This is a genomic window from Loktanella sp. 3ANDIMAR09 (genome assembly GCF_001420005.1).
Lineage (GTDB): Bacteria > Pseudomonadota > Alphaproteobacteria > Rhodobacterales > Rhodobacteraceae > Loktanella.
On sequence record NZ_LJAK01000004.1, the window covers coordinates 220667 to 278337 of the forward strand.

The window sequence follows — 57671 nt, forward strand, 5'->3', positions numbered from 1 at the left end:
CGTTTGTCCCTCGCATGACCGGATGCAGACCACAGACAGCCCACACGATTCCCTGCTGGCCGGTGCCTTTGGCCCGACGCTTGTGATTGACCTCGCACAGGACCGTATCCTTGCCGCCACCCCCGAAGCGGTCGCGCTGTTGGGTGACCCCGCGCTGGTGGGGACGCATTTCGCGCGTTTCATCGCGTCAGGTCTGGATACATTTGTCGTCTTTATCGCCGAGGTTCAGCACCGCCAAACGGCATGGACGCGCCGCGTGTCCCTGCAAAACGCAGGCGGTGATCCACTGCTGTGCGAGGTGACCGGGCGGGCCCTGCGCCACGATGGCAGGGATATGCTGTTGTTGCATGCGCTGGATCTGGGCGCGCTAGACCAACATGCAGCAGAGGTCGCCGCCGGAAATTTCTACCAGGGCGGGCTGATGGAATGGCAGCGCGCCCAAAGTTTCTTTGCCGATCTGGAACGTGAAAACCAGTTGATCCTGAATGCCGCAGGCGAAGGCATCTACGGCGTCAATGCCGATGGCAAGACGACATTCGTGAACCGCGCAGCCCAGGAAATGCTGGGGTGGACCACCGAAGACCTGCTGGGTCACGACATCCATGCGAAAATCCACCATCACCACCTGAACGGCGACCGCTATCCGTCCCATGAATGTCCGATCTACCAGTCGTTCCGGTTCGAACAGGTCAACCGTATCGAGGACGAGGTGTTCTGGCGCAAGGACGGCAAGCCGATCCGCGTCGAATATGTCTCGACCCCGATTTATGACGGCCCGCAGCTGGTCGGGGCGGTCGTGATCTTTCGCGACATCACGGAACGCTGGGAAAACGAACGCAAACTGCGCGACGCGATGGAACAGGTCGCGGCCCTGCGCGACCAGCTGGAAGAGGAAAACGCCTACCTGCAAGAGGCGATCAGCATCGAACGCGCGCACCACGACATCATCGGGCGTTCGGATGCCATTCGCCGGATCATCACGCAGATCGAACTCGTGGCGCCGACCGACACGACAGTCTTCATCCGCGGCGAAAGCGGCGTGGGCAAATCGCTGGTGGCCTCGGCCATTCACAAGGCCAGCCCGCGCAAACGGCGGCCCATGATCCATTTCAAGGCCGGGGCAATCACGCCCGAAAAAGTGGAAAGCGAATTGTTCGGCCAGATGCGCGGGGCCTTTGAGGGCGCGCTCAAGGATCGCCCCGGCAAACTGGAACTGGCCCATGGCGGCACATTGTTCATCGAGGAAATCGCGGACATCCCCGTGGAACTGCAAGGGCATCTGCTGGATGCCCTGCAGAACCGGCAGGTTGTGCGTCTGGGCGATGATCGCACCCGCAGTCTGGACCTGCGCGTCATCGCATCCACCAACCGCGATGTGGACCGCGAGGTGCAGGCAGGCCGCCTGCGGCAGGACCTGCTGTTGCACCTTGGGGTCTTTCCCATCCTGTGCCCGCCCCTGCGCGACCGGCCAGAGGACATACCGATCCTGACAGCGCACCTGCTGCGGCTGGTCTGCAAGAGACTGGGCCGCAAGGTGCCGGTCGTGACCGAAGGTGCCATGCGCAAGCTGCAACACTATCACTGGCCCGGAAATGTCCGTGAACTGGCAAATGTGATCGAACGCGGTGCCATCGTGTCGCAGGCGGACAAGCTGCAAATCGAAATCCAGAGTCAGATCGCCCCCGGTGCCCTGCCAAGATCCACCTTGCTGACCGAGGCAGAGGTCGAACACCTGCGCCGGGCCAACATCATCGCCTGCATGAAAGAGGCCGGCGGGCGGGTGTCGGGCGCACAGGGTGCCGCGGCCTTGTTGGGGATCAAGCCCACAACACTGTATTCACGGCTGAAAAAACTAGGCCTCAAGGAAGATGACTGGTAGCGGGTCGGGAAATGTCGGGCCGGTCTGTCCGCAGGTCCTGAAATGACCCTGCATGCCGATGCGACGTCTGACCGACGACTCAGGGTACGAAATCACGGCAGCAGATAGGCCAGCCCGTGAATTCCGGGCAAAGCCCGCTAGTTCAGCACGTGGTGCGGGGCGATCATGCCGGTCCGCACGCCAAAGATCGCCAAGGAGACCGCCATCCGCTTTTCAGTCACTATCGCCCTCATCCTGGTCCTGTCCGCGCTGGGACTGACCTACGAGATCGCGGCAGGCCGCGTTCTGGCCCCCTATTTCGGCACATCCCTGCTGACCTGGACAACCGTGATCGCGACGGTTCTGGGTGGGTTTTCGCTGGGTAGCGCCCTTGGCGGGATCGTGGCGGAACGGCCGCGCGACGTCGCCTTGCGCAATGTGCGCGGCGCGCTGGTGGCGACCGCCGTGCTTATGGCGGCATCGCCGACGCTGCTCTCGATGGTCTATGCCTGGGGTGCGCGCGGCACGGGGGGCATGTTTTTCAGCGTGCTGATCGTGTTCTTTCCAGCCTCGGTTCTGGTCACACTGACTTCTCCGCTGCTTGCCAAGCTTGCGATGGAAGCGCGGCCGGGCCGAGAGGGATCGTCACTGGGTTTCGTGCTGGCCGCGGGGTCCGTCGGGGCCATTTTCGGTGCCATCCTCGCCGGTTTCGTCACCTTGCCCCTTATTGGGTCGACGGCGACCTTTGCCGCTTGCGGTGTGATCGCCCTGCTCTGCCTGCCGTGGGTGCGCGGCGGCGCTGCCGGCGACACGGGTGTCACCCTCGCTGCTGCGGGTTTCGTAGGTTTTGCCGGCCTGGCGGGTTCCCCGGCCTGCCAGTACGAATCCGGCCTGTCCTGCCTGACCGTCGTCCAGCGCGGTGACGCGGTTCAACTGGTGTCCGACGGCACCATGCAAGCCGCCGAACAACGCACGCCGGCCCAAGGGTCGGACGGCACTGTCGGGCTTGCGCTGGATTACACCCAATGGCTTTGGGATCGGATGGACCGCGATCTGGGGTCCGATGCATCCGTGCTGTTTGTCGGTGGCGGTGGCTATACCCTGCCGACCAAACTGCTTGCCACGCGACCGCAATCGCATGCGACAGCCGTCGAAATTGATCCATTGGTCACCGATGTCGTGCGACGGCACATGCCCCGTGCCGCCGACATGATCGCGCAGACCGGATATGACGCGTCACAAGACGGTGCCGACGGTCGGCTGGGCATCATTCACGCCGACGGGCGCATCTACCTGAACGAGACCGATCAGCGCTTTGATGCGGTGGTGATGGATGCGTTTTCGTCCGGTTCGGTTCCCGCGCATCTGGTCACGCGCGAGGCATTCGCCCGTCTGCGCGACATCGTCGATGGCCCGGTTTACGTCAACCTGCTGGACCGGCCCGACGGTCCGCTTGCTCGCGGTGTCAACGCGATCCTCAAGGAGATCTACCCTCAGGTTCAGGCCGTACAGGGCGAGGTCTATGCCTCGGGCCGCGCCAACATCCTGTTCGCAGCGTCGCTGCAACCGTTGACACCGCTGGACAGCCTGCCGGACGGCTACGGCGCGACCCGCATTTCCGACGCGCGCGCCTTTACCGATGACCGCGGATGGGTCGGACACCGGTAAGTCGCGCAACCGGCACGCCCCTGCAGGCGACGGCCGCCAACTCCGCCAAGTTCCGTATCAACCGGGGCAACCCGACCAGCCGGGTCTGCCCCTTTTGAAGGCCGCGTCCCTAGGCTGGAACCACGACCTTTGGGTCCTCTGCCGGCGCGTCCAAGGGCAGGTGATTTTCGGCCAGAACCAGCAGGTTCTCGATCCCGATCACGTCACTTTGCGTCTTGTAGCCAATCAGATCCTCGACGGCCATGTCGCTGTGCCGGGCCATCAGCATCGTCTCTTCGGACGAAAAGTTGGTCAGCCCGCGCGCGACCTCTGCCCCGCTTTCGTCATAGACGTGCAGGACGTCACCCTTGGTGAAATCACCCTGAATGGACAGGATGTCATGACGTGACACCCCGCAATCACCCGCGACCACGGCCGCCGCGACATTGTCAGGCACCACCAGCGTTCCCGACACCTGCAACCGATTGCTGAGCCAGACCATCAACGGCGATGCCGCCTTGCCAGTCACACGGCAGCGGGTGAAACGCCGCTCGTTCGCCAGGACAGAGGAAATCGGCCGTTCGATGATCCCCTCGGCGATGATCGTCTCAACCCCTGCGTTCTGGGCCATGTTCGCCGCCTGCATCTTGGTCAGCATACCACCACTGCCCAGCGCGCTGATCGCGGTCGTTGAATCCAGATGTTCGCTGACATCGTCGATCTCGGCGATGAACTGCGCGCCGGGTTCCGCCGGATTACGGTCATACAGGCCGTCCACGCTGGTCAGGATGACCAGCAGATCGGCGTCGACCATCTGGGCCACCTTGGCTGACAGGCGGTCGTTGTCGCCCACGCGCAGGTCACGGGTGGCCACGGAATCGTTTTCATTGATGATCGGCAGGATGTCGTTTTCGAACAACCGCAGCATCGTGTTCTTGATGTTCAAAAACCGTCGACGTTCTTCCATGTCGCCGACCGAAACCAGCATTTGCGCGACGTCCATGTTATGTTCTGACGCGATCTGCCGGTAGGCGTTCATCAGCAGCGGCTGGCCACATGCAGCGGCCGCCTGCTTGTCCAGAATGCCCGCATCCTCGGGCCGTTTGCCCACCATGTTGAGGCCCAGCGCCACCGATCCTGACGATGTCAGAATGACGTCGTGGCCCTCTTTCTTGAGGCGCGCCAGATCGCTGAGCAGGCCGTTGATGAACGCGTAGCGCAGGGTGAGGTTTTCGTCATTGGCCAGCAGGCTTGATCCGATCTTGACGACGATTTTCTTGTTCTTCGGCATGGGTGCCTCCGGTAATTTCCTGTTTTGACTGGCAAAATACCGATCGGTTTGCGTCGCGTGACGCAGCCCTGTAGCACTGCCAACTCAATGATTCGCCGACGTGTAACACGGACTGGCCCCCCTAGCGCAAACAGGTTGCCGGGCGGGGCGGCGGGTTGGCAGGCCAGCGCCACCAGCGCGGCAAGCGCCGATTTCCCGGCGCTGCAAGGCCCGCGATGCTGCATTGCAGCGCCCGCGGACCGCGGCCCGAAGGCAAGCATGAGGGAGACGAAGATGAACATACTTTTGATCGGCTGCGGCAAGATGGGCGGCGCCATGCTGCGACAGTGGGTGCGCCAGGGTGAACACAGCTTTACGGTCGCAGATCCGGCCGCAGACGACCTGCCCGGTGGCGTGCGCCATGTGTCAAAAGCGACAGATTTGCCGTCACAATCCTTTGACGTCGTGATGATCGCGATCAAGCCGCAGGCCATCGCTGACGTTCTGCCGGATTACGCGCATGCGCTGAGGGAGAACGGCACTTTCGTGTCCATCGCGGCGGGCACCAGCGTCGCCTCACTACAAAACGTTGTGGGCGATGCGGCCATCGTGCGCGTCATGCCGAATATGGCGGCACTGGTCGGGATGGGCGTGTCGGGGCTCTATGCCAACGCCCGGTGCACAGCCGAACAGACCCGCCAGATCGTGGCGCTGATCGACCAGACCGGGACCTGCATTCCCGTCGACAGCGAAGACAGGATCGACCGTCTGACCGCCGTCAGCGGCAGCGGGCCGGGCTATGTGTTCGAGATCTTGCGCAGCTATGTCGCCGCCGCCGAAGAACTTGGCTTTGACCACGACACCGCCCGCACGCTGGTTCTTGACACGCTCTCCGGCACGGTCGAAGCCGCACGCCAGTCGGACCAGACGCTCGCGGCGCTGCGCAATTCTGTCACCAGCAAGAACGGCACCACGCAGGCCGGTCTGTCTGCACTCATGCGTGACGGTCAGCTGGACGCCCTTTTCCAGGACACACTGCAATCCGCTTATGCGCGGGCCGTCGAACTCAAGTAATTTGAAGCGGTCAGATGACCGCAGAAAGGATGCAAGATGAACACCATGCACCCCGATCCGAAAACCACTAACATCACCGCCGTCATCGATGACCTTGGCCGCCGGGCCAAGGCAGCGGCGCGCGACCTGGCAATGGCCAGCACCCAAGACCGCAACCGCGCCTTGACCGAGGCAGCAGCGGCCCTGCGCGCCGCGACGGACGATATTCTGGCCGCGAATGCCAAGGACCTCGACAGCATCGCAGGCAGCGACAAGGACGCGGCATTCGTCGACCGGCTGACCCTGACAGACGACCGCGTCGCGGCAATGGCCGATGCACTGGACGCGATTGCAGCACAGGACGATCCGCTAGGCCGGACGCTGGCCACCTTTGACCGCCCGAACGGGCTGAAAATCGACCGCGTCAGCGTGCCCATCGGCGTGATCGCGATGATCTATGAATCGCGCCCCAACGTCGGGTCCGACGCCGGTGCGCTTTGCATCAAGTCGGGCAATGCCGTGATCCTGCGCGGCGGATCGGAAAGCCTGCATTCCTCGCGTGTGATCGTCGATTGTCTGGCCCGCGGACTGGTGGCGGCAGGCCTGCCGCGGGACGCCGTGCAGCTGGTCGACACGCGCGACCGTGCCGCGGTCAAGGCGCTGCTGCACAGCATCGACACTGTCGATCTTGCCATTCCGCGCGGCGGCCGTGGCCTTGTGTCGCTGGTCCAGCGCGAGGCGCGCGTGCCGACCCTGCTGCATCTGGACGGCAACAACCACACCTATGTCCATGAAAGTGCCGACCTCGAAAAGGCGATCGGCCTTGTCCGGAACGCCAAGATGCGCCGCACCGGCATTTGCGGTGCCACGGAATGCGTGGTCGTCGATGCAGCCATCGCAGACACCTTTTTGCCCAAGCTGGCCGCCGCGATGCCGGACTGCGAACTGCGCGGCGATGATCCTGCACGGCGCATCCTGCCTGACATCACCCCTGCAAGTGATGACGACTGGCACACCGAATACCTCAGCAACATCATGTCCGTCAGGGTTGTCGATGACGCGGCAGAGGGGATCGCCTTTGTTCAGGGGCATTCATCGGGGCATACGGATGCCATCGTGGCCGAGGACAAGGCGACAGCGCGACGCTTCATGGCGGCAGTCGATTCCGCCGTGGTGATGCACAATGCCTCGACGCAGTTTTCCGACGGCGGTGAATTCGGCATGGGTGCCGAAATCGGAATCGCGACGGGCAAAATGCACGCCCGCGGCCCCGTTGGCGCAGAACAGCTGACCAGCTTCAAATACCTTGTCTTTGGTGATGGTCAGCAGAGGGACTAGAAACCTCTGCCGCCCGGTTGCGGTGGCTGTCTATGGTTGCCACCGCTGATGATGCGCACCTGCCCTGCGTCCTGTGTTGGGCCATGCAGGCTTGATCGGGGCGCAGACAGGACTGGACCTGTGTTACAGGCCCAGCATCCGCTTGTTCATCGCGTCATCCGTGCCGCCTGCGGCGAAATCGTCAAAAGCATGCGGCGTGACCCGGATGATATGGTCACGCACGAATTGCGCCCCTTCGCGTGCACCATCCTCGGGATGTTTCAGCGCACATTCCCATTCCACCACGGCCCAGCCGTCGAAATCATTGGCCGCCATCTTGGAAAACACGGCCCCGAAATCGACCTGACCGTCGCCCAGTGACCGGAACCGGCCAGCGCGGTCCACCCAAGACTGGTATCCGCCATAGACGCCCTGCCGACCGGTTGGATTGAATTCTGCGTCCTTGACGTGGAACATGCCGATCACGTCGCGGTAGATGTCGATGTTGTCCAGATAGTCGAGACACTGAAGGACATAGTGCGACGGGTCATACAGCATCTTGGCCCGCGCGTGGTTTTTCACCCGTTCCAGAAACATTTCGAACGTCACGCCGTCGTGCAGGTCCTCGCCCGGATGGATTTCATAGCACAGATCGACGCCGCAACCGTCCGCATGATCCAGAATGGGCCGCCATCGTGCCGCGAGTTCATCGAACGCCGCCTCGACCAGCCCTGCCGGGCGCTGTGGCCAGGGATAGACATAGGGCCAGGCCAGCGCGCCGGAAAAGGTCGCCTGCGCCGTCAGGCCCAGTCTGGCGGATGCATCCAGCGCCTTTTTCACCTGATCCACCGCCCAGACCTGCCGCGCCTTGGGGTCGCCATGAACGGACGGTGTGGCAAAACCGTCAAAGCCCAGATCATAGGCAGGATGGACCGCGACCAGCTGCCCCTGAAGGTGGGTGGACAGTTCCGTGACCGTGATACCGTTGTCGGCGGCCTGACCTTTCCATTCGTCGCAGTAGGTCTGACTTGTCGCAGCCTTGTCCAGATCAATCAGACGGGTGTCCCAACTGGGGACCTGCACACCGTCATAGCCGACCTCCCTGGCCCATTTGGTGATGCTGTCCCAACTGTCGAAGGGGGCTTCGTCACTTGCAAATTGCGCCAGAAACAGCGCCGGTCCCTTGATCGTTTTCAACGGTCATCTCCCTTGGTGCGGTCAAACTCTTGGGGCGTGTAGGCGAACCGCGTGAACCGCGCCTCGGCCCCCATGCCGGTGATGTCATAGGCCATCATGCCGACGAACGCGCCCGTAAATGACGCATGTTCCCCCTGCGCACCTTCGTCCGAGATATGCGAGGCATCGCGCGGTGGGCCCAGCGGTTGCGCACCCTCGCCGGTATCAAAGTAAAACTGCTGATGCGCACCCGCGACCTGCACCGACAGCGTGACGGGGCCATCAGGGATCGGCACCGGCGCGATCGGATGATCCAACGCGCCCGCAGGCCAGTCCCCGTTGCAAGAGATCAGCGTCAGGCACCGCTGACCGTCCTCGAACGTGATGAAAGCGCCGTGGAATTTGTGCCGGTTGTAGTAGGTGATCAGGCCCGCGCCCTGCTGATAGGACTGGGGCGTGAAATCAAGCGTGGTTTCCGCCGTATAGGCCGGGTCCTCTTGCCTGCGCGCGACAAGGGATTGTTCAAACCAGCTTCCGATGCTTTCGCGGCCCGTCAGGACCAGCGCACCATCGGCGATGCGGAACAGACGGTCAGGCCGTGGGGTGCGCAGCCATTGGAATTCGGGCGGCAGGCTGTCGAAGCGGTCGTGGACCATCGCCCCGCGCGGATTTTGCGCGACCTCGACCTCCACGGTTTCCGGCGGCAGCAGGCTCCCGTTTTCCAGATACAGCCAGTCGTCGCGCCAGACGCAGCGGGCAATCCCCGTCTCGCGGCCCGTGGCGCAGAAAGGCTTGCCATCATGCATGACGGGTCGGCCCATCAGATAGGTATGCCATGCCGTGCCGTCCGGTGCCGCGACATACTGGCCGTGGCCTGCCCGCTGGATCGGATGTTCCGGCACGCCCTTGGTCGAGATGACGTGTTTGTCCGGGTGATCCTCATACGGGCCGTCGATCTGGCGGGACCGGGACAGGGTGACAGCGTGGTCATATCCCGTGCCGCCCTCTGCCGTGGTCAGGTAATACCAGCCGTTGCGTTTGAACAGATGCGGTGCCTCTGTCAGGCCACGGTCAGTGCCGTGGTAGATATTCGTCACGGGGCCGAACAGCCCGCGTGCAGGTGACCATTCCTGCAACAGGATACCATCGAAACGGTCGTTTGCAGGGTTCACGCCTGACCCGGCCTGACGGTGGTTCCACTGCATGTTCACGAACCATTTGCGGCCGTCGTCATCGTGGAACAGCGATGGATCGAACCCGCTGGAATTCACATACCAAGGGTCGGACCAGTCGCCGTCGATCGTCCCACAAGTGGTGATGTAATTGTGGGCGTCCTTCCAGTCGCCCTCCAGCCGTTTGACATCGGTGTAGACCAGCCAGAACCGCTTGTCCGCGTAGGACAGACAAGGGGCCCAGATACCGCAACTGTCGGGATTGCCGCGCATGTCCAGCAGGGCCGCGCGGTTCAACGGCCGCGCCATCAGCGTCCAGTTCACCAGATCGCGGCTGTGGTGGATTTGCACGCCGGGATACCATTCGAATGTCGAGGTCGCGATGTAGTAATCATCGCCGACGCGGCAGATCGACGGGTCGGCGTTAAAGCCGGGCAGGATCGGATTGCGGATCATGGCGCGTCCGCCAGCAATGCGCGTGCGTCGTCGGGGGACAGGGCCGCGGGACGGTCGCAGGTGGTGGCCATGTCGATGAATTTGCCGGTTTCGCCCGATTTCAGGATGCTGGTCATCACGTCCGTCACATGCACCGCCAGGTCGAGGGCGCAGCGATGCGGGCGGTCCGCCATGATCGCGGCAGCCATATCAGCCAGACCCGCCGTGCGGTAATTGGCGCGGGGGTCCTTGCCGTCCAACTCCCAGTTCACTTGGCCGAACGGATGATCCCAGACCGGCACTTCGGTGATCGTGCCGGCGGCGTCGGATTGTTCCAGCGCGCCACCAAAGTGGTTGGGGTCCGGCACGAACAGCGAACCATCAGTGCCGTAAAGCTCCATGTTCGCATGGCGGTGCGCCTTGACGTCCCAGCTGACGTTCAAAGTGATCGCGGCCCCGTTTTCAAATTCCAGCAACGCATGAATCGTCGTGGGCGTCTGCACCGGGATGGTTTCACCTGCACGTGGCTGCGACGTGATCGTCCGTTCGGTCTGGGCAGAGGTTGCGAGTGCGCCGACCCTTTTGACCGGGCCGATCAGCTGCACAAGGTTCGTGATGTAATACGGCCCCATGTCCAGCACCGGACCGCCACCGGGCTTGAAGAAAAAATCAGGGTTGGGATGCCACATTTCCATCCCCGGCCCCATGAAGTGGGCTGTGCCGGAAGTGATCCGCCCAATGCCGCCGTCATCGATGATCTGCCGCGCCTGTTGGTGCGCACCGCCAAGAAACGTATCCGGGGCGGACCCGATGCGCAGACCCTTGGCCGCTGCCAGATCCGTCAGCGATTTGCCCTGTTTCAGCGTCAGCACCAGCGGCTTTTCGGTATAGGCATGTTTGCCCGCGTCCAGAATGCGCTTGGTGACGTCATAGTGCGCATCGGGGATTGTCAGGTTGACGATGATGTCGATGTCGTCGGACGCCAGCAGGTCGGTCACGGTCCGCGCCTTGACCCCGAATTCAGCAGCCCGCGCAAGGGCTACCTCCTCGTTCATGTCGGACACCGCGACAAAGCGGATGTCCTTGAAGGTCGGCGCAAGGCCCAGGTAGGCGGCAGAGATATTGCCGCAGCCGATCAGACCGATGTTCATGGTCATGGGAAGTATCCTTACAGCGAATTCATGTAGGTCAGCGCGCGTTCGGCGAACCGTTGGTCAGAGGATGGCTTGTCGTGTTCCATGATGAACAGATCGCAGCCAGCGGCCTTGAGTGCCGCAAAATGCGCGGGCCAATCCAGCGTGCCGTGACCGGCATCCGCCCAACCGTCCTCGTCCGCGTTTTCGCCGGCGGGCGCGCGGTCCTTGACGTGGGCAGAGATCAGCCGGTCGCCGTATTGGTCGATGACGCTGCCCGGATCGGTGCCTGCAACGGCAGCCCAGGCAACGTCGAATTCAAAACCAACAGCAGGATCGGCCAGTATCAGATCGATGGGGCGTTCGCCTGTGGGCAGCGCCATGAATTCGAAATCATGGTTGTGCCAGCCAAATTCGAAACCATCGTCCTGCAAGGGTTTGCCCGCCGCGGCCAGACGCTTGCCGAAATCGTCCCAGCCTGCTGCATCGGTGGGGCGATCGTCGGGCATCAGGAACGGCACGACGATCTTGTTGATCCCCAGACCGCGAGCGATGCGTGTGACCTCTGCGCGGTTATTTTCGACCAGATCAAAGGCGAAATGGCCCGACGGCATCGTCAGCCCGGTGTCGGCCATCGCCTTGCGGGTGGCGTCGAGGTCCTCATACACGGGGCCATAGCCTTCGACGTGGGCGTAGCCCAGATCGGCCAGCATTTTCAGCGTATCGGCCAGCGGGCCAAAGTTTCGCGAGCTGTAGAGTTGGTAGGAAAATCCGGTCATGTCGGGGCCTTTCAGGAATGATACGTCGCGCTGTGCAGGTCGCGCAGCGTGAATGATGGGGTGATGTCGGGGTTGGCCGGGGTGAACCGCAGGGTCGCGGTATGGCCGGGGCCAAGGTGAATTGCGTTGCGGTCAAACCGACCGGGGGTATCGGCCTCTGCCGTGACGAAAAATGCCATGGCCTGCGCCGTGATGGACAGGACCCAAATGTCGCCGTCGCGGCTGGTCTGACAATTCAGGCGGGCGGGCAGCAGGTCATAGGCCTTGTAGGGTTTCGGGGCAAAGACATCGCCGCCCTTGCTGCCGTCGCTGGCCGTCCAGCCGAACGACAGCATCTCTTGCGGTTTCAGATCGCTGGCCTTGATGCGCAGCAATTGTGTTGCATGGTCATCGACCTGAGCAGCCCCCTGCCCCAGTTCGCGCGCTGTCCCGTCCATCGCGCAGGCATGGGCCGTGATCGACAGGTCCAATGGACTGCCGGTGTCGTTGATCCCGCGCAGCACGAGGTCGTCACCGTCCGGCATCACGACAACGGTGACGGGGGCGTAGAAATCGCGGCTCAGATGGTGAAGCACCTTCCATCCGCCGCCATAATCAAGCGAAGCCCATGAACACACGGGCCATGTGTCATTGAGCTGCCATATCAACGTGCCCATGCAATGTGGTTTCAGCCCGCGCCAGTGGGTGACAGCGGTCTTGATCGCCAGCGCCTGCTGCACCTGAGAGACATAGACGAAATTCTCGAAATCCACGGGAAAGCGGAAATAGCGGAACATGGTTTCCGCGATGCGCGCGTTGCCGCCAGCGTTTTTCTGATGCGCCTCCATCACCGGGGCGGCGATGTTGAAATCGGCGGGGTCTGCGAATTGGCGGATCACGTCCATCGACGGATAGCTTTGGAACCCGAATTCGGAACAGAACCGGGGCGACACGTCGCGGTAGTGGTCGAAATCGCGGCCTTCGTGCCAGACCGACCAGAAATGCATGTCACCGCTGCTGTCATCGTGCCACGCATCCCCGAACGACAGCGGCCCGGTCGATGGGCTGGATGGCCACCAGTTGGCAGCGGGATCGGTATCGCGCAGCGCGTCCTCGATACAGCGGTTCAAGCGGTCGTAATTCACCAGATAGCGGTCGCGGTCGTCGATGCTGACGTCATACCAGGTCAGTGCGCCGACCAGTTCATTGTCGCCGCACCACAGCGCCAGACAGGCGTGATGATGCATCCGCGCGACGTTGTCGTGAACCTCGGCTCGCACCTCGGCCAAATAGGCCGCATCGGATGGATAGAGGTTGCAGGCGAACATGAAATCCTGCCAGACCAGCAAGCCCATTTCGTCGCAAGCATCATAAAAGCTGTCAGGCTCGTACCGTCCACCGCCCCAGATGCGGATCATGTTCATGTTGGCGTCGACTGCGGATTGCAGCAGGTCGCGCGTCTTGGCGTCGGTGATCCGGCCCGGCAGCGCATCGGCGGGGATCCAGTTGGCCCCCTTGCAAAAGATGCAGCGCCCGTTGACCCGGATCTTGAACCCAAGCCCTGCGGCGTCGGGTTCAGTCACCAACTCCATCCTGCGCAGGCCGATGCGGCGGTGTGCCGTGGCGGCCCCTGCCGTGACGCACAGATCATAAAGCGGCTGGCCACCCTGCCCGGCAGGCCACCAAAGCTGCGGGTCGTCGATCCGAACCGTTACTTCGGCAAAACCATCGTCAGTCTCGGCGGTCAGAACCTGCCCGTCCAGTTCAACCGTGACCGGGCCCGCGTGATTGCTGGTGTGGACGCCCACCGTGACGGTCACGCCGTCGCCGTGATCCTGCGCGATGGCCAGCCGGTCGATGCGCGGCGCGGCACTGGGTTCCAGCCGCAGCGCGCCATAGACACCAGAGGTCGCCAGCGCGATGTTCCAGTCCCAGCCGAAATCGCAGGCCGGTTTGCGCAGAAAGTTTCCGTAGGGGATCGGGCAGTTCTTTGACCACGGCACAGCAAAGGGATGCGCGTCCGATAGGGCCTTGCCCGCCGCGACTGGCGAATGGAAGGTGATCGCGATCTCGTTGGTCCCGACCCGCGCCACATGGCCCAGCGCAACGCGGTAGCTGCGAAATGCGTTCGCGGCCTCCAGCACCACCGTCCCGTTCACTCGTATCGTTGCCACGGTATCGAGTTCCGAAATCACCAGATCGACATCGGTATCGTCCAGCGTGAACGCTTTATGGGCCGTCCAGTCCTGTTCGCAAATCCAGCGCAGATCGTATTCGTTCTGACCTGCATAGGGATCGGGGATCGCACCCGCGGTGTGCAGCGCCGTCACGATGTCACCCGGCAGGGTCATCGGAACGGCATGCCCGCCATCGACGGATTGCAGGGTCCAGCTGCCAGACAGGTCGCGTGGCATTACAGACGCGCCTCTGTTTCCTTGTCAAAGAGTGATGCAGCACCGGGATCGATCCCGATCATCAACCTGTCACCGGCCCTGACCTGTGCCTGGCCGTCCATGCGCACCCGCATGGTCTGTCCGCCAAAGGCGCAGTGCACCAGCGTATCGGACCCCATCGGTTCCACCAGATCGGCTATGACCTCTGCCTTGTAGGGCGCGGAACGCAGGTTGTCGCCCGTCATGACGTGTTCCGGGCGGATGCCGATGATTGCGGGCCGAACGGACGCGGGCCGCTGGGCAAATTCATAGGTGCCGAGTGGCAAATCGTGATCGGGAATGCGGATCACGTCACCCTCGACCGTGCCGTCAAAGAACGTCATCGATGGCGATCCGATGAAATCCGCCACATACAGGTTCTGCGGTTTGCCATAGATTTCGGCGGGGGTTCCCAGCTGCATGATCTTGCCGCCTTTCATGATCGCGATGCGATCAGCCAGCGTCATCGCCTCGACCTGATCGTGGGTAACATAGATCATCGTGTTTTGCAGGTTGTTGTGCAGCCGTTTCAGTTCCACGCGCAGATCGGCGCGCAGTTTTGCATCCAGATTGGACAGCGGTTCGTCGAACAGGAAAACCTCGACATCGCGCACCAGCGCCCGACCGATGGCGACCCGCTGGCGCTGACCGCCGGACAGCGCACCCGGCTTGCGTTTCAACAAGGGTTCGATTTGCAGAATTTCGGCCGCACGCGCCACGCGTTTGGCGATCTCGGCCTTGGGCACCCGTGCATTGCGCAGGCCAAACGTCAGGTTCCCCTCGACCGTCATCTGCGGATACAGCGCATAACTTTGAAACACCATGCCTATGCCGCGTTCGCTGGGTTCGGCCCAGGTCACGTTGCGGCCCTTGATCCAGATCTGGCCGTCGGTCGGTTCCAAGAGGCCCGCGATGACATTCAGCAGCGTGGATTTCCCACAGCCGGACGACCCCAGCAGCACCAGAAATTCACCATCACCAATATCGAGGTTCAGGTTTTGCAGCACCTTGACCGCGCCAAACGACAGGTCGAGGTTCTTGATCGAAACAGACGGATTGAGAAGGGTCACCAGATTATCCTTTGACAGCACCCGCAGCGATGCCGCGCACGAAAAGTTTGCCGGACGCGAAGTAGATCACGAGCGGGACGAGACCGGTCAGCAAGGTCGCTGCCATGTTGACGTTGTATTCCTTGACCCCCTGAACGGAGTTGACGATGTTGTTCAGCTGCACCGTCATCGGGTAGCGCTCTGGGGACGAGGTGAACGTCACCCCGAACAGGAAATCGTTCCAGATACCTGTCACCTGAATGATGAGAGCGACCACAAAGATCGGCAGCGACATCGGCAACATGATCCGAAAGAAGATCGCCCAGAACCCGGCACCGTCGACACGGGCGGCCTTGAACAACTCCTCCGGGATGGACGCGAAATAATTGCGGAACAGCAGCGTGTTGATCGGCATGCCGAACGCCACGTGCACCAGAACAAGTCCCGTCAACGACCCATACAGCCCCGCCTCGCGCAGCATGATGACGATGGGGTACAGCATCACCTGATACGGGATGAACGCGCCGATCATCAGCAGTGTGAAAAACACCTCGGACCCGCGGAATTTCCACATCGACAGCGCGTAGCCGTTCACCGACGCGATGGCGACCGACAGGATCACGGACGGGATCAGGATCTGAAACGAATTCCAGAACCCACGCGACAGGCCGTCACAGTTGATGCCGGTGCAGGCTTCTTGCCAGGCCTTGACCCAAGGCTGAAACGTCACTTCGAGCGGTGGGGCAAAGATATTGCCGACACGGATTTCGGGCATCCCCTTCAGAGATGTGACGATCATCACATAAAGCGGCAGCGCATAGTAAAGGGCGACCACAAACAGCGTGCCGTAGATGATGATGTTGCTGCGGCTGAACCGCCGGACTGGTTTGGGCCCGCGCGGGCTGTCCAGCAGTGCAGTGACCGGCTGCTCCGCCGCCTTGGTCGCAGCTAAAATACCAACATCAGCCATGCTTTTTGCCCCCGAATTCCAGATAGGCCCACGGGATCAGAATGATCACGACCATCACCAACATCATGGTCGAGGCAGCAAAGCCCTGACCCAGATTCTGACCGCCGAACATGGCGGTCATCACGTATTTCGCCGGAACCTCTGAACTGATGCCCGGCCCGCCAGAGGTCTGCGCCACCACCAGATCATAGAGTTTCACGATCCCCGCACCGATCAGAACCAAAGAGGTGACGAACACCGGCCGCATCATCGGGATGATTACGCGGATGTAGGTTTTCACGGTGCCGATGCCGTCGACGCGGGCGGCCTTCCAGATGTCCTCGTCGATGCCGCGCAGGCCCGCCAGCATGATGCACATGATCAACCCGGTTCCCTGCCACAGACCTGCGATCAGCAGACCGAACATCACGATGTCGGGGTTGTTCAACGGGTCGAAACTGAACCCCGTCCATCCCATCTCCCGCACGACGTTCTGCAGGCCCAGTTCAGGGTTCAGGATCCATTGCCACACCAGCCCCGTGACGATGAACGACAGTGCAAAAGGATAGAGGAAAATGGACCGGAACACCGCCTCGCCCCGGATCTTGCGATCCAGCAGTGCGGCGAGCGTAAAGCCGATGACAAGCGTCCCGATCAGGCTGAAAAACCCGTAGATCGCGAGGTTTTCGATCGACACGATCCATTTGCGGCTGGACCACAGGCGTTCGTATTGATCGAGGCCAGCCCACGACAGGCGCGGCAGCAGCCCGGATTTCGTGAACGAGTAGATCACCGTCCATATCGTTCCGCCCAAAAAGACGACGACGGCCGTAAAAATCAGCGGTAGCATCGCAATCTTTGACGGCAGATTGCGGAAAAGACGCGACGGACGGCGCGCTGCGGCGCGATCCCCGGCATCGGGGCGGCTGTCAGAAATGGTCATGATGTGCCCCCAGGGGTCGTTGGCATCGCGAAATGGCCGCATGGCCGGAAATGCGAACGGACGGCACAAGGGCCGTCCGTTCCACGACGCTTTATTCAGCGGATGCGATGATGTCGGAATATTGCTCCTGAACCTCTGCCGGAGTCATGGCAGGGGTATTCCAGAATTCGGTCATCAGGTCGTTCAGCTGGCTGATCGTGTCGGGCGCAAGAAAGGATTCCCCGTTGGGCACGATGTTGCCATTGGCCAGCAGGTCCAGACCCTTTTGCGTGCACTCGTTCACGGATGTCAGATCGACGTCACCACGGACCGGCAGCGATCCCTTGGCAGAGTTGAAGGACACCTGAACTTCGGGGCTCAGCAGCATGGCGGCCAGTTCCTTTTGTCCGGCCTCGATTTCGGGGTCATCCTGCTTGGGGAAATAAAACGCATCGCCGCCCGTATCCAGGATCGCGACCTCGCCCAGACCCGGCAGGCAGGAATAATCCTCACCTGCTACTTCGCCTGCCATGGCGAATTCACCCTGCGCCCAGTCGCCCATGATCTGCGCACCGGCCGTGTCGTTGATCACGGCGGCCGTGGCCTGGTTCCAGTCCTGCACGTTCAGACCGTCGGAAAATACGCGGGCCGCGCCAAATGCCTCGAACACGCGGGTGTATTCCGGTCCCATGACGGTTTCCGCATTCTTGTCGCGGTTGACCGACAGCCAGGCCTCTTCACCAGCCAGTGCCAGCGCCATGACGCCAAAAGCACCGTTTTGCTGCCAGGACTGTCCACCCATCGCCAGCGGCGTCAGACCCGCCTCTTGCAGCGCGGGCGCGCTCTCGGCGAATTCGGTCCAGGTGGTTGGCACGGCTAAACCGGCGTTTTCATAGGCGGCGTTCGACAGCCACATCCACTGCCAGGAATGGATGTTCACCGGCGCGCAATAAATGCGACCATCGACGGTGCAGGCGTCCAGTAGCGACGACGGGTTCACGATGTCGGCCCAACCTTCGGCCTCGGCCACATCGGTGAGGTCGAGCAACAGACCCGCCTCGATCAGTTCTTCTGCCTGACGCCCGTGATTGAACTGGAACGCGGCGGGTGGATCGCCGCCGATGATCCGGCTGACCATGACGGGACGCGCGGTGTCGCCGCCACCAGCGATAGCACCGTCAACCCATGTGTTGCCGGTCGCCGTCCATGCCTCTGCAAACTTGGCGACAGCATTGGCTTCACCGCCGGATGTCCACCAATGCATCACCTCAAGGTCGACTGCGCCAGCGGTGGTTGCCGCGCAAATCGCAGTGGCCGAAAGTAGTTTTATTCTTAGCTTCACGATCTTCTCCTCCCAGAATCTAAATCGTTATAGAAAGGCTAACCTGAAGTTGTTTGCGCAAACAAGACTATTTTTTTTGGTCAACAAAATTTACAATTTGTCGCACAAACACCTTGCGCCAGATTGCGTTTTTATTGATCGGCACACAGGGGATCGAAGGGGGATCGATATGGACGACGCCACGCGACCACGGCAGCGCGCACCGACGCTCAAGACCATTGCCGGGCTGACCGACCTCGCGGTGCCGACCGTGTCCCGCGCCCTGTCCGGCGCATTGGACATCAGCGAAGAGACCCGCGCGCGCGTCCGCGCAGTTGCCGACGAAATCGGTTATGTGCCCAATCGTGCGGGCGTGCGTTTGCGCACCGGACGGACGCATGTGATCTCGCTCGTGATGTCGACGGAACACGACATCATGAACCATACAGCCAAGCTGATCTCTTCGGTGTCTGCCGGACTGCGCAACACACCGTTCCACCTGATCATCACGCCTTATTTCCCAGACGAGGACCCGATGAAGCCGATCCGCTACATCGTGGAAAGCCGGTCAGCCGATGCCGTCATCTTCAATCAGATCCAGCCGCAGGACCCGCGCGTGCGCTACCTGCTGGATCGCAAGTTTCCCTTTGCCACGCATGGTCGGTCGAACTGGGCCAAGGACCACGCCTGGTTCGATTTCGACAATTTCGCCTATGGTCGGATCGCCGTCGAAACCCTGGCCACCCGCGGCAGGCGTCGTCTGATGCTGGTCCCGCCACCTGATGAACAATCCTACGGCCAGGAAATGATCGCGGGGTGCAGCGACACGGCACGCAGGCTGGGGATCGATTTGCAGATCGTTGTCGGCTTCGACAGCGACTCTGCGATCGAGGATGTCCAGCGCGGCGTGTCAGATTTGCTGAATCGCCAACCTGCACCTGACGGCATCATCACCGGATCCACCAATTCCGCGCTCGGTACGGGGGCCGCGCTGCGCAACAACGGTATCGCCATCGGCCGCGACATCGATGTTTTCACCAAGGAAGCGATGGTATTCCTGCGCCGGGTCTGGCCCGAAATCCTGACAGTGTCGGAAAATGTCGTGGCCGCCGGTGACTTTCTGGCGCATGCGGCCATCGCACAGGTCACCCACCCAAAGGGCGACCTGATGCAAAAACTCGACATACCGACCTGGCCGCACGAGAACGAGACAAGCTGACCTTTGCCCGCGCCAATCGTCTCGAACAATTCGCGCACCGCCCGGATCGGCAGGTTCCGCTGGCCTGCCCCCATCGAGTGGTCCGGTTTGAATGTTGATGCAGGGTCGGTCTCTGGTCTATTCAGGCGATGCTTTCGGTTGCCGGTGGACGGTATCCCAGAGCGCTGTGCGATCTGACCGTGTCGTAGCGGCGGTGCCACTTCTCGATCAGGATCTCGGCCTCGCGCAGCGCGTAGAAGACCTCGGCATTCAGAAAATCGTCTCGGAACCTGGCATCGAGGCATTTACAGCAGCCGTTTTTCCAGGGTGATCGCGTTGCGATGAACGCCGCCTTGCCGACCTTAAGATAGAATGACCACGCCGCGGCGCCGTTCCACCAAAGCGGTCATGCGCACGTCGCGCAGCATGGTCCGACGGTAGACGTCGGCAGGCCTGTTCAACGCTTTTCCGGCATCTGCGGGCTCAAGCCGGACCTTCGCCGCAAGTTTGCAATTTATGCTAAACCTGCGACAGCGCGTGATGGACCGGCGGGGTTCGACCGCCTTCGCGGCAAATCCGCAGGATTTGTCGGTTCGGTTTGTGCAAGCTTGATAGGGCAACCCTATGATCGAAGGTGAACTCATGCCCAAATCTGCCACCCACCAAAGCTATCTTGATCGCTTGAACCGCGTCGATGATTATATCCACGCCCATCTCGAGGATGATCTTTCGGTTGAGAGATTGGCCGAGGTGGCATGCCTGTCGCCATATCATTGGAGCCGAATTTACGCAGCGATGCGTGGGGAAACTGTTGCCGTGAGAATCCGTCGGCTAAGGCTGCAACGCGCAGCGGATCGTCTGGCCAACACCGATATTGCAATGGACAAAATTTCGATGCTGGCGGGATACGGCTCGACGGATACGTTCGGGCGCGCCTTTCGTGACGTGCTCGGAGACACCCCCGCGCAGTTCAGAGCAGCCGGGAAGCACGCCGCCTTCAAGAAAGCTGTCAGCACATGTGATGCGCAAGGCTTCCCGGTGTCAGTCGTCACATTGCCCGAACAACGCTGCGCAAGCATCGACCATGTCGGCTCTTATATGCAGATAGATCATGCGATCGGAAGATTGTTTGCCGAGCTTTCGAAACAAGGCGGCTTGCCCGAGACCCCGTCAATGATCGGCGTTTTCTTCGACGACCCGGACGCGGGCGAGGAATCAGAGCTTCGGTCAAGGGCCTGTATGCCTATCGGCAACGATATCGCAATTGGCGAGCCTCTGGGAGAGACAAAACTGAAAGCTGGGCACTATGCCCAGTTAAACTATACCGGCCCCTATGCCGCCATGCGTGAAGCCTACCGGTGGCTTCTCGGCACATGGCTCCCCGCTTCTGGGTATGAACCCGGCGATGCGCCGATTTTCGAAGCATATCTTAATGACCCGAGTCAGGTTCCCCAGACTGAATTGCGCACCGATATCCATCTTCCACTGCATGTTCTGAGATGAACATGCCCGACATGCCGCACACTGTGGCGCAAGCGTTCGCAAAGGTTCCTGACCCCGCAAGGGCACGCCTCCTTCGCATACGATGCTTGATTTTCGAGAACTCGGAAGGAATGGAAACAATTGGCCCGATTACCGAGACCCTCAAATGGGGAGAGCCCGCCTATCTGACGCAAGTCACCAAGAGCGGCACGACAATTCGACTGGGTCAATCAAGATCAGCACCGAAGGATGCCGCCATCTTCTTGAACTGCCAGACATCACTCGTAGAAGAGTTTCGCATGCAGTTTGCAAATGTATTTCGTTTTGAAAAAAACCGGGCTGTCATCATTCCCCATGACCGGCCCCTACCTGAAAACGCCGTGAGCTTCTGTCTTCGCAGGGCTTTGAACTACCATGAAAGCAAGCGTCGTGAGCAATGGAACGGCGGATAAGAGACAAACGTGAAAAGGCTGCCGGGGTATTTATGACCCGACTGGGAAAGCCATGCCGCCGCACAAAGCGAGAGCCAAGCGGCGGCAACAGGACCGCGCCTGAGGATGCCACGACACTTCACATGTGAGGTGCCCCTGGTTTCCTAGACACCTGCGGCACGCGGTGTCGCCATTCACCACTGCGATGCGGACCTGCGGCTGCGCGACCTGTCATTTCAGGATCAAACCAGATCGTCAGCGATCCGCGCCTCCCTGACTTTCATCGTCGGCCGACCAGTTCGTGGTCTTGTACCTCGCAGGGGCCCAACTGCGCCGGCCATCCTGCCATCACGCTGGATTCATGCCGTGAATCCCTCACCCGATGCGCGCAACACGATCGCCCCAAGCAACTGATTCTATTGCTAGATTAGTCTACTGCACAAGGTTTGTCTGGCGGAGGCTCAGGGATTCGAACCCTGGGAGGACTTTCACCCTCGTCGGTTTTCAAGACCGGTGCATTCGACCACTCTGCCAAGCCTCCGCGCAGGCACCTCATAATCTGGGCGACGCGTCAGGACAAGCCACTTCACACTCTGGGGAATTCCGCCGAGACCGCACCTGCTTTGGCTTTCTTTCACGGCGCAGTGACGTTAGACTCTGGTCAGGATTTCTGGGGTTACTTCGGTCAGCCCCTAATTAATGACGCATCCGCGCAAGTGCCGTGCAAAACGGCCACGGTGCGACCTGCAAGAGAGGGCGAGCAATGGCATTTGATTTCCGGCGTGTTTCAAGACCTGCAATCTGGCTGGCGATGACAGTCAGCGCCGTCGCACTGTCGGCATGCGAAAACCTGCCCAGCTTTGGTGCCGCAGCGGATGACGGGGCGTCCGCCCCCATCGTGGCGCCAGCGGACGCCGCCAATGCCCGCGACATCGAAGCGCCAGAGGTGTTCAACCTGACCGAGGCCGGATTGTGGGACGGCCGGCCCTCGCTGGGTGGCGTCTGGGTCGCGCATCCGTCGGTGACCGACCCCGAACGCGTGATCATCCGCAACACGTCCAACGGGCGTTTCGTCATCGGGGCGCTGTTCCGGCGTGAACGCGAAAATCCGGGTCCAGCGCTTCAGGTGTCGTCGGATGCCGCCGAAGAGCTGGGCATGCTGGCCGGCAGCCCGGCACAGCTGAACGTCGTGGCTCTGCGCCGCGAAGAGGCCCCCGCGCCCACCGAAACCGCGATCACCGATTTCGACACGCCAGAGGTGATTGCCGCCGAACCACTGGATGACGCCCCCGTCGCGGTCGCAGCAGCGACGTCCGACACCCCGGCCCCTGCCCCCGTAGCACAACCCGCCGCGACCTCGACACTGGACAAACCGTTCATCCAGATCGGTATTTTCAGCATTGAGGAAAACGCCAACAATACCGCGACCGCGCTGCGCGGCGACGGGCTGTCGGCAAATGTCATCGCACAGGAAAGCCAGACCAAGACGTTCTACCGTGTCACCGTCGGGCCCGCGCCCACGGCCGCCGACCGCAGCGCGGTTCTGGACAAGGTCAGGGCACTGGGCTTCAACGATGCCTATGCCGTGACGAACTGATACCAAGAGGATTTCATCATGACCCAAGCCCTGCGTACCGCAGCCCTCGCACTTACGCTGCTGGGCAGCACTGCCATGGCACAGCAGTTCGAGACAAGCGCGGGTTCGGGGTTTGTGATGGACATGACCACCGGGACCGTGCTGCTTGAGAAAAATGCGGATGCGCCGCTGCCGCCTGCGTCGATGTCGAAACTGATGACGATCTACATGGCATTCGAGGCGGTGGCGGACGGTCGGTTGCGCATTGACGAAGAACTGCCCGTGTCCGCCCATGCGGCCAGCTATGGCGGGTCGTCCATGTTCCTTGATACGACCGATCGTGTCACGGTCGAGGATCTGTTGCGCGGCGTCATCGTGCTGTCCGGCAACGACGCAAGCACCGTGCTGGCCGAGGCACTGTCCCCCGATGGCACCGAGACCGGATTTGCCCGGATGATGACGGCACGCGCGCGCGAAATGGGCATGAACAATTCAACCTTTGCCAATTCCAGTGGCTGGCCCGATCCCAGTCACCGCATGTCGATGCGCGATCTGGGCATTCTGGCAGAGCGTCTGATTGTCGATTTTCCGACGTTCTATCCGATCTTTGCCGAACAGGAATTCCTGTTCGACGGGCGCGTGCCATCCAACAGCCGCAACCGCAATCCGATCCTGGGGCTGGGGATCGGTGCCGATGGTCTGAAAACGGGTCACACATCCGAGGCGGGTTACGGTCTGGTGGGGTCCGCCAAACAGGACGGACGGCGGATCATTTTTGTGCTGTCCGGCATGGACACCCCACAGGAACGTGCCGAGGAATCCGAAAAAATCGTGAACTGGGCTTTTCGCCAGTTCGCACAACGCGAGGTCGCGGCCTCTGGCGTGCGGATCGCGACAGCCGATGTCTGGATGGGCGAGACGCAGCAGATTGGCCTGACCGTGGCCGAAGATCTGCAGATGCTGGTGCCCACGACCAATGGCGACACGCTGAACGCCAGCGTGTCGTTCGACGGCCCCGTGCAGGCACCGATCACCGCCGGGCAGACGCTGGGCGAGCTGGTCATCGAATTTGACGGCCTGCCAGACCGCCGCGTCCCGCTGGTCGCCGATGCCGATGTGGCGCGGGGCGGTTTCATGCCGCGCATGCGCACAGCAGCCCAGGTGCTGTTGGGCAAGGTCACATCCCGCACCGCCAATCCCGCAGCCGCGCCCGCCGACACCGAAGAGGCGACATGACTTCAATCGACCCGCACCCCGGTCGTTTCATCACCTTTGAAGGGATCGACGGGTCGGGCAAGTCGACTCAGGCCAGGTGCCTTGCAGACCATCTGCGGGCGCGTGGTGAACAGGTGGTGTTGACCCGCGAACCGGGCGGCAGCCCGGGTGCCGAGGAAATCCGCGCCCTTGTTCTCACTGGCGACACCGGCAGGTGGTCTGCCATGACCGAACTGCTGCTGTTCAACGCCGCCCGGCGGGATCACCTGGAAAAGACGATCCACCCGGCATTGGCCGCAGGACATACGGTGATCTGCGACCGGTTCGCCGACAGTACCCGCGCCTATCAGGGGGCCACGCGCGGTAACCTGCGCGGCACGGTCGACCAGCTGCATGCGCTGATGATCGGGCTCGAACCCGATCTGACATTCATCATCGACATGGACCCTGCCAAGGCACTGGCCCGTGGTCTGGCCCGCGCAGGTGCGGAACAACGGTTCGAGGATATGGGCCTGCCGTTGCAGCAAAAGGTCCGGTCGGTCTTTCGCGATCTGGCCCGCGATCATCCCGAACGCTGCGTCTTGATCGACGGCGACCGCGACCCCGACAGCGTGGCCGCCGATATCGCGTCGCGCCTATGACCGATCTGCCCGAACCAGACCGCATCGCAGGCGCGCCGCATCCGCGTGATACGCCCATCCTGTTCGGACAGGACGCGGCAATCGCTGATTTTCTGGATGCCTACAACACGGGACGCCTGCATTCGGGCTGGCTGATCACGGGCCCGCGGGGCGTCGGCAAGGCGACGCTGGCGTGGAAAATCGCGACCTTTCTGCTGGCCCAGCCCGCCAGTCCGGACGCAGGTCTGTTCGGTGATCCGCCACCCGTCACCTCGCTCGCGATCGCGCCGGACCACCCCGATGCGCGGCTGATCGCAGCCGGCGCGCATCCGCGCCTCTTTGTCGTGCGCCGTCCCGTCGACGACAAGACAGGCACCCTCAAGGCCGATATCACCGTCGATACCATCCGCGGCATGAAAGGTTTTTTTCAGATGTCATCCGCCGATGGCGGCCGCCGGGTCGTGATCGTGGACGCCGCCGACGAAATGAACCGCGCCGCCGCAAATGCCATCCTCAAGGAACTGGAAGAACCGCCCGCACGCACGACGCTTCTTCTCATTGCGCATCAGCCCTCGCGCCTGCTGCCCACGATCCGGTCACGCTGCCGGGTGCTGCGCTGCGCACCGCTTGGGGCGGATGACCTTGCCGCTGTCCTGGACCAGGCCGGATTGTTGGCCGATCAATCCCAGGCCCTGCAGGCGCTCTCTGGCGGGTCTGCCGGCGACGCGGTCCGCCTGCTGACCCAGGACGGACTGGCACTTTATGCCCAACTGGTCCAGCTGCTGGACGGGCTGCCCCAGATCGACCGCACCGCGGCGCTGAAACTGGCCGAAAGCTGCGCAGGCAAGCAGAATGCGAACCGCTTTGCCCTGATGCTGGACCTGCTCGACCTGCTGCTGTCACGCGCGGCCCACGCAGGAATCGCGGGCGAGCCGCGCACCCAGGGCGCCCCCGGCGAGGCCCGCCTGCTGACACGGATCAGCCCGCATGACCGCGCGGCCCGCGCCTGGGCGGATCTGACGCAGACCGCAGGCGCCCGCGCGCGCCACGGACGGGCGGTGAACCTTGACCCTGCCGCGCTGGTGCTGGATATGATCTTCAGCATAGAGCGTGTGGCCCAGGCCGACGCCAGCCCCTAAAAGGCCCCCACCATGTCCCATCTCGTCGACAGTCACTGCCATCTGGATTTTCCCGATTTCGACGACAGCCGCGCCGATGTCATCCAGCGTGCGTTGGACGCAGGTGTCATGCGCATGGTCACCATCTGCACGAAACTGGCAAATGCGCCCCGTGTCGCCGCCATCGCGGATCAACATACCTCCGTCTATTGGGCCGCCGGCACCCACCCGATGAGTGTGGCGGATCAACCCATGGCAACGGTCGACGATCTCGTGGCGCTCGCCCGGCATCCCAAATTCGTCGGCATCGGTGAAACCGGTCTGGATTATCACTACACCGCCGACAGCAAAGCCGTGCAGCAACAGTCACTGCGCCTGCATATCGAGGCTGCACGCCAGACCCGGCTACCGCTCATCATCCACGCCCGCGACGCCGACGACGACATGGCGCGCATCCTGACCGAAGAACACGCCGCAGGTGCATTTACCTGCGTCATGCATTGCTTTTCATCCTCGCGCGCTCTGGCCGAGGCGGCGCTGGCCCTCGGTTTCTACCTGTCGATGTCCGGCATCGCGGCCTTCCCCAAATCCCGCGACCTGCGTGCCATCTTTGCCGATGCACCGCTGGACAGGATCCTGGTGGAAACCGACAGCCCCTACCTCGCTCCGCCACCACACCGCGGCAAGACGAACGAGCCCGCCTATACCGCCCATACCGCACGCGTCGGCGCCGAGGTGTTCGGCCTGACACCTGCGGAATTCGCAGCCCGGACCACCGCCAATTTCGACCGCCTGTTCTGGAAGGCCGCATGACCCTGCGTTTCACCATTCTGGGCTGCGGGTCATCCGGTGGCGTGCCACGCCTGGGCGGCATCTGGGGCGACTGCGATCCGACCAACCCCAGAAACCGCCGCAGGCGCTGTTCGCTGCTGGTGCAGCGCGACGGGCCGGACGGCACTACCAGCGTGCTGATCGACACGACGCCGGACATGCGCGAACAGCTGCTGGACGCAGGCATCGGCCATCTCGACGCAGTCGTCTACACCCATCCTCACGCGGATCATGTCCACGGTATCGACGATCTGCGCATGATCGTGTTCAACACCCGCAAGCGGCTGGATGTCTGGGCCGATGGTCCCACGGCGCAAGCGCTGACCGAACGCTTTGGCTATGCCTTCGAGACACCACCGGGGTCGAGCTATCCACCCATCCTCGATCTGCGCCATATCCGCGGCGATGTGCATGTGGATGGCGCGGGCGGCAAGATCATCCTGACCCCCTTCACGGTGGAACACGGCAATATTCCGGCCCTGGGATTCAGGATCATGGATGTCGCCTACCTGCCCGATGTGTCGGGCATTCCCGAGACCGTCTGGCCGACCCTCCACGGGTTGCACACCTGGATCGTGGATGCCTTGCGCCGCACGCCTCACCCCAGTCACAGCCACCTCGCACGGACATGCGACTGGATTGCGCGGGCAAAACCGCAGCAGGCGATCCTCACCAACATGCATGTGGACCTCGATTACGCCACCTTGCAGGACGAACTGCCCGACAACATCATCCCGGCCCACGACGGCCTGCATATCGTCCGGCCCTAGTATCATCTTGCCAAAAATACTCGCCCGCCGCAGGCGTCCGCCGTTCACACCAGAGGGACCTCACCCATGTCAGCGCTGATAGAGGTCATCCTCCCCGTCTTTCTGGTCATCGGTTTCGGCTATGTCGCCGTCTGGCGCGGCCTGTTCAGCGACGCAAGCGTGGACGGGCTGATGCGCTTTACCCAGACCTTTGCCCTGCCCTGCCTGTTGTTCAAGGCGATGTCCGATCTGGACCTGAGCCAGAATTTCAGCCTGGCCCTGCTGGGCAGTTTCTACACCGGCGCATTGGCCTGTTTCCTCTGCGGCACGCTGGGAGGGCGCTACCTGTTCAAACGCGACTGGGAAGACGCAATTGCCATCGGGTTTTGCGCATTGTTCTCCAACACATTGCTGTTGGGCATTCCCATCACCGAACGCGCCTACGGCACGGACGCCCTTGCGGGAAATTTCGCGATCATCGCGATGCACGCCCCCTTTGGCTATTTTTTGGGGATCACGGCCATGGAAATCGTGCGCAACCAGGGTGGCGCGCGCAGGCAGCTTCCGTGGAAGGTGCTGAACGCCATGTTCCACAACAGCCTGATCATCGGGATCGTGCTGGGGCTGGCCGTGAACCTGTCGGGTGTGGCGCTGCCGGTCACGGTGACGGATGCCATTGACCTGATGGTGCGGGCGGCCCTGCCGGCGGCCCTGTTCGGTCTGGGCGGTGTGCTCTACCGTTACCGCCCAGAAGGCGACATGCGCGCGATCCTGTTCGTCTGCGCCATCAGTCTTGGTCTGCATCCCCTGTTCGTCTGGACCATGGGACGCGCGACGGGCCTCGATATCGCCGATTTTAGATCCGCAATCCTGACCGCAGCCATGGCCCCGGGCGTGAATGCCTATGTCTTTGCCAACATGTATGGCCGGGCACGGCGGGTTGTCGCATCCTCGGTGCTGATTGCAACGGTCGGCAGCGTCCTGACCATCTGGGGCTGGCTTTACATTCTGCCCTGACCCAATTTTTCGCGAAAAATAGGCCCCCCGTCAGCAACGGGAGGCCGTATTTTCGCGAAAATACGGGGGATCAGCCCGGTGACATGCCCCGCAGGCGTTCCGACCGGCGGCGCAAGAGTTCCACCACCGTCAAAAGACAGATGGACACGCAGACCAGCACCGTGGCCACCGCGAGGATCGTCGGCGAGATCTGCTCGCGCAGACCGGTGAACATCTGCCACGGCAGCGTCTTTTGCGCAGCAGCGCCCACGAACAGCACGACGACCACCTCGTCGAACGACGTGATAAAGGCGAACAGGCCGCCTGAGATCACGCCGGGCAGAATCAGCGGCATCTGGATCTTGAAGAACGTCTTGGCAGGTCCCGCACCCATGTTGGCCGCGGCCCGTGTCAGCGATTGGTCAAATCCCACCAGCGTGGCCGTCACCGTGATGATGACAAAGGGAATGCCCAGTGCCGCATGGGCCAGAACCACCTTGATATAGCCAGTCAGATCCTTGGACAGGCCCAGATATTCCTCCATCCACAGGCCCATCTGGCTGTAGAAAAAGAACATGCCCGTGGCCGAGATGATCAACGGCACGATCATCGGCGAAATCAGGATCGCCATGATCGCACGCCGCGCGGGCACATGGGACTGCGACAGACCGATCGCGGCAAGCGTGCCCAGCGTCACCGAAATGATGGTCGCCAGCGGCGCGATGATCAACGAGTTCTTCAGCGGCTGAAGCCATGCATCATTGGTGAAGAAGTCGCGGTAATGGCGCAGGCTATAGGCCTCGGGGTCCAGCGCCAACATGCCCGGCGTGAAGGTAAAGAAGTTCTCGGCGTTGAACGACAACGGGATCACCGTGACGATCGGTGCGATCAGGAAAAAGAAGATGGTGCCGCAGATGAACTTGAACGCATTGTGCCACAGCGTCTGGCCAGAGGTTGCGTAAACCGGCACGCCACGGCGGTAGTTTCCCGTGGTCAGCCAATAGACAGCCCAGCCCAGCAGCGCGCCCAGAATCACGCCGCCGATGAAACCGGCCAGCCCCCCCGCCAGCAGTCCCAGCACACCGCAGATCCCCGTGGCCGTCCAGCGGCCCGTCTGTTGTGGCAGATAGCGCGGCAGCACGAACGCCAGCACGGCCGCCACGACCATCCCGACCAGCGTGCCGGCAGCAGGCCCCAGACCTGCCGCCTGCCCACCGATGAAACCCAGGATCGCACCAAAGGCCAGCAGCAGCGGCAAGGCAAATGTCAGAAAGGGACGCAGTGGTTTGCCTGCGGTCGGATTGAATGCAGCAGCCATGATCAGCCCCCCAGTTTCACGTTGTCGATGCCCACGATCCGGTCATAGGCCCAGTACAGCGCCAGAACGATCACCAGAAGGATGGCCCCCAGCGCCGCCGCCAGACCCCAGTTCAAAGAGCTGGAGATGTGATAGGCGATCCGGTTCGAGATAAAGACACCCTTGGTCCCGCCCACGATTTCCGGCGTGATGTAGTAACCGATGGCGAGGATGAACACGAGGATCGACCCCGCCCCGATGCCGGGCACGCTTTGCGGGAAATAGACGCGCCAGAACGCGGTCCAGTTGGTGGCACCCAGCGATTTGGCCGCGCGGGTATAGCTGACAGGGATGGTTTTCATCACGGAATACAGCGGCAGGATCATGAACGGCAGCAGGATATGCGTCATCGCGATGATCGTGCCCGTTGCATTGTTGATCAGCGCCAGCCGGTTGTCATCGGCGACGATGCCGATCCAGACCAGCAGGTCGTTGATGACACCCTCGCGTTGCAGCATGACCTTCCAAGCGGATGTGCGCACCAGAAGCGACGTCCAGAACGGCAGCAGCACCAGGATCATCAGCAGGTTCGCCTGCCGTGCGGGCAGGTTCGCCATGAGCCATGCGACAGGATAGCCCAGCAGGATGCAGGCCAGCGTGATCGCCGTGGACATGATCATCGTGCGGATGAACAGCGTGATGTAGATTTGCTGGTTCTCGGGACGCCAGGCGACGCCGTCGGGTGTCTGTTGCAGGTCCACGGCGTTCAGGAAATACCCGGCCGTATAGGGTGCGGAATAGCCCTGAATGATCCGCCAAACCTCGCGGTCGGCCCAGTCTTCATCGATCTCGACGAACTGCGCGCGCAGATCCTCGGTGTCAAAGGTGGCGACGGCGTCCTGCGCCTGCGTCAGCAGTGCGGCCTGCGGAAAATCCGCAGGGATCACGGCACCTGCCGACAGATCTTCGTAAAGTGCGAGGTAAACCGCGTTCCAGGGATCTTCTTCTGCCGGATTGTCGTCGTCCTCGACCTGCACGACGCGGGCAAAGTCTGCGTACATGCGGGCGGTTTCGGGCAGGACATCCTCTACGCCGGGTGCGAGCCTGAATGTCGGGCGCGGCCCCTCGCCGTCATAGGCGGCATTCGCCGTCAGCCAGCGTTCACCGGCGAAGATGGCGATGAATGTCGCGGGGTCCTCCCATGCGGGGTCCAGTGCGACGAACTGATCGGTGTAGACCTCTCCGAAATCATCGACGCCACGGCCGGATTTGCGAAACAGCGACGAAACGCCCGACAGTTCATAGTTCAGACGCGATCCCAGCCGGGTGTGGTTCTTTTCCTCGACCGCGACCATCAGGTCCTTGGTCAGCGCGGAAAACACCGGCGCATCCGGAACATCGGTCACATCAGCATCCCAATCGGCCAGTTCCACGACCGTGCGCGGCAGCGTTTCGCCGACAATCTGGTTTTCGACCGACCGGAACAACATTTCGCCGATCGGGTAAATGAATGTGACCAGGATAAAGAACAAAAGCGGCGCGATCAGCAGCAGCGCCCGCATCTTTTGCTTGCGCAGGGCGCGATTCAGCGATGATTTCAGCGATGTACCGTCAGCGGCAAGAACCGGGCCGGATTCATCGGATTGCCCGACCTTCAGCCCGGTATCCGGGGTGACGCCTGTCAGATTGTAAGGTCCTGTTGTGGCGTTGCTCATGTTCAGGTGCCTTCCACCAGGATGATCGTGCTCTCGGCGCAGCGGCGCCGGATGTCTGCGACCTCTTGGTAATCTGGGTCATGATAAGCGGCCTTGGCGGCCTCATAGCTGTCGAATTCGATGACGACATGCCGTCCCATGTCCACACCCTCGGGCGTTTCGGACTGGCCGCCGCGCACGATGAACCGCGCGCCATGCGCTTGCAGGATCGGCGTGTCGCGCTGGACATATTCAGGATAGCCTTCGGGGTCCGTCACCTTGATATGACCGATGATGTAACCTTTGGGCATGTCTGTCTTCCTCGCAGATTTGGGGGTGTGGCGGCCCGGTACATGCGGGCCGCCACGGATCATGTGTCGCCCCGGACGTATCCGGGGCGCGACGTGATGGTTTACTGGGCCAGCCAGGCCTGGAATTTCGCATCCAGGTCATCGCGGTAGTCGGACCAGAATGCATACTGCGTGACGAACACGTTGGTCGCGTTGGCCGGATCGGTCGGCATGTGCTCTGCCATGGGAATACCCAGCTCTGCGTGGTCACCGACCAGCGGTGCAGAGGATGCACGTGCGGGGCCATAGCTGATGTAGGCAGCCTGATCGGCCAGACGCTGCGTGTCGGTCGCGAAACGGACAAAGTCCATGACGCGTGCCAGACGCTCTTCGGACAGACCATCGGGGATCACCCAGCCGTCATAGTCCAGCATCTGTGCGTCCCACAGCATGCCGATCGGCTGATCCTGCTCTGCGATGGCGCTGAACAGACGACCGTTGTAGGTCGAACCCATGACGACTTCGCCATCGGCCAGCAGCTGCGGCGTGTCGGCACCGGCGGTCCACCAGACGACGTTCTCCTTGATGGTGTCCAGCTTGGCGAATGCCTGCGCCTGACCTTCATCGGTGGCCAGAACGTCATAGATGTCGTCCTTGGCGACGCCGTCACACAGCAGCGCCCATTCCATGTTTGCCAGCGGGCGACGGTTCAGCGAACGCATGCCGGGATAGGTTTCCAGGTCAAAGATCGCGCAGATGTCGCTGGGCGGCGTGTCACCGACCATGTCCGTGCGGTAGCCGACCGTGGTCGAGAACACGATCTGCGGGATAAAGCAGTCGGACACGAGGCTGTCACCGAAATCGTCCTCGGCGCTGGTGCCGTCGTCACCTTCGGCCAGCATTTCCTCGACGTCGATTTCCATTACGAGGCCTTCGTCGCACAGGCGGATGCCGTCAGCGGCTTCTACATCGACCAGATCCCAGGTGATGTTGCCGGCTTCGTTCATGGCGCGCAGCTTGGCCACCGCCTCGGCCGAGGATTCGTCCCAGACGACCGTCACATCGGGGTTCGCCGCGATGTAGGGTTCGACATAGGCTTTCAGCTGGCTGTTCTGGTAGGCACCGCCCCAGGACACGATCGTCATGTCGTTTGCCATCTCTTGCGCGTTTGCAGCGGAAAAGACAGTCGTACCTGCCAGAACCAATGCGGTGGTCGCGCCAAGTTTTGTCTTCAAAGTCATATTCAACTCCCGTTATGTTACCCGGTCATTATTCATGGATGCACCCGCCGGGCCCGGCAGCATCCTGTTCGATATCAGGCGTCCAGCGCGCGGCAGTCGCGCGGCAGCCAGCCGATATTGATGGTCGTCCCCGGCGTCAGCTTGGTCTGATCCGGGGAATTGCGTGTCTTGATGACGAAATTGTCGGTGCCGGCGACGCGCAGGCGAGTGCGGAAAATATCGCCCATATAGACGAATTCCAGCACCTCGGCCTTGAGCGTATGCGCATCCGGTCCCAGCTTGGCGGTGTCGACCTCAACACGTTCGGGGCGAATCGAAACCTTGGTCCGTTCGCCCACCTTATTGACGTTCACGGGCACCGCGTCGATGACCTCGCCGCTGTCCAGCTTCACGACACAAGTGTCACCCTTGATTTCGGACACGACACCTTCGAGCGTGTTGTTTTCGCCGATGAACTGCGCGACGAAACTGTTCTGCGGTTCCTCATACAGCTCGTCCGGTGGGGCCAGCTGCTGGATGCGACCGTTTTCGAAAACAGCGACACGGTCGGACATGGTCAGTGCCTCGGTCTGGTCGTGTGTCACGTAAACCACCGTGATCCCCAGCTCGTGGGCCAGATTCGTGATCTCGAATTGCAGTGTCTCGCGCAGCTGCTTGTCCAGCGCGCCCAGCGGTTCGTCCATCAGCACCAGTTCAGGTTCGAACACCAGCGCGCGGGCCAGCGCGATCCGCTGCTGCTGGCCACCCGACAGTTGCGACGGGCGGCGTCCCGCAAAGTCCTGCATCTGCACCATGCCCAGCGCACGCATGACTTTTTCTTCCTGCGTGGACTTGTTCATCTTGCGGACCTGCAACGGAAACGCGAGGTTTTCGGCCACCGTCATGTGCGGAAACAGGGCGTAGTTCTGGAACACCATGCCGATCCCGCGCTTGTGGGGCGGAATGTTGTTGATGGGCGTGCCATCAAGGCGGATGTCGCCGTGGGTTGCGGTCTCGAACCCGGCCAGCATCATCAGGCAGGTGGTCTTGCCCGACCCCGACGGCCCCAGCATGGTCAGAAATTCGCCTTTCGGCATCGAAAGGTTCAGATCCTTTACGACCAGCTGTTCGCCGTCATAGCTTTTCTGAACGCGGTCAAATTCCACGAACGCATCTGCGTTGTTGGCCACGGCAATCTCCCTGTCACGTCCGGCGGGTTGTCCCGCACTGTTGGTCACAGACTAAAGCGAGGCCGCCTGCGTTATGCAAGCCGATTCCCCGAAACGTTTTGGAAGCATGCGAAAACGGGCGATTCACCCGCAAATTGGGCGAAATACGGCAAGATTGCCCATATAATTTGCAAATAGAGTGAAATGTCCTGAAACTTGCCTTGGTGCGGTCGGGGGGACTCGAACCCCCACTCTTGTTACAGAACAGCGACCTCAACGCTGCGCGTCTACCAATTCCGCCACGACCGCAAGTCTAGGCATGGCGCTGATTAGCCAAACGGACCCACACCATCAAGGCCAAATCGTCAGGTTGTCACCGAAACGCCGCCGCGCACCTGACGCCACAGCCAGACCAGCGCCACGATGCCCAGACCGATCACCAGCCATCCGGCGCGGTCGTCACCGCTCAGCACCACATGGTTCATCGTGCGGCCCGGCAGGAAATTGGCCAGCCCCGCCGCCCCCATTGTCCCGAACCAGACATTGCGCATGATCAGGCGGTGCGCGCGGATGTCTCCGCGCCGCACATGCCGAATGGCAGACCACATACCATGCAGAGCCGCGACCGCCAACAGGTGCAGCGGACCAAAGTGGCCGACCACCGCCAGACCAAAGCTGGGAATCCAGAACGATGAAACGGACAGCCCGACGATCCCCGTCACCCAAACGTAGCCAAGTCCCCTGTGCCAGCCGCGCGGCATTCGCGTGAACATCGTGAACGGCCCGACAGCCAGTGCGACCAATGCGCAGGCGATATGGATTTGCAGAACAGGGGATGCAGTCAGGATCGGGGTCAGGGTCATGGCAAGTCCTCTTGGCTTAGGTGTTGCGATTGCCTATCCCTGACGCATGACCTGCGACCGTGCTAATCCTGATGCCCGAACGACTGGGCCGGCTGCGTGAACGGCGGCCCACTGCAACTCGCGCTGCGTGAATGGCGGGACCGGCTTTGGCACCCGACCACACTGATCTGTCTGGCAGGCACCAGCGTGATCCTCGCGATCATCGCCCCGTTCGACGGCGCCGTGCTGCTGCGGCCACTGCCCCGCCTTGCCTATTGGATGATGGTCGTCATGACGACCTATGCGGCTGGATTGTGGGTGAGTATCTACGTCGTCCATCGCTGGGCGAACCGGTTGTCACGGCATCAGCGGCTGGCCGTCATCGGCCTTGCGACGGCGATCTGCGTGACAATGCTGGTCTGGGTGCTGAACGGCATGTGGCTGGGGTTCTGGCCTGTCGGGACAGCCCTGGCGGTCTATCTTGCACAAGTCTTTGTCATTGCGCTGATCGTTGCGGTCCTGATCGAGGCTGTCGTGCAGCGCATCACGACTGCGCCCGCGCCGAGGGTCGGACCATCAATCCTGGACCGACTGCCACTGGACAAACGCGGCGCGCTTCTGGCCATGTCGGTCGAGGATCACTATGTGGGTGTCATCACCACCAAGGGACAAGAGATGATCCTGATGCGCCTGTCCGATGCGATCCGCGAAACCGCCACCACGCCCGGGTTGCAGGTACACCGGTCCCATTGGGTCGCGTCAGCCGCCGTCACGCAGGCCGACCGCAAGGGGGATGGCGCGGTCCTGACATTGACGGACGGCACGCGGATCCCGGTCAGCCGCCGCTATGTCCCCGCGATCAAGGAGGCCGGGCTGCTGCCCGCGCGCTGAATGATCGAGTGGATCACCTCACCGGGGCTGACGCCCTATCCCGACGCCCTTGCCTGGATGGAGGCGCGCGCCGATGCCATCGCCGCCGGCACCGCGAACGAGGCGATCTGGCTGGTCGAACATCCGCCCCTCTATACCGCGGGCACCAGTGCTGATCCCGCCGATCTGGTCGATCCCGACCGTTTCGAGGTCTATGAGGCCCGACGCGGCGGACAATACACCTATCATGGGCCGGGTCAGCGGGTGGCCTATGTCATGCTGGACGTGTCGCGCAGGGGCCGCGACGTGCGGTTGTTCGTGGCCGATCTGGAAGCCTGGATCATCGCCACGCTGGACAGGTTCAACGTCAAGGGCGAACGCCGCGCGGGACGTGTCGGCGTCTGGGTCCAGCGCCCCGACAAACCCCTGACCGCCACCGGTGCGATCGCAGAGGACAAGATCGCAGCCCTGGGCATCCGACTGCGCAAATGGGTGTCGTTCCATGGCCTGTCCATCAATGTCGAACCCGACCTGAGCCATTTCGACGGGATCGTGCCGTGCGGCATCAGCGACCACGGGGTCACGTCGCTGGTTGATCTGGGCCTGCCTGTCACCATGGATGACGTCGACGTGGCCCTGCGGGCAAGCTTTGACCAGGTGTTCGGCATGCCGCAGGACGCCCGCCCGGTTGATGACGCGGATGCCTGCGGCGCTTGAGTATTTTGGCAAGATGATGCGCAAGTCGCGCTAGAAACGTTCGGCCCGCAGGACCATTGCATCCGTGACGGACACCACGCCGATGTGCCGTTCGACGACGGCAAAGGCCGCCTCGAGCAAGGCATCCAGCCGGTCCGGCCGGATCAGACAGATGAACATGACCATGCCGGAACGCCCGATCTCGCCTTCGCGGGTCCAGGGGCCCGAACGGCCCGATCCACCACGCACGGGCACCACACTGTAGCCCGTCACCCCGGCAGAGCTCAGCGCCTTGGCCAGCCGCCCTTCCATCGGTTTTTCGATCACGATCTCGATGCGTTTCGCCTGATGCATGTCCATGTCAGCCCCCAGTCATCATCGTGGCCATCGCCACATACAGTGGAATGCCCAGCGTCAGGTTGAACGGAAACGTCACCCCCAACGACAAGGTCAGATAGATGGCCGGATTGGCCTCTGGCAGGGCGACCCGCATCGCGGCCGGCACGGCGATATAGGAGGCGGAGGCGGCCAGCACCATCAGCAGGACGATCCCGCCTGCCGACAGCCCGATGGCCATCCCCATGCCCAGCCCGATGATCGATCCCACCAGCGGCATCGCGATGCCAAAGGCCACGGCCCCCAGGCCAAGTACGCCGCGCGACTGGCGCAGCCCCCGCCCCGCGACCAGACCCATGTCCAGCAGGAACAGGCACAGCACGCCCTTGAATGGCGACACGATGAATGGCGCGATTTCGGCAAGGCCGGCCTCGCCGGTGACCATGCCAATGACGAAACTGCCGACCAGCAGGACGATGGACCCATTGAGCAGGATTTCACGCATCAACCCCGGCTCCATCCGGCCGGCGGTGCCGGTGCGTGCCACCAGCCAGAGTGCCGACAGGATTGCAGGCGCTTCCATCGCGGCGGCGACGGCCACCATGTAACCCTCGGAAGAGATGGCACGCCCCTCGAGCACAGAGGTCGCGGCGACAAACGTCACGATGCTGATCGATCCGTAATGCGCAGCGACCGCAGCTGCATCAAGGCCCGACAGACCCGTCAGCACCCGCAACAGCCCGAATGCGATGAAGGGCAGGCCAAAGGACAGCACGATCCCCGCTCCTACCGCCAGCAGCAAGGTGGCGTCGATCCCGTGTGCCGCAACCGAGGCGCCGCCCTTGAACCCGATGGCGAACAAAAGATAGATCGACATGCCCTTGGCCACCGCCTCGGGGATGGACAGATCCGACCGCGCCATTGCCGCAGCAAGGCCCAGCGCAAACGACAGGATGATCGGTGAAATCAGATTCGCGCCGGCGAGCGACAGGATTTCGGACATGGCTGGCCTCTTGCTGCGATCTTGTCCTGCTTTGATACCACAGCGGTCCGGACCTGCAATCCCGACCGCCCATACGGCCCTGGCCGCTGCGCCTGCGCCAATTTTACCCAGCCGCGCATGTACATCCAACATTGCCCCCAGCGCGCCGGTTCTTTAGAACGCGGCCAAAGGGCGGAGCGTTTTTGTCGACTCGTGCCGTCCGATCTGTAGCCAACGCGAGGGAGAGCCACATGGCAGATGCCGCCATCCACGGCCATGACCACGAAGACAACCGGGGGTTCTTTACCCGGTGGTTCATGTCCACCAACCACAAAGACATCGGGGTCCTGTACCTGTTTACAGCCGGTCTCGTCGGCTTCATCTCGGTGGCTTTCACCGTATTCATGCGGATCGAGCTCATGGAGCCCGGTGTCCAGCATATGTGCATGGAAGGGGCGCGCCTGTTTTCGGACGCGGCATCCGAATGTACACCCAACGGCCACCTGTGGAACGTCTTGATCACGTATCACGGCATCCTGATGATGTTCTTTGTCGTGATCCCGGCGCTGTTCGGCGGTTTCGGCAACTATTTCATGCCATTACAGATCGGTGCGCCGGACATGGCGTTCCCGCGCATGAACAACCTGTCCTACTGGATGTTCGTCGCCGGTTCCGCACTGGGCGTCGCATCCATGATCGCACCCGGCGGCAACGGCCAGCTGGGTTCGGGCGTGGGCTGGGTCATGTATCCGCCGCTGTCGACATCCGAGGGCGGTCTGTCCATGGACCTTGCGATCTTTGCCGTGCACCTGTCGGGTGTGTCCTCGATCCTGGGCGCCATCAACATTATCACGACTTTCCTGAACATGCGTGCCCCCGGCATGACAATGCACAAGGTGCCACTGTTCGCCTGGTCGATCTTTGTCACCGCATGGTTGATCCTGCTGGCGCTGCCGGTGCTGGCCGGTGCCATCACGATGCTGCTGATGGACCGCAACTTCGGCACGACGTTCTTTCAGCCGTCGGGCGGTGGTGACCCGGTTCTGTACCAGCACATCCTGTGGTTCTTCGGTCACCCCGAGGTCTATATCATCATCATCCCCGCGTTCGGCATCATCAGCCACATCATCGCGACCTTCTCGAAAAAGCCGATCTTTGGCTACCTGCCGATGGTCTATGCGATGGTGGCAATCGGTGTTCTGGGCTTTGTCGTCTGGGCACACCACATGTACACCGTGGGCATGTCGCTGACGCAACAGTCCTACTTCATGATGGCAACGATGGTCATCGCCGTGCCAACAGGGGTCAAGATCTTCTCCTGGATCGCGACGATGTGGGGCGGCTCGGTCGAGTTCAAGACACCGATGCTCTGGGCCATGGGCTTTTTGTTCCTGTTCACCGTGGGTGGTGTGACCGGTATCGTGCTCAGCCAGGCCGGCGTGGACCGCGTCTATCACGACACCTACTACGTCGTGGCGCACTTCCACTACGTGATGTCGCTGGGTGCCGTGTTCGGAATCTTTGCGGGGATCTACTTCTACTTCCCCAAGATGTCCGGCAAGATGTATCCCGAATGGGCTGGCAAGCTGCACTTCTGGGCGATGTTCATCGGTGCGAACATCACCTTCTTCCCGCAGCACTTCCTGGGCCGTCAGGGCATGCCCCGTCGCTATATCGACTACCCCGAGGCCTTTGCGACATGGAACTACGTGTCGTCCTGGGGTGCATTCCTGTCCTTCGCTTCGTTCCTGTTCTTCATCGGCGTGATCTTCTACTCGCTGATCTGGGGCCGCAAATGCACGGAAGCGAACCCGTGGAACGAATATGCCGATACGCTGGAATGGACGCTGCCGTCCCCGCCGCCCGAGCATACGTTCGAAACGCTGCCCAAGCAGAGCGAGTGGGACAAATCCCCGGCGCATTAAACGCCATCTGAAACAAGCAAAAGGCCCCGGTTTTCCGGGGCCTTTTTCGTTCATGCCGTCAGGATCACAGGGCCAGATCGTAGGTGGCGAAATCGATCTTGCGGGCGTGGCGGTCATACACGCGACGGGCCCGTGCGTTGTCATCGGCGGTAATCCAGCGCAGCACGGAATGGCCCTGCGCGCGGGCCAGATCCGCCAGATGCAGGATCAGGGCATCCGCAACACCCTGCCCGCGCGCGGTAGAATCAACGAACAGGTCATCCAGAAACAACCCCGTACTGGCGGCCAACGGTCGCGCGAACGGACGCACATGCGCAAGACCGCAAAGCTGGCCATCGGAACATACGGCCACATGACCAGCGACCTCGTGCGCGTCATCCATCAACCAGTTCCAGACCCTGTCGCGCATATCAGGCGTTTGATCGACCGCGTAAAACGCAGCATATCCGCGGTACAGGGCCTCCCAGGCCGCGCGGTCGCGCACCGCCACCCGTCTGAGTTCAATTTGCATGTCACACCTTCCTTGCAGCATGTTCCAGCGCGACCAAACCGCGCATTGGTCAGGCGCGCAAGCCGTCCTAGAACACAGCCATGCCTTACGAATGGTCCTCACCCCCGCCACATGATCAGCCCCAATGGTCGCTGTCGCTATGGCCGTACCGGTCGCTCTTGCGGCGTGATTTCGTGTTGTTCATGGGGGGCACGGCCACGCTGATCGCCCTGCCCTTGCTGGTCGTGCTGGGCTCTGCTGTCTTGTGGGGACTGCTGCCATTCTTCATTCTGGCCTTCAGCGGGTTATGGTTTGCGCTGAACACCAGTTATCGCCGCGGTGAAGTGCTCGAAGAACTGACCGTCGATGACCAGACAGCCCATCTGACACGCCACAACCCGCGCGGTCCGCGTCAGGACTGGGAGGCCAACCGTTATTGGGTCAGCGTCCATCTGCACCCCAGGGGTGGTCCGGTCGAAAACTACATCACCCTGCGGGGCGGCGACCGCGAGGTGGAGATCGGCGCATTTCTTGACGCGGCCGAACGGCTCGCCCTTTACGACGATCTCAAACGCGCGCTGCGCGTCTGACTTCTTCTGGTTGAAAATATCCGGGGTCCGGGGCAAAGCCCCGAAAAGGGGTGGGCGGGCGGGGCCCGCCACCCCATCAACCCAGCCTGGATTTGACCATCGGGCCCACGCGGCCGAAATCCATCTGCCCCATGTATTTGCCCTTGAGGACCGCCATGACGCGGCCCATGTCGCGGATGCTGTCGGCCCCGGCCTCGACAATCGCCGCGTCCACCGCAGCTTCGGTTTCGGCATCGTCCAGCTGGCGCGGCAGGAAATCCTCGATGACCCTGACTTCGGCCAGTTCCTTTTCCGCCAGTTCCAGCCGCCCGCCTTCCTCATAGGCGCGCGCACTTTCCTGTCGCTGCTTGACCATGCGACCCAGGATCGCCAGCACCTCGTCGGTGCCGACGGTGGCCCCTTCTTCGGCCCCCGTGCCACGCAGCGCGATATCGCGGTCCTTGATCGCGGCGTTGATCAGACGCAGCGTCGAGAGACGGTCAGCCTCCTTTGATTTCATCGCGTCCTTCAAGGCCGCCGTCAGCCGCTGTCGCACATCCATGAACTTGTCCTTGTGGTCCTGAAAACTTGGGCGCAATCTACGCGGCCCGCCCGACCGGCACAAGCGGCCCCGCGGCCCTTGACCCGCACCACTGCCCCCATTAGGACACGTTGAATTTGTCGCAATGCCTGCACAAGGACGCACCCCATGACCGATAGACCCACCGCCTGCCTCGCCCTCGCTGACGGGACCGTGTTTTACGGACGCGGGTTCGGTGCGACAGGCCAGACCACCGCGGAATTGTGCTTCAACACCGCGATGACCGGCTATCAGGAAATCATGACGGACCCCTCCTATGCCGGTCAGGTCGTGACATTCACCTTTCCCCATATCGGCAACACGGGCGTGAATGACGAGGACGACGAAACCACGGACCCCGTGGCTTCTGGCATGGTTGTGAAATGGGACCCGACAGAGCCGTCGAACTGGCGCACCACGGACACGCTGGGGGCCTGGCTAACAAAGCGGGGCCGCATCGGCATGGGGGGTGTGGACACACGTCGGTTGACCCGCGCAATCCGCCAGCAAGGCGCACCCCATGTCGCCCTTGCTCATGATCCCGACGGCAATTTCGATGTGGCAGCCCTCGTTGCCGCCGCACGCAATTTCGCTGGCCTTGTGGGACTCGATCTGGCCAAGGATGTCACCTGCGCACAGTCCTATACATGGGACGAGATGCGTTGGGCCTGGCCCGACGGCTACAGCCGCCAGACCGCCGCACGTCACAAGGTCGTCGCCGTCGATTACGGTGCGAAACGCAACATCCTGCGGTGCCTGGCGTCGGCTGGCTGCGATGTGACCGTGTTGCCTGCCACCGCCACCGCCGAGGATATTCTGGCCCTCAACCCCGACGGCGTATTCCTGTCCAACGGTCCCGGCGACCCGGCCGCGACGGGCGCATATGCGGTCCCCGCGATCAAGGGCGTGCTGGAACATGAGGATATTCCCGTGTTCGGCATCTGCCTTGGTCATCAGATGCTGGCGCTCGCGCTCGGGGCACAGACGATCAAGATGAACCACGGCCATCACGGTGCCAACCACCCGGTCAAGGATACCGAGACCGGAAAGGTGGAAATCACCTCGATGAACCACGGTTTCACCGTCGACAGCCAGACCCTGCCCGAGGGCGTCCACGAGACCCATATCAGCCTGTTCGACGGGTCAAACTGCGGCATCCGTCTGGCCGATCGTCCCGTGTTCAGCGTGCAATACCACCCAGAGGCCAGCCCAGGCCCGATGGACAGCTATTATCTGTTCGAACGCTTTGCGGCGGCGATGGACGACCGCAAGGCTGCAAGCTGAGATCTGTTAAGGCCCTGTTAACGACTGTTTACGAAAGTGATCCCGCGCGATGGCGGGATCATGACAACAGTGACGGACAACACGACAGAGGGATCGAGGCCGTCATCGGTCCTTGCGCCCTTGTCGGTACAGCTGCTGCACGACGGCGTGGTCTGCCGGGATCAAGTGATTGCCGCAGAATGCTATGGCCATGACACGGGTCTGCCCCTGCGTGATGTGTATTTTCAACGCTATGCCGTGTCGCAACGGTCGCTGATACACGCCGAACGCGACATCCTGAACACGCGATTGATCGACCCCGCTGTTGACCCACCTGACGACCGGTTGATCCGCGCCTTCGGGCCGACCGATTGCATCACCGCCCGCGTTCTACCTTGGCGACAGACAGGAGAGGTGACCGTGGTGCTCGCCCCTGATCTGCTGACCTATCAGCAAGCGGAACGCGATCTGGCCGCACGATTGGGACCGGTGCGGCTGGCACTTGCGACCCCGGACCAGATCACGACCGCGATCATCGCGGCGTGCAGTCACGACCTTGCGATGCGGGCCGAAACCCGGCTGGACGCCGCCGACAGTAGTCGGAACTGGCACAGTGGCCGTGCAACCCTGTGGGGCGCGTCAACGCTGTTGGGTCTGGCAGCCCTCGCCTGGCTTGCGCCCGGATGGCTCGTGACCATGCTTTGCCTGATCTCCATTGGCCTGATGCTGGTGGCGACCGCGTTGAAATCTGCGGCCGCCATTGCGGGCCTCGCCCCGGTATCCCGCCCACCGCATTCTGCGCCACAGGCGGCGCTGCCCGTCATCACGCTGCTTATTCCACTGTATGATGAACGCGACATTGCCGATCACCTGATTGCCCGTCTCGAGGCGCTGCGGTATCCGCGCGCGTTGCTGGATGTCTGCCTCGTGCTCGAGGACAACGATGACACGACACGGCAGGCCCTGGGGCGCATCAGCCTGCTGACCTGGATGCGCGCCATGACCGTGCCCCAAGGCACGCTGCGCACCAAGCCGCGGGCGCTGAACTACGCACTGCCCCATGCGCGCGGCAGCATCATCGGTGTCTATGATGCCGAGGACGCACCCGACCCCGACCAGTTACTGATCGTTGCGGACGCATTCGCGCGAGCCGATCCACGGGTGGCCTGCCTGCAAGGCGTGCTGGATTACTACAACAGCACCTCCAACTGGCTGACCCGCTGTTTCACCATCGAATACGCCAGCTGGTTTCGCGTCGTCCTGCCGGGCTATGCGCGGCTTGGCCTGGTGGTGCCACTGGGTGGGACGACGTTGTTCTTTCGGCGCGACATTCTTGAACGGCTGGGCGGCTGGGACGCCCACAACGTGACCGAGGACGCGGATCTGGGCCTGCGACTGGCACGGCACGGCTACCGGACCGCCTTTATCCCCACCGTCACCCAAGAAGAGGCCAATGGCCGCGCATGGCCTTGGGTCAAACAGCGATCACGCTGGCTCAAGGGCTATGCGATCACCTATGCGGTCCACATGCGGCGGCCGTGGCGATTGCTGCGCGATCTGGGGCCGTGGCGATTTTGCGGGGTGCAGGTGCTGTTTCTCGGCACCCTGTCGCAGTTCACGCTTGCGCCGTTCCTGTGGTCGTTCTGGCTGATCCTGCTGGGCCTGCCGCATCCGATGACCGCGGCACTGACGACGGGCCAATGGCAAACATTGGTCGCGCTTTTCGTCGGGGCGGAGGTCATCAACCTGCTGGTTGCCGCCATCGCCCTGCGCCGCGCGGACAAACTGCGCCTGCTGGGCTGGGCCCTGACCCTGCAATTCTATTTCCCGCTGGGATCGCTTGCCGTCTACAAGGGGTTGCTGGAACTGGCGTGGAAACCGTTCTGGTGGGACAAGACGGCGCACGGCATCCTGCTGCCGCAAGACCAGCTCAAGACCCTGCCTCGACCCGTGCCGCGTCCAGCTTCAGACGGGTGACATAGGCGCGGCTCAGGTGGTCGCGCAACGCTGCATTGGCTGCATCGCCATCGCCCGCCGTGATGGCCGCAACAATGCTTTCGTGTTCGTCCAGCGTATCGGGCCCGCGCCCTTCGGCTGCGATAGAGGTCGTGGCCAACAGCGCCATCGACCGGTAAACTAGGTCCAACTGCTGCACCAGGAACCGGTTGTGCGACGCCAGGTGGATCTGTTTGTGAAACCGGCGATTGGCCCGCGCCAGCGCCTCGGGATTGTTGACCAGCGCACGGTCGGCGGCCAGCATTTCCTGCAGGACCTGCACCTCTTCGGGGGTGGCATGACTGGCCGCAAGCCGCGCCGCCAACCCTTCCAACTCGGCCCGCACGGTATAAAGCTCTGAAATCTGGTTATGATCCAGCGAAGCCACGATCAGGGACCGACCGTCGCGGGTCAGCAGGCTTTGGGTTTCCAGCCGTTGCAATGCCTCGCGCACGGGGGTCCGGCTGACACCGAAACGGTCGGCCAACTCGCTTTCGACCAATCGGTCGCCGGGACGGTAAATGTGGCTGTCGATGGCCTCGAGGATCAGTTCGTAGGCGTCTTTGTTCGGCGTGGCGCGGTCTGGCATCGTGTCTCCTTTGGCGCAGACATTAGCCTGCGCCGCACGCCCCGCCAAGCCAGCAAGGATGTCGCAGCAATCCGGGCTTTTCGCGCAGGCCCCGCCGTCCTATGTCATGACCCATGAACGACACACAGACAGACATTCTGATATCGGGCGGCGGCGTTGCGGGCCTGACCGCGGCTGCGGCCTTTGGCACCGCCGGTTTTACCGTCACGCTGGTCGATCCCGCCCCGCCCGTGACCGACGCAGGCGCGGACGGCGCAGACCTGCGCACAACCGCATTCCTGCAACCGGCCCGCGATCTGCTGGACCGTGCCGGGCTTTGGGCCCGGCTTGCCCCGCATGCGACACCGCTTGCGATCATGCGGATCGTGGATGCGGCAGGCGACACCGCTGTCAGCCGGGATTTCGCTGCATCCGACATTTCCGACGAACCCTTTGGCTGGAACCTGCCCAACTGGCTGTTGCGCAGGGAAATGGTCGCGCGACTGGCCGACATGGAAAATGTGACGTTCCTGTCCGGCACGGGATTTGCGTCGATGGTCGCACGGCTGGACCGCGCGCTGGTGCGTCTGACGGATGGCCGCCAGATCGCAGCGCGCCTTGTCGTCGGCGCGGATGGACGCAATTCCGCTGTCCGCGAGGCTGCGGGCATCCCCGTCAAGACAACCCGCTACGGTCAAAAGGCCATCACCTTTGCCGTCACACACCCCGCACCGCACAACAACATCTCGACCGAGGTGCACCGCAGTGGCGGGCCCTTTACGCTGGTGCCCCTGCCCGATCACGACGGCATGCCCTGTTCGTCGATCGTCTGGATGGCCGATGGTCCGCAGATCAAGGCGCTGGCCGCCATGGACGACGCCCGTTTTGCAGCGGCCGTCAACGACCGCTCTGCAGGCGTCAACGGCACCCTCACGCCCGTCGGGCCGCGCAGCGTATGGCCGATCATCACCCAGACGGCGCAATCCCTGACGGCACGCCGCACGGCCCTGATCGCAGAGGCCGCACACGTTATGCCGCCGATCGGCGCACAGGGTCTTAACACATCTCTCAAGGATCTCGCCGCCCTGCTCACCCTCGCCGAAAAACATCGCGACAGCCTCGGTGCGGATGACATGCTGACGGCCTACGATAAAACTCGCCAGACGGACCTCCACATCCGGACCACGGGAATCGACGCATTGAACCGCGCCTCGCAGTTCGCCAACCCGCTCTTGCAGGATTTGCGCGGGTTGGGCCTGCGCGCCCTGCACGACGTGGCCCCGGTGCGCAGGCGCCTGATGCGCCTTGGCTCCGGGATCAGCGACTAGCCCAGCACCCGGTCCAGCACCGGCGTCAGCCGCGCCAGCGTCGCATCCACGTCATAGAGCTTGTCCAGACCGAACAGCCCCAACCGAAAGGTCATGAAATCGTCCGGCTCACCCACTTGCAGCGGCACGCCTGCCGCGATCTGCATGTCCTGGGCGGCAAATGCCGCACCGGATTTGACCGCAGGATCATCCGTGTAGCTGACGACAACGCCGGGGGCTTGAAATCCGGGTACCGCAACCGAAGGGACACCCAAGCCCGCCAGATGCGCGCGCACACGATTGCCAAGGTCCCATTGCGCCGCCTTGACAGCCTCCAGACCGAAATCCCGCGTCTCGATCATGGCCGCATGGAAATCCACCAGACCATCTGTCGGCATCGTCGCGTGATAGGCGTGACCGCCATTCTCATAGGCCTTCATGATGTCGCGCCACTTGCGCAGATCATTGGCAAAACTGTTCGACGTGGTGCTGTCCAGCCGGTCCAGCGCGCGCTGCGACATCATCACGAGTCCGGCACAAGGCGTGGACGACCAGCCCTTTTGCGGGGCCGAAATCACCACATCCACGCCCGTCGTCGCCATGTCGACCCAGATACATCCACTGGCGATGCAATCCAGCACAAAGATTGCCCCCACATCATGGGCGGCCTCGGCCACCGCCATCAGATAGTCGTCAGGCAGGATCATCCCCGCGCTGGTTTCCACGTGCGGGGCAAAGACCACATCGGGTTTCGCGTCCCGGATCGCCTGTGTGACCTCGGCGATGGGCACGGGCGCGAATGGCGCGCGACTGTCGTTGCCCGTCTGGCTTGCCATCTTAACCGTGGTTTCAGCAGCAAAACCACCGGCGTCGAAAATCTGGCTCCAGCGGTAGGAAAACCAGCCGTTGCGCAGGATAAAGCAATGCGCGTCACGACCGAACTGCCGCGCGACCGCCTCCATGCCGTAGGACCCGCCACCGGGTACGATCGCCACACCCTCCGCGGCGTAGGTATCGCACAGCATGGATGACAGGTCGCGCATGACGCCCTGAAACCGCTTGCTCATCGAATTGAGGGACCGGTCGGTGAACACGACCGAAAATTCCATCATGCCGTCCGGATCGACCGGGGTGCGTGTCATATTGCCGTCCATGGGATCCTCCTGTGCCATTTGCGGTAGCATAGCGCAGCTTGCGCAGGCTTCATAGCGGTCCCGGACGGCGTTCCTCGCTCAGCAGGACATTCGCCTCGACATCCCCCACACCCGGCAGCGTCATGATCCGCCGCCGCAGCACCCGTTCGAAATCCGCCAGATCACGCGCCACGACCCGCAACCGATAATCATACAGGCCCAGCACATGGGTCACGGTCTGCACCTCGGGAATGGCAGTGATCGCGCGTTCGAAATCCTCAAGGCTGACACGGCCCTTGGTCGCCAGCTTGATCCCCAGGAACACCGTCACGCCGAAACCCAGCGCCTGTGCGTCCAGATCCAGATGCCGCCCCGTCAGCACGCCCGCCGCTCGCAGACGCTTGATCCGGCGCCATGTCGCAGGCTGGCTCAGGCCCAACGCCCGCCCCAGGGCCGCAGCGGGCAGCGTCGCGTCGTCCACCATCAGCCGCAACAGCGCGCGGTCCAGATCATCGAGCGTCACAGCGGCAGGCCCGTCTCGGACTTGACGGAAGCAACATCCATCAGAGCCTCGATATCGGCGATATGCGGCAGCGCCAGAATCCGGTCGCGGTAAACCGCCTGGTAATGCGCCAGATCCCGCGCCACCAGGCTCAGCCGCACGTCAACCCGCCCCAGAAAGGTCTGGATTTCCAGAACCTCGGCGACGTCGCGTGCCGCGACCACAAACGCGTCAAAGGCCCCCGGCACCGTCTTGTCGAGGGTCACGCGCAGCGAGACGCGCAAGGGGTACCCCAGGGCGGCCCAGTCAATCACGGCCGATTGTCCGCGGATCATCCCGTCACGCTGCATGCGGTCCAGACGCCGCGCGACCTGTGCCGCCGACAGACCCGTCAGTTCCGCCAACTCGCCGGCTGTCAGCGCCGGATCGGCCTGCATCCGGCGCAGGATCGCCCTGTCCTGGCTATCAAGCATGATTTTACCCCAAATTCCGCTTATGGCGCATGATTAGCATCATCTTGCCAAAAATACTCAAAAAATTACCCTCGCATCTCGCGCAAACCTCCCTATTGTGCCCGCCATCACATACCCAAGGGGAGAATTACCATGCGCGTTTACTATGACCGCGATTGCGACGTGAACCTGATCAAGGACAAAAAGGTCGCCATTCTGGGCTACGGCTCTCAGGGCCACGCCCATGCGCTGAACCTGCGCGACAGCGGTGCGAAAAACCTGGTTGTCGCCCTGCGCGAAGGCTCGCCTTCTGCTGCCAAGGCCGAAGGCGAAGGCCTCAAGGTCATGGGCATTTCCGAGGCCGCAGCATGGTGCGATGTCATCATGTTCACCATGCCCGACGAACTGCAGGCCGAGACCTATAACAAATACGTCAAGGACCACATCAAGGCGGGGTCCGCGATCGCATTCGCCCACGGCCTGAACGTCCACTTTGGCCTGATCGAGCCCAAGGAAGGCGTCGACGTCATCATGATGGCCCCCAAGGGCCCCGGCCACACCGTGCGTGGCGAATTCACCAAAGGCGGCGGCGTGCCCTGCCTCGTGGCCGTGCACACCGACGCAACCGGCAAGGCGATGGAAATCGGCCTGTCCTATTGCTCTGGCATCGGTGGCGGTCGCTCCGGCATCATCGAGACCAACTTCCGTCAGGAATGCGAAACCGACCTGTTCGGTGAACAGGCCGTTCTGTGCGGCGGCATCGTCGAGCTGATCCGCTGCGGTTTCGAGACGCTGGTCGAGGCCGGCTACGAGCCCGAAATGGCCTATTTCGAGTGTCTGCACGAAACCAAGCTGATCGTCGATCTGATCTACGAAGGCGGCATCGCGAACATGGATTACTCGATCTCGAACACCGCGGAATACGGCCAATACGTCAGCGGCCCGCGCATCCTGCCCTACGCCGAAACCAAGGCGCGCATGAAGGCCGTTCTGGAAGACATCCAGTCCGGCAAATTCGTCCGCGACTTCATGCTGGAAAACGCCGTGGCACAGCCCACGATCAAGGCGTCGCGTCGTGCCAACGACGAGCACCAGATCGAAATCGTCGGCAAGAAGCTCCGCGACATGATGCCGTGGATTTCCGCAGGCAAGATGGTCGACAAGGCCAAGAACTGATCCCGTCAGTTCAGCATCAAACACGAAAGGTGAGCCATTTGGCTCACCTTTTTTTGTGCGTGGTCGGTGGTGCGCTGCCCTGCCTCAACCGTGGTGGGCCTGCGTGCCATGTCGCGGCCTCCGCGCGAACAGATCCGGTCCCGGTCCGTCCTTGGCCAGCGATGATTTCGCACCCGGTACATGTGTCATCTGCCGACGCGTCAGCAAGATGCTGAGCAAGGCACCCGCAGGCAGTGCGCATAGAAAACCGAAGGTCGCCAAAAAGTAGATGAGTGTCATATCCAGAATTTCCCGTGTAGGAGGTTTGCAAACAGAACAGGTAATCAAATGCACAGCCCGATCCATAGTTCCGCGCCACCGGCCCCGACCCTGACCAACTGGGCCAGCATCGGATTTCTGGGGCTGATCTGGGGCGGCACTTTCATGGTGGTTTCGGTCGCGTTGCAGGGCTACGGGCCACTGACAGTGGCCGCTGCGCGGGTGGCATTGGGTGCGGTCGCACTCTTTGCGCTGCAATGGATCCTGCGCAGGCCCTGGCCTGCGTTCAATCGCCGCATGAACAAATACCTGGTCCTGATCGGCATTCTGAATACCGCGCTGCCCTTCACGCTGCTCAGCTGGGGTCAGCAATATGTCCCATCGGCCTTTGCCGGCATTTCAATGGCGGCCTTGCCGCTGTTCGTCCTGCCGCTGGCGCATGTGTTTTCGGACGAACCTCTGTCGCTGCGTCGCCTGATCGGCGTGGTCACGGGCTTTTTCGGCGCGCTGGTGCTGATCGGTCCCGGCGTGCTGCGCATCGGTGACGGGCTGGAACCCTTGGGCCAACTCGCCTGTATCGCTGCGGCCCTATCCTATGCGACGGCCAGCATCATGACACGCCGCGCACCACCGATCGATTCGATCACCTTTTCCGCGCTGACGCTGGGGGTGGGCACAGTCGTGCTGCTGCCCGCCATGCTGTTGATTGAGGGCGTGCCGCGCTACGGCAGCAACCTGACCGTCGCCGCGATCCTGTTTCTGGGGCTCGTGCCGACGGCGCTTGCCGCACTTTTGCGCGTCATCGTGATCCGCAGCGCGGGGTCGGTGTTCATGACGCTGGTCAACTACCAGGTGCCGCTGTGGTCGGTCCTGTTCGGCGCCCTGATCCTGAACGAAGTCCTGCCGCTCCGCTTTTTTGCGGCTCTCGCGCTGATCCTGTGCGGTCTGGCCATCAGCCAGTGGGGCAGCCTGCAAAAACTGCTGCGCCACAAGGGTTAGGACGCGCTTGCGACCTCGGCCACGATGCCGTCCACCACGGCGACCAACAGGTCGGGGTCTTCGGATTCGGCCATGACCCGCACCAGCGGTTCCGTGCCCGATTTGCGGATCAGCAAACGACCATTGCCCGCCAGCTTTGCCTCGGCGTCGGCAATGGCAGCCTTGACCGCATCCGTATCCAGCGGGGCGGTTCCTGCGCCATAGCGGACGTTTTTCAGCAGTTGCGGCACGGTGTCGAAACTGTGGGTCAAACCACTGGCCGGCTGGCCCGTCTCGATCATGGCGGCCAGAAATTGCAGGCCCGCCAGCAGGCCGTCGCCCGTGGTGGCATAATCGGTCATCACGATATGGCCGGATTGTTCGCCGCCCAGGTTATGGCCGCCCTTGCGCATGGCCTCGACCACGTAGCGATCGCCAACGCCCGTGCGTTCCAGCCGCAGGCCTTTTGCATCCAGAAACCGTTCCAGTCCCAGATTGCTCATGACCGTGGCGACCAATGTGTTGTTGGCCAACCGGTCCGCAGCCGCCCAACGCGCCGCGAACAGCGCCATGATCTGATCGCCGTCCGCGACGTTTCCATTTTCATCCAGGATCATGACCCGGTCGGCGTCGCCGTCCAGACAGATCCCCACATCCGCGCCAAAGCTGACAATCGTCTCGGCCGCGCGTTTGGGGTTGGTCGAGCCGCACCCGTCGTTGATGTTGTAACCGTTGGGCGCGGTGCCGACCTCGATCACGGTGGCACCCAGTTCCCACAGCACCTCTGGGGCGACGCGGTGTGCGGCCCCATTGGCACAGTCGATCACGACCTTCATGCCGTTCAGGCGCAGACCCGAGGGAAAGGTGGATTTCAACCGTTCGGCATAACGGAACCTGCCGTCGTCGATCCGCTTGGCCCGACCGATGTTCACCGCTTGCGCAGGTTCGATATCGCTCATCACAAGGGCGGTGATCTCGGCCTCGGCCGCATCCGACAGCTTGAACCCGTCGGGGCCAAAGAACTTGATCCCGTTGTCATGGTGCGGATTGTGCGACGCGCTGATCATGATCCCCAGATCCGCCCGCATCGAGGTGGTCAGCAACCCGACCGCCGGTGTCGGCACAGGCCCCAGCAGCAGCACATTCATGCCGGTGCTGGTCAGCCCGGCGGTCAGCGCGCTTTCGAACATATAGCCTGACAGACGTGTATCCTTGCCGATCACGACGCGGTGGCCGTTGGACCCGTCATTGCGGAAGTACCGCCCCGCGGCGGCCCCGATCTTGAGCGCCATATCCGCTGTCATCGGCCATTTGTTCGCGGTGCCGCGCACACCATCGGTGCCGAAAATGGATTTATCGCTCATGGGAAACTCCGTTCAAGGCGAGGGCCATGTCGATTGCCTCGCGCGTCTGTCGTGCATCATGCACCCGCAACACCTGAACGCCAAGAGCCACGCCATGCAGCGCGACCGCCAGTGACCCCGGCAGGCGCTGATCCGCCTGATCGACACCGGTGATGGTGCCGATGAACCGCTTGCGCGATGCGCCCAGCAGGATCGGCAGGCCCAGATCATGAAACACTGCCAAATCCCGCAGCAGCGTCAGATTATGGTCCAGTGTCTTGCCAAACCCGATGCCCGGATCGGTGATGATCATGTGGCGCGCGATACCCGCGTCCACGGCCCGCGCGATGCTGTCCGCCAGATGGTCGAACACCTCGGCGGTGACATCTGCGTAAGAGGGTCCGTTCTGCATGGTTTCGGGGTCGCCCTTGGAATGCATCAGGAACACGGGACATTGTGCCTGCGCCACCACATGCGCCATGTCGGGATCGAACCGCAGCGCGGTCACGTCGTTGACCATATCCGCCCCCGCGTCCAGCGCCGCAGCAGCAACCGCCGCCTTGCGCGTGTCGATCGAGATCGGTGTCGTGATGCCCGCTGCGCGGATCGCCCGGATCACGGGAACGGTGCGGGCAATTTCGTCCTCTGGTGTGACATAGGCGGCACCGGGCCGCGTGCTTTCGCCACCGATGTCCAGAATGTCGGCATCACGTGCCATGTCAGCGGCCCGCGCCACGGCAGCGGCCACATCGTCCAGGGTCCCACCGTCCGAAAAACTGTCAGGCGTCACGTTCAGGATGCCCATGACCCGAGGGCGATCCAGTGTCAGACCGCAGATCGTGGCACGCGGGGCAGACAGCCGGTGCAACTGCGCAGGGTCAAGTGCGGTCAGCGGATGCGACACGTCCTGCGCATCCGATACCCGCCGGAACCGCAACGTGGCACTGCCCGCAAGCGGCACCGCATCATCGGGATGCCGGGCGGGCGGCAGCGGCAGTGGTCGCAGCAGGCCATTCACGATGAAACGGTCCTGACCGGCACGCTGGCCTGTGGCGCATCCGCGCCCACAACGACCAGTTCTCCTGCGTTCATCTGCCCGGCAAACCAGCCCGCCAATGCAACAGCGTCCGCAGGCTCTGCCGACGGGCCATCGGGGCTGTCCAACACGATTTTGGACGGTGCCCAGATACAGATCTGGCCATTCCGCATCGCCCAGTCCAGTTCGGTCCGACTGCCCACCACCTTGCACCGGGGATCACAGGCCGCCAGCGCCCAGCAATTCTGTTCGATGGCCAGCAGGTCGATGCGACGCTGCGCCAGCGGATGACCTGCGCGCGGTGCGGGCGTGTCCGGTGCCCCGACGCAGACGATGACGGGGGTGCCATCTGCACCGGCCTCATCGATTTTCGCAGCGATCGCGGGTCCCGCGATCACGCTGTTGGACAAGAACAGGATGCGCGGATGCGGCACATTGCTGTGGGACTGCGCCTCGGTCCTGTCGCCGCCCGTCGCACGGACGATCTCGACCCCCAGCGAATAGGGGCCACGGTCCAGCTTCTCGATCCGGACAAAGACCCGTTCGGCCTGCGGTTCGATCAGGATGCGGTCCGCAACACGCGCCGCCAGCGTTTCCAGCAGATTGATGCGTTCCGCGCCCAGTTCCGCCTGAATGGCCTCGGTCACGCGATCATAGGACAAGATGCGGTCGACATCGTCGTCAATCGGTCCGGTCAGAGGCAAAACCTCGACCACCACGTTGAAGCGCACCCGTTGCAGATGCCCGCGTTCCTGCTGGAACGCCCCGATTTCGACCTCCACGATATAGTCGCGCAGTGAAATCCGGTCATAGGGAATGTCGGTGCTGGCAGCGGCCCGTTCCGATGGATGGGCGAAGGCCAGTGTGATGTCATTTGTCATGCGCGCCCCCCGCGGTTGCCCCTGCGGCATAACCGCCAGCGCCCGCGATGCCAAGCATGGCCGATCAGTTCGATGCGCTGCGGGTCGGCTGACGATAGAAATGGTGCGCGCCAAATGTGGCCACACGCGGAAAACGCTGCGCCCAGGACGGGTTCACGGCCTTGGTATGATAGTGCGTGGCACCCTGCGTCAGACGGCGCGGCAGCCCGTCGATCAGCAGTTTAGCGACCTTGCCTACGCGGTTGTAGGCGGCGGCATTGCTGATGGCGTCCGATTTTCCGTCACAGGTCCAGGTGAACTGGCAGGCGTATTTGCGCCCCGTGCCCTGATGGACGACGCCGCAGACAGTGTTGGGATATGCGCCGGAATCGACCCGGTTCATGATGACCTCGGCCACGGCGAACACGCCCTGAATGCTCTCGCCGCGTGCTTCGTGATAGAGGGCATCGGCCAGACAGCTCCATTCCGACCCACCCGAGGGGGCGGACATGGTCGAGATATACGCCTCGGTCACCACGGCATCGCCGTCCGGGATCGGCGTGGCGTTGCGTCGGGCGCTTTCAGGCAGGGCGGTGAGGGCAGAGAGGCGCGTATCGGGAACAATCGACAGAGCCTGGCGTTCCTGCCCCAGAAGCGCACCCAAGCGGGCGGCCATCACGTCATCGGCCAAGGCGGCAGATGTCAGGGTCAGTGCCGCCACGGCAGCGGTCAATGTCGTCCGAATGATACGCGTCATGTCATACCTCGCAAGGAAACGCGGTCAGCCCCACGCCAGCGGCGACCACCTAGCCGACACTTCCCCAAAGGTAAAGTCTGGCATCTTCCGGCGAAATTGCTCGGCAGATTCACGCTCTACTTTGACTTTTCGACGAAAGCCCAGTCGGTTACGTTCGGCCAGAACCCGCCGATGACGCCATACGGGCATCCAGCAGCGTCAATTGTGCGGCAGACAGCCGCGCCGCAGGCACCCGAAACGGCGAGCAGGACACGTAATCGAATCCCTGCGCACGGCAGAATGCGATCGCGGGTCGCGTGCCGCCATGTTCCCCGCAGATCGACAAAACCACGTCGGACCGCGTCTGGCGGCCGCGCATCGCACCGATGGCCAGCAGCTCTCCCACGCCATCCAGATCAAGGCTGTGGAACGGGTCCTCGGGATAGACGCCCTGTTTGACATAAGCCGACATGAACCGTCCAGCGTCATCGCGGGACAGACCATAGGTCATCTGCGTCAGGTCGTTGGTGCCGAACGACAGAAAATCGGTGAACTGCGCAATGTCGCCCGCCCGCAACGCCGCGCGCGGTGTTTCCACCATGACGCCCAGCTTGAACTTGAAATCCACGCCCGTGGCACCGCGCACTTCGGCAGCAATCTTGTCCAGGCGCAGCTTGATCAGCTCGACCTCGCGCACGGCGCTGATCAGCGGGATCATGATCTCAGGTTGCACCGGCATGCCCCTGCCCCAGGCACGCGCCGTCGCCTCGAAGATCGCACGGGCCTGCATTTCATAGATTTCGGGGATCGCGATTCCCTGACGCACGCCACGCATACCCAGCATGGGGTTGTATTCACTCAGCCCCTGCATCCGTTCCACGACCGTGGACAAGGGCAGATCCAGCTGTTCGGCCAGGTCACGCTGGCCGGATTTGTCGTAGGGCAGGAATTCATGCAGTGGCATGTCGAACAGGCGGATACAGACCGGCCGGCCTTCCATGATGCTGAACAACGCCTCGAAATCGTCGCGCTGCATGGGCAGCAGGCGATCCAGCACCGCGCGCCGGTCATCGGCGGTCCCGGCAAAGATCATCTCGCGCATGACCCCGATGCGGTCCCCGTCAAAGAACATGTGCTCGGTCCGGCACAGACCGATCCCCTCGGCCATAAAGTTCTTGGCCGTTTGCGCATCCTTTGGCGTGTCGGCATTGGCCCGCACGCCGATGTCGCGCACGGCATCCGCCCAGGACAGCAAGGTCTGGAACGCATCGTCCAATGCGGCTTCCAGCATGTCGGGCGCACCGGCCAGCACGGCACCCGTGGTGCCATCGACTGTTATCGTGTCACCGACATTGAACCTGCGCCCGCCGGGGGCCTCGATCCAACCGCCCTTGCGGTCGATGATCAAGTCAGACGCACCGACAACGCATGGAACGCCCAAGCCGCGCCCGATCACCGCCGCATGACTGGTCATGCCACCCCGGATCGTCAGAACCGCCTGTGCCGCATGCATGCCGCGAATATCCTCGGGCGTGGTTTCGCGCCGCACCAGCACGCAGGATTCGCCCCTCGCCGCACTGGCCTGCGCCTCGTTCGCGCTCAGCACGATGCGGCCCGTCGCAGCACCGGGACTGGCCGCGATACCGCGCACGATCACGTCGCGCGCCGCAGTTGGATCAACCTGACGGTGCAGCAGTTCGGACAGGGACGAGGGCGGCACGCGCATCACGGCCTCTTCGCGCGGGATCACACCGTCCTGCGCCAGCGCCACGGCAACCTGCACCAGCGCCCGGCTGGACCGCTGCACACGCACCGCATCCAGAATGTGCAGGATGTTGTTTTCGATCGTGAATTCGATCTGCATTTCCTCGCGCAGCCGGGTCCGCGCGATATCCCCGAACCGGATCAGCTGGGAAAAGATATCGGGCGCGATATCCTCGAGGGCTGGCCCACGCGGGTCCTTGGTCAGATACAGCGCACCTTCGCTTGCGCGTGCGTCGCGCTGCTGGCTTTGACTGCGATAGCGTCCGCGCACCTGTGGGACGCCCGTGTCCTCGTTGATGAAGTGAATGAGGCCGGTGCCGCTTTCGCCCTTGCCGACGCTCAGCGCCAGTTCCTGCACGACCAGCCCCAGACCCGCGTCGCCGGGCGCGCCCTTGGCCTCGCGCAGCAGGCGCGCGGTGGTGCCATCCCAGGCCCGCGCCATCGACCGCAAGACCTCGGTCAACTGGGTGCTCACATCCTGTGGAAATGGCTCGTCCGCCTCGGCCTCGTAGGACTCGCGGGCTGCACGCAGCGCATCGGCCGGGCCCAGATGCGGAAAATCAAACGCCTCGGGGTCCAGACGGGCGACGGACACCGCGTAGGTCTGCACGAACCGCAGGTACAGCGTTTCC

The 57671-nt window shown here is 62.4% G+C and carries 53 protein-coding genes and 2 tRNA genes (1 of these 55 cut by a window edge); 23 read left to right on the forward strand and 32 right to left on the reverse strand.

All coding sequences use genetic code 11. The annotated features are described in order from the left end of the window. Positions 1-22: 22 nt before the first annotated feature. Together AN189_RS08365 and AN189_RS08370 are read left to right on the forward strand one after the other, a co-directional pair. On the forward strand, positions 23-1879 hold the full coding sequence (locus AN189_RS08365) for a sigma-54-dependent Fis family transcriptional regulator (protein ID WP_056033923.1): 1857 nt from the start codon (positions 23-25) through the stop codon (positions 1877-1879). A 165-nt stretch (positions 1880-2044) separates the two neighbouring features. Further along, positions 2045-3526, forward strand: a complete 1482-nt coding sequence (locus AN189_RS08370; RefSeq protein ID WP_157057428.1) for a fused MFS/spermidine synthase — start codon at positions 2045-2047, stop codon at positions 3524-3526. A gap of 109 nt (positions 3527-3635) precedes the next feature. Here AN189_RS08370 and proB read toward each other — a convergent pair whose 3' ends face one another. Next, positions 3636-4796 carry a glutamate 5-kinase gene (gene proB, locus AN189_RS08375; RefSeq protein WP_056033925.1) on the reverse strand — a complete coding sequence of 387 codons (1161 nt, stop codon included), beginning with the start codon at positions 4794-4796 and terminating at the stop codon, positions 3636-3638. 273 nt (positions 4797-5069) lie between these two features. On the opposite strand from proB, the gene AN189_RS08380 reads away from it, so the two are divergent. Beyond that, positions 5070-5849 carry a pyrroline-5-carboxylate reductase gene (locus AN189_RS08380; protein ID WP_056034285.1) on the forward strand — a complete coding sequence of 260 codons (780 nt, stop codon included), beginning with the start codon at positions 5070-5072 and terminating at the stop codon, positions 5847-5849. 36 nt (positions 5850-5885) lie between these two features. Continuing rightward, positions 5886-7166 (forward strand): glutamate-5-semialdehyde dehydrogenase, encoded by a 1281-nt coding sequence (locus tag AN189_RS08385; RefSeq protein WP_083484320.1) that lies wholly within the window; start codon positions 5886-5888, stop codon positions 7164-7166. Between the two features lie 123 nt (positions 7167-7289). Here the strand turns inward: AN189_RS08385 and AN189_RS08390 are convergent, their stop codons facing one another. From AN189_RS08390 to AN189_RS08430, 9 genes are all read right to left on the reverse strand, one after another. Then, positions 7290-8342 carry a sugar phosphate isomerase/epimerase gene (locus AN189_RS08390; protein ID WP_056033928.1) on the reverse strand — a complete coding sequence of 351 codons (1053 nt, stop codon included), beginning with the start codon at positions 8340-8342 and terminating at the stop codon, positions 7290-7292. Next, complete coding sequence (locus AN189_RS08395; protein WP_056033931.1) at positions 8339-9949, reverse strand: glycoside hydrolase family 43 protein; 1611 nt, start codon at positions 9947-9949, stop codon at positions 8339-8341. The genes AN189_RS08390 and AN189_RS08395 overlap by 4 nt, the downstream gene beginning before the upstream one ends. Next, positions 9946-11085, reverse strand: a complete 1140-nt coding sequence (locus AN189_RS08400) for a Gfo/Idh/MocA family protein (RefSeq protein WP_056033934.1) — start codon at positions 11083-11085, stop codon at positions 9946-9948. Before AN189_RS08400 ends, AN189_RS08395 begins: the two co-directional genes overlap by 4 nt. Before the next feature lie 11 nt (positions 11086-11096). Next, the gene (locus AN189_RS08405) at positions 11097-11840 is read right to left on the reverse strand and encodes a sugar phosphate isomerase/epimerase (RefSeq protein ID WP_056033938.1); all 744 of its coding nucleotides are present in this window, start codon (positions 11838-11840) and stop codon (positions 11097-11099) included. An 11-nt stretch (positions 11841-11851) separates the two neighbouring features. After that, positions 11852-14233 (reverse strand): glycoside hydrolase family 2 protein, encoded by a 2382-nt coding sequence (locus AN189_RS08410; protein ID WP_056033941.1) that lies wholly within the window; start codon positions 14231-14233, stop codon positions 11852-11854. Continuing rightward, positions 14233-15321: an ABC transporter ATP-binding protein gene (locus AN189_RS08415; RefSeq protein WP_056034290.1), complete on the reverse strand. Its 1089-nt coding sequence runs from the start codon at positions 15319-15321 to the stop codon at positions 14233-14235. The genes AN189_RS08410 and AN189_RS08415 overlap by 1 nt, the downstream gene beginning before the upstream one ends. 4 nt (positions 15322-15325) lie before the next feature. After that, the gene (locus AN189_RS08420; RefSeq protein ID WP_056033943.1) at positions 15326-16270 is read right to left on the reverse strand and encodes a carbohydrate ABC transporter permease; all 945 of its coding nucleotides are present in this window, start codon (positions 16268-16270) and stop codon (positions 15326-15328) included. Then, positions 16263-17192: a carbohydrate ABC transporter permease gene (locus tag AN189_RS08425; RefSeq protein ID WP_056034293.1), complete on the reverse strand. Its 930-nt coding sequence runs from the start codon at positions 17190-17192 to the stop codon at positions 16263-16265. Before AN189_RS08425 ends, AN189_RS08420 begins: the two co-directional genes overlap by 8 nt. A gap of 91 nt (positions 17193-17283) precedes the next feature. Beyond that, a complete protein-coding gene (locus AN189_RS08430) occupies positions 17284-18513 on the reverse strand; it encodes an ABC transporter substrate-binding protein (protein ID WP_056033947.1) in 1230 nt (409 codons plus the stop codon). A gap of 169 nt (positions 18514-18682) precedes the next feature. Between AN189_RS08430 and AN189_RS08435 the strand changes: the two genes are divergently transcribed. Next, positions 18683-19711: a LacI family transcriptional regulator gene (locus AN189_RS08435; RefSeq protein WP_056033949.1), complete on the forward strand. Its 1029-nt coding sequence runs from the start codon at positions 18683-18685 to the stop codon at positions 19709-19711. 121 nt (positions 19712-19832) lie between these two features. Here the strand turns inward: AN189_RS08435 and AN189_RS18760 are convergent, their stop codons facing one another. After that, positions 19833-20033: an integrase core domain-containing protein gene (locus AN189_RS18760; RefSeq protein WP_083484335.1), complete on the reverse strand. Its 201-nt coding sequence runs from the start codon at positions 20031-20033 to the stop codon at positions 19833-19835. A 281-nt stretch (positions 20034-20314) separates the two neighbouring features. Here AN189_RS18760 and AN189_RS08450 point away from each other — a divergent pair, with 281 nt between their 5' ends. Next, entirely contained in the window at positions 20315-21193 is an 879-nt protein-coding gene (locus tag AN189_RS08450; RefSeq protein WP_216597735.1) for a GyrI-like domain-containing protein, read from the forward strand. A gap of 110 nt (positions 21194-21303) precedes the next feature. Next, on the forward strand, positions 21304-21624 hold the full coding sequence (locus tag AN189_RS08455) for a DUF1801 domain-containing protein (protein ID WP_216597736.1): 321 nt from the start codon (positions 21304-21306) through the stop codon (positions 21622-21624). A gap of 430 nt (positions 21625-22054) precedes the next feature. Here AN189_RS08455 and AN189_RS08460 read toward each other — a convergent pair. Further along, a tRNA-Ser gene (locus tag AN189_RS08460) sits at positions 22055-22144 on the reverse strand. Between the two features lie 270 nt (positions 22145-22414). On the opposite strand from AN189_RS08460, the gene AN189_RS08465 reads away from it, so the two are divergent. The 7 genes from AN189_RS08465 (at position 22415) to AN189_RS08495 (ending at position 28729) form a co-directional block, all read left to right on the forward strand. Next, on the forward strand, positions 22415-23200 hold the full coding sequence (locus AN189_RS08465) for an SPOR domain-containing protein (RefSeq protein ID WP_157057433.1): 786 nt from the start codon (positions 22415-22417) through the stop codon (positions 23198-23200). 18 nt (positions 23201-23218) lie between these two features. Continuing rightward, entirely contained in the window at positions 23219-24415 is a 1197-nt protein-coding gene (locus AN189_RS08470; protein ID WP_056033964.1) for a D-alanyl-D-alanine carboxypeptidase family protein, read from the forward strand. After that, positions 24412-25035 carry a dTMP kinase gene (gene tmk, locus AN189_RS08475; RefSeq protein ID WP_056033967.1) on the forward strand — a complete coding sequence of 208 codons (624 nt, stop codon included), beginning with the start codon at positions 24412-24414 and terminating at the stop codon, positions 25033-25035. The genes AN189_RS08470 and tmk overlap by 4 nt, the downstream gene beginning before the upstream one ends. Beyond that, positions 25032-26153 (forward strand): DNA polymerase III subunit delta', encoded by a 1122-nt coding sequence (locus AN189_RS08480; RefSeq protein ID WP_056033969.1) that lies wholly within the window; start codon positions 25032-25034, stop codon positions 26151-26153. Before tmk ends, AN189_RS08480 begins: the two co-directional genes overlap by 4 nt. A 12-nt stretch (positions 26154-26165) precedes the next feature. Next, positions 26166-26945: a TatD family hydrolase gene (locus tag AN189_RS08485; protein WP_056033972.1), complete on the forward strand. Its 780-nt coding sequence runs from the start codon at positions 26166-26168 to the stop codon at positions 26943-26945. Further along, the gene (locus AN189_RS08490) at positions 26942-27733 is read left to right on the forward strand and encodes an MBL fold metallo-hydrolase (RefSeq protein ID WP_056033976.1); all 792 of its coding nucleotides are present in this window, start codon (positions 26942-26944) and stop codon (positions 27731-27733) included. Before AN189_RS08485 ends, AN189_RS08490 begins: the two co-directional genes overlap by 4 nt. 66 nt (positions 27734-27799) lie before the next feature. Continuing rightward, entirely contained in the window at positions 27800-28729 is a 930-nt protein-coding gene (locus AN189_RS08495) for an AEC family transporter (RefSeq protein ID WP_056033979.1), read from the forward strand. A gap of 70 nt (positions 28730-28799) precedes the next feature. On the opposite strand, the gene AN189_RS08500 is transcribed toward AN189_RS08495, so the two are convergent. The 7 genes from AN189_RS08500 to AN189_RS08530 all read right to left on the reverse strand — a co-directional run bounded on the left by AN189_RS08500 (position 28800) and on the right by AN189_RS08530 (position 35241). Then, a complete protein-coding gene (locus tag AN189_RS08500) occupies positions 28800-30026 on the reverse strand; it encodes an ABC transporter permease (protein WP_056033982.1) in 1227 nt (408 codons plus the stop codon). 2 nt (positions 30027-30028) lie between these two features. Then, the gene (locus tag AN189_RS08505) at positions 30029-31720 is read right to left on the reverse strand and encodes an ABC transporter permease (RefSeq protein WP_083484321.1); all 1692 of its coding nucleotides are present in this window, start codon (positions 31718-31720) and stop codon (positions 30029-30031) included. Positions 31721-31722: 2 nt separating this feature from the next. Next, positions 31723-32010 (reverse strand): DUF1330 domain-containing protein, encoded by a 288-nt coding sequence (locus AN189_RS08510; RefSeq protein WP_056033984.1) that lies wholly within the window; start codon positions 32008-32010, stop codon positions 31723-31725. 101 nt (positions 32011-32111) lie between these two features. Continuing rightward, positions 32112-33230, reverse strand: a complete 1119-nt coding sequence (locus AN189_RS08515; RefSeq protein WP_056033987.1) for an extracellular solute-binding protein — start codon at positions 33228-33230, stop codon at positions 32112-32114. 74 nt (positions 33231-33304) lie between these two features. Then, the gene (locus tag AN189_RS08520) at positions 33305-34399 is read right to left on the reverse strand and encodes an ABC transporter ATP-binding protein (protein ID WP_172794885.1); all 1095 of its coding nucleotides are present in this window, start codon (positions 34397-34399) and stop codon (positions 33305-33307) included. Between the two features lie 201 nt (positions 34400-34600). Further along, positions 34601-34687, reverse strand: a tRNA-Leu gene (locus AN189_RS08525). A 56-nt stretch (positions 34688-34743) separates the two neighbouring features. Further along, positions 34744-35241, reverse strand: a complete 498-nt coding sequence (locus AN189_RS08530; RefSeq protein WP_056033990.1) for a DUF2306 domain-containing protein — start codon at positions 35239-35241, stop codon at positions 34744-34746. 96 nt (positions 35242-35337) lie between these two features. Between AN189_RS08530 and AN189_RS08535 the strand changes: the two genes are divergently transcribed. Together AN189_RS08535 and lipB are read left to right on the forward strand one after the other, a co-directional pair. Next, entirely contained in the window at positions 35338-36111 is a 774-nt protein-coding gene (locus AN189_RS08535; protein ID WP_056033994.1) for a LytTR family DNA-binding domain-containing protein, read from the forward strand. Continuing rightward, positions 36112-36807 carry a lipoyl(octanoyl) transferase LipB gene (gene lipB, locus AN189_RS08540; RefSeq protein WP_056033997.1) on the forward strand — a complete coding sequence of 232 codons (696 nt, stop codon included), beginning with the start codon at positions 36112-36114 and terminating at the stop codon, positions 36805-36807. Between the two features lie 30 nt (positions 36808-36837). Here the strand turns inward: lipB and AN189_RS08545 are convergent, their stop codons facing one another. Together AN189_RS08545 and AN189_RS08550 are read right to left on the reverse strand one after the other, a co-directional pair. Continuing rightward, the gene (locus tag AN189_RS08545) at positions 36838-37146 is read right to left on the reverse strand and encodes a hypothetical protein (protein ID WP_056034000.1); all 309 of its coding nucleotides are present in this window, start codon (positions 37144-37146) and stop codon (positions 36838-36840) included. Position 37147: 1 nt separating this feature from the next. Then, entirely contained in the window at positions 37148-38125 is a 978-nt protein-coding gene (locus AN189_RS08550) for a sodium-dependent bicarbonate transport family permease (protein WP_056034003.1), read from the reverse strand. Positions 38126-38355: 230 nt separating this feature from the next. Here AN189_RS08550 and ctaD point away from each other — a divergent pair, with 230 nt between their 5' ends. Beyond that, positions 38356-40029: a cytochrome c oxidase subunit I gene (gene ctaD, locus AN189_RS08555; RefSeq protein WP_056034007.1), complete on the forward strand. Its 1674-nt coding sequence runs from the start codon at positions 38356-38358 to the stop codon at positions 40027-40029. 64 nt (positions 40030-40093) lie between these two features. Here ctaD and AN189_RS08560 read toward each other — a convergent pair whose 3' ends face one another. After that, entirely contained in the window at positions 40094-40540 is a 447-nt protein-coding gene (locus AN189_RS08560) for a GNAT family N-acetyltransferase (RefSeq protein ID WP_056034010.1), read from the reverse strand. 80 nt (positions 40541-40620) lie between these two features. Between AN189_RS08560 and AN189_RS08565 the strand changes: the two genes are divergently transcribed. Continuing rightward, a complete protein-coding gene (locus tag AN189_RS08565) occupies positions 40621-41109 on the forward strand; it encodes a DUF2244 domain-containing protein (RefSeq protein ID WP_056034013.1) in 489 nt (162 codons plus the stop codon). A 76-nt stretch (positions 41110-41185) separates the two neighbouring features. On the opposite strand, the gene AN189_RS08570 is transcribed toward AN189_RS08565, so the two are convergent. Then, positions 41186-41650 (reverse strand): GatB/YqeY domain-containing protein, encoded by a 465-nt coding sequence (locus AN189_RS08570; RefSeq protein ID WP_056034016.1) that lies wholly within the window; start codon positions 41648-41650, stop codon positions 41186-41188. 147 nt (positions 41651-41797) lie between these two features. Here AN189_RS08570 and carA point away from each other — a divergent pair, with 147 nt between their 5' ends. Together carA and AN189_RS08580 are read left to right on the forward strand one after the other, a co-directional pair. Beyond that, the gene (carA, locus tag AN189_RS08575) at positions 41798-42952 is read left to right on the forward strand and encodes a glutamine-hydrolyzing carbamoyl-phosphate synthase small subunit (protein ID WP_056034019.1); all 1155 of its coding nucleotides are present in this window, start codon (positions 41798-41800) and stop codon (positions 42950-42952) included. Positions 42953-43012: 60 nt separating this feature from the next. After that, positions 43013-44908, forward strand: a complete 1896-nt coding sequence (locus AN189_RS08580; RefSeq protein ID WP_083484337.1) for a glycosyltransferase family 2 protein — start codon at positions 43013-43015, stop codon at positions 44906-44908. Here AN189_RS08580 and AN189_RS08585 read toward each other — a convergent pair. Continuing rightward, on the reverse strand, positions 44862-45515 hold the full coding sequence (locus tag AN189_RS08585) for a GntR family transcriptional regulator (protein ID WP_056034021.1): 654 nt from the start codon (positions 45513-45515) through the stop codon (positions 44862-44864). The genes AN189_RS08580 and AN189_RS08585 overlap by 47 nt on opposite strands. 113 nt (positions 45516-45628) lie before the next feature. Between AN189_RS08585 and AN189_RS08590 the strand changes: the two genes are divergently transcribed. After that, positions 45629-46822, forward strand: a complete 1194-nt coding sequence (locus AN189_RS08590) for a UbiH/UbiF family hydroxylase (RefSeq protein WP_056034023.1) — start codon at positions 45629-45631, stop codon at positions 46820-46822. Here AN189_RS08590 and AN189_RS08595 read toward each other — a convergent pair. The 3 genes from AN189_RS08595 to AN189_RS08605 are packed head-to-tail and all read right to left on the reverse strand — an operon-like array spanning position 46819 to position 48909. After that, positions 46819-47955: an aminotransferase class V-fold PLP-dependent enzyme gene (locus tag AN189_RS08595; RefSeq protein ID WP_056034308.1), complete on the reverse strand. Its 1137-nt coding sequence runs from the start codon at positions 47953-47955 to the stop codon at positions 46819-46821. The genes AN189_RS08590 and AN189_RS08595 overlap by 4 nt on opposite strands. A 49-nt stretch (positions 47956-48004) precedes the next feature. Beyond that, positions 48005-48457 carry an Lrp/AsnC family transcriptional regulator gene (locus tag AN189_RS08600; RefSeq protein WP_256212503.1) on the reverse strand — a complete coding sequence of 151 codons (453 nt, stop codon included), beginning with the start codon at positions 48455-48457 and terminating at the stop codon, positions 48005-48007. After that, positions 48454-48909 carry an Lrp/AsnC family transcriptional regulator gene (locus AN189_RS08605; RefSeq protein WP_056034025.1) on the reverse strand — a complete coding sequence of 152 codons (456 nt, stop codon included), beginning with the start codon at positions 48907-48909 and terminating at the stop codon, positions 48454-48456. The genes AN189_RS08600 and AN189_RS08605 overlap by 4 nt, the downstream gene beginning before the upstream one ends. 132 nt (positions 48910-49041) lie before the next feature. Here AN189_RS08605 and ilvC point away from each other — a divergent pair, with 132 nt between their 5' ends. Further along, on the forward strand, positions 49042-50064 hold the full coding sequence (ilvC, locus tag AN189_RS08610) for a ketol-acid reductoisomerase (protein WP_056034028.1): 1023 nt from the start codon (positions 49042-49044) through the stop codon (positions 50062-50064). Positions 50065-50391: 327 nt separating this feature from the next. Beyond that, a complete protein-coding gene (locus AN189_RS08620) occupies positions 50392-51321 on the forward strand; it encodes a DMT family transporter (protein WP_056034034.1) in 930 nt (309 codons plus the stop codon). On the opposite strand, the gene glmM is transcribed toward AN189_RS08620, so the two are convergent. The 5 genes from glmM to AN189_RS08645 form a co-directional block, all read right to left on the reverse strand. Beyond that, entirely contained in the window at positions 51318-52664 is a 1347-nt protein-coding gene (gene glmM, locus AN189_RS08625) for a phosphoglucosamine mutase (RefSeq protein ID WP_056034036.1), read from the reverse strand. The genes AN189_RS08620 and glmM overlap by 4 nt on opposite strands. After that, positions 52654-53661: a dihydropteroate synthase gene (folP, locus tag AN189_RS08630; RefSeq protein WP_056034041.1), complete on the reverse strand. Its 1008-nt coding sequence runs from the start codon at positions 53659-53661 to the stop codon at positions 52654-52656. The genes glmM and folP overlap by 11 nt, the downstream gene beginning before the upstream one ends. After that, the gene (locus tag AN189_RS08635; RefSeq protein WP_056034314.1) at positions 53658-54560 is read right to left on the reverse strand and encodes a dihydroneopterin aldolase; all 903 of its coding nucleotides are present in this window, start codon (positions 54558-54560) and stop codon (positions 53658-53660) included. Before AN189_RS08635 ends, folP begins: the two co-directional genes overlap by 4 nt. Before the next feature lie 64 nt (positions 54561-54624). Then, entirely contained in the window at positions 54625-55296 is a 672-nt protein-coding gene (locus AN189_RS08640) for a cell wall hydrolase (protein ID WP_056034044.1), read from the reverse strand. A 148-nt stretch (positions 55297-55444) separates the two neighbouring features. Continuing rightward, a protein-coding gene (locus AN189_RS08645; protein WP_083484322.1) for a putative PEP-binding protein crosses the window boundary here: on the reverse strand, positions 55445-57671 show its 3' portion. Its footprint extends 290 nt past the window's final position; only the last 2227 of its 2517 coding nucleotides appear in the window; the start codon falls outside the window, past its right edge; it ends in the stop codon at positions 55445-55447.

Coding starts and splice junctions, on each gene's coding strand:
- AN189_RS08365 (WP_056033923.1), top strand. CDS start 23: ATGCAGACCACAGACAGCCCACACGATTCCCTGCTGGCCGGTGCCTTT.
- AN189_RS08370 (WP_157057428.1), top strand. CDS start 2,045: ATGCCGGTCCGCACGCCAAAGATCGCCAAGGAGACCGCCATCCGCTTT.
- proB (WP_056033925.1), bottom strand. CDS start 4,796: ATGCCGAAGAACAAGAAAATCGTCGTCAAGATCGGATCAAGCCTGCTG.
- AN189_RS08380 (WP_056034285.1), top strand. CDS start 5,070: ATGAACATACTTTTGATCGGCTGCGGCAAGATGGGCGGCGCCATGCTG.
- AN189_RS08385 (WP_083484320.1), top strand. CDS start 5,886: ATGAACACCATGCACCCCGATCCGAAAACCACTAACATCACCGCCGTC.
- AN189_RS08395 (WP_056033931.1), bottom strand. CDS start 9,949: ATGATCCGCAATCCGATCCTGCCCGGCTTTAACGCCGACCCGTCGATC.
- AN189_RS08400 (WP_056033934.1), bottom strand. CDS start 11,085: ATGACCATGAACATCGGTCTGATCGGCTGCGGCAATATCTCTGCCGCC.
- AN189_RS08405 (WP_056033938.1), bottom strand. CDS start 11,840: ATGACCGGATTTTCCTACCAACTCTACAGCTCGCGAAACTTTGGCCCG.
- AN189_RS08410 (WP_056033941.1), bottom strand. CDS start 14,233: ATGCCACGCGACCTGTCTGGCAGCTGGACCCTGCAATCCGTCGATGGC.
- AN189_RS08420 (WP_056033943.1), bottom strand. CDS start 16,270: ATGGCTGATGTTGGTATTTTAGCTGCGACCAAGGCGGCGGAGCAGCCG.
- AN189_RS08425 (WP_056034293.1), bottom strand. CDS start 17,192: ATGACCATTTCTGACAGCCGCCCCGATGCCGGGGATCGCGCCGCAGCG.
- AN189_RS08435 (WP_056033949.1), top strand. CDS start 18,683: ATGGACGACGCCACGCGACCACGGCAGCGCGCACCGACGCTCAAGACC.
- AN189_RS08450 (WP_216597735.1), top strand. CDS start 20,315: ATGATCGAAGGTGAACTCATGCCCAAATCTGCCACCCACCAAAGCTAT.
- AN189_RS08455 (WP_216597736.1), top strand. CDS start 21,304: ATGGAAACAATTGGCCCGATTACCGAGACCCTCAAATGGGGAGAGCCC.
- AN189_RS08465 (WP_157057433.1), top strand. CDS start 22,415: ATGACAGTCAGCGCCGTCGCACTGTCGGCATGCGAAAACCTGCCCAGC.
- AN189_RS08470 (WP_056033964.1), top strand. CDS start 23,219: ATGACCCAAGCCCTGCGTACCGCAGCCCTCGCACTTACGCTGCTGGGC.
- tmk (WP_056033967.1), top strand. CDS start 24,412: ATGACTTCAATCGACCCGCACCCCGGTCGTTTCATCACCTTTGAAGGG.
- AN189_RS08480 (WP_056033969.1), top strand. CDS start 25,032: ATGACCGATCTGCCCGAACCAGACCGCATCGCAGGCGCGCCGCATCCG.
- AN189_RS08485 (WP_056033972.1), top strand. CDS start 26,166: ATGTCCCATCTCGTCGACAGTCACTGCCATCTGGATTTTCCCGATTTC.
- AN189_RS08490 (WP_056033976.1), top strand. CDS start 26,942: ATGACCCTGCGTTTCACCATTCTGGGCTGCGGGTCATCCGGTGGCGTG.
- AN189_RS08495 (WP_056033979.1), top strand. CDS start 27,800: ATGTCAGCGCTGATAGAGGTCATCCTCCCCGTCTTTCTGGTCATCGGT.
- AN189_RS08500 (WP_056033982.1), bottom strand. CDS start 30,026: ATGGCTGCTGCATTCAATCCGACCGCAGGCAAACCACTGCGTCCCTTT.
- AN189_RS08505 (WP_083484321.1), bottom strand. CDS start 31,720: ATGAGCAACGCCACAACAGGACCTTACAATCTGACAGGCGTCACCCCG.
- AN189_RS08510 (WP_056033984.1), bottom strand. CDS start 32,010: ATGCCCAAAGGTTACATCATCGGTCATATCAAGGTGACGGACCCCGAA.
- AN189_RS08515 (WP_056033987.1), bottom strand. CDS start 33,230: ATGACTTTGAAGACAAAACTTGGCGCGACCACCGCATTGGTTCTGGCA.
- AN189_RS08530 (WP_056033990.1), bottom strand. CDS start 35,241: ATGACCCTGACCCCGATCCTGACTGCATCCCCTGTTCTGCAAATCCAT.
- lipB (WP_056033997.1), top strand. CDS start 36,112: ATGATCGAGTGGATCACCTCACCGGGGCTGACGCCCTATCCCGACGCC.
- AN189_RS08545 (WP_056034000.1), bottom strand. CDS start 37,146: ATGGACATGCATCAGGCGAAACGCATCGAGATCGTGATCGAAAAACCG.
- AN189_RS08550 (WP_056034003.1), bottom strand. CDS start 38,125: ATGTCCGAAATCCTGTCGCTCGCCGGCGCGAATCTGATTTCACCGATC.
- ctaD (WP_056034007.1), top strand. CDS start 38,356: ATGGCAGATGCCGCCATCCACGGCCATGACCACGAAGACAACCGGGGG.
- AN189_RS08560 (WP_056034010.1), bottom strand. CDS start 40,540: ATGCAAATTGAACTCAGACGGGTGGCGGTGCGCGACCGCGCGGCCTGG.
- AN189_RS08565 (WP_056034013.1), top strand. CDS start 40,621: ATGCCTTACGAATGGTCCTCACCCCCGCCACATGATCAGCCCCAATGG.
- AN189_RS08570 (WP_056034016.1), bottom strand. CDS start 41,650: ATGGATGTGCGACAGCGGCTGACGGCGGCCTTGAAGGACGCGATGAAA.
- carA (WP_056034019.1), top strand. CDS start 41,798: ATGACCGATAGACCCACCGCCTGCCTCGCCCTCGCTGACGGGACCGTG.
- AN189_RS08580 (WP_083484337.1), top strand. CDS start 43,013: ATGACAACAGTGACGGACAACACGACAGAGGGATCGAGGCCGTCATCG.
- AN189_RS08585 (WP_056034021.1), bottom strand. CDS start 45,515: ATGCCAGACCGCGCCACGCCGAACAAAGACGCCTACGAACTGATCCTC.
- AN189_RS08590 (WP_056034023.1), top strand. CDS start 45,629: ATGAACGACACACAGACAGACATTCTGATATCGGGCGGCGGCGTTGCG.
- AN189_RS08595 (WP_056034308.1), bottom strand. CDS start 47,955: ATGGACGGCAATATGACACGCACCCCGGTCGATCCGGACGGCATGATG.
- AN189_RS08605 (WP_056034025.1), bottom strand. CDS start 48,909: ATGCTTGATAGCCAGGACAGGGCGATCCTGCGCCGGATGCAGGCCGAT.
- ilvC (WP_056034028.1), top strand. CDS start 49,042: ATGCGCGTTTACTATGACCGCGATTGCGACGTGAACCTGATCAAGGAC.
- AN189_RS08620 (WP_056034034.1), top strand. CDS start 50,392: ATGCACAGCCCGATCCATAGTTCCGCGCCACCGGCCCCGACCCTGACC.
- glmM (WP_056034036.1), bottom strand. CDS start 52,664: ATGAGCGATAAATCCATTTTCGGCACCGATGGTGTGCGCGGCACCGCG.
- AN189_RS08635 (WP_056034314.1), bottom strand. CDS start 54,560: ATGACAAATGACATCACACTGGCCTTCGCCCATCCATCGGAACGGGCC.
- AN189_RS08640 (WP_056034044.1), bottom strand. CDS start 55,296: ATGACGCGTATCATTCGGACGACATTGACCGCTGCCGTGGCGGCACTG.